Source organism: Phaeobacter italicus, assembly GCF_001258055.1.
GTDB classification, from domain to species: Bacteria; Pseudomonadota; Alphaproteobacteria; order Rhodobacterales; family Rhodobacteraceae; genus Phaeobacter; species Phaeobacter italicus.
Window position 1 is genome coordinate 1 of record NZ_CVRM01000003.1, and the last position, 55,587, is coordinate 55,587.

Annotated in this window: 53 protein-coding genes, 2 tRNA genes, 1 pseudogene and 1 riboswitch; of the genes and pseudogenes, 18 read left to right on the top strand and 38 right to left on the bottom strand. The window is 62.9% G+C overall.

Annotated elements, in window-relative coordinates; genetic code table 11:
• Nucleotides 1-53: 53 nt before the first annotated feature.
• The 8 genes and pseudogenes from NIT7645_RS01080 to NIT7645_RS01115 all read right to left on the bottom strand — a co-directional run.
• Nucleotides 54-265: pseudogene (locus NIT7645_RS01080) on the bottom strand (transposase); the annotation flags it as partial.
• Nucleotides 266-728: 463 nt separating this feature from the next.
• Nucleotides 729-1,748, bottom strand: a complete 1,020-nt coding sequence (locus NIT7645_RS01085; protein ID WP_008560053.1) for a GAF domain-containing protein — start codon at nt 1,746-1,748, stop codon at nt 729-731.
• Between the two features lie 151 nt (nt 1,749-1,899).
• On the bottom strand, nt 1,900-2,658 hold the full coding sequence (gene cobF / locus NIT7645_RS01090) for a precorrin-6A synthase (deacetylating) (RefSeq protein ID WP_008561373.1): 759 nt from the start codon (nt 2,656-2,658) through the stop codon (nt 1,900-1,902).
• A gap of 62 nt (nt 2,659-2,720) precedes the next feature.
• Nucleotides 2,721-3,455, bottom strand: a complete 735-nt coding sequence (gene cobA, locus NIT7645_RS01095) for a uroporphyrinogen-III C-methyltransferase (protein ID WP_008559015.1) — start codon at nt 3,453-3,455, stop codon at nt 2,721-2,723.
• A complete protein-coding gene (locus NIT7645_RS01100; protein WP_008562895.1) occupies nt 3,452-4,771 on the bottom strand; it encodes a cobyrinic acid a,c-diamide synthase CobB in 1,320 nt (439 codons plus the stop codon). Before NIT7645_RS01100 ends, cobA begins: the two co-directional genes overlap by 4 nt.
• Nucleotides 4,772-4,775: 4 nt before the next feature.
• Nucleotides 4,776-5,570, bottom strand: a complete 795-nt coding sequence (cobM, locus tag NIT7645_RS01105) for a precorrin-4 C(11)-methyltransferase (protein WP_008561936.1) — start codon at nt 5,568-5,570, stop codon at nt 4,776-4,778.
• Complete coding sequence (locus NIT7645_RS01110) at nt 5,567-5,944, bottom strand: cobalamin biosynthesis protein (RefSeq protein WP_008561421.1); 378 nt, start codon at nt 5,942-5,944, stop codon at nt 5,567-5,569. Before NIT7645_RS01110 ends, cobM begins: the two co-directional genes overlap by 4 nt.
• The gene (locus tag NIT7645_RS01115) at nt 5,941-7,140 is read right to left on the bottom strand and encodes a bifunctional cobalt-precorrin-7 (C(5))-methyltransferase/cobalt-precorrin-6B (C(15))-methyltransferase (protein WP_008560850.1); all 1,200 of its coding nucleotides are present in this window, start codon (nt 7,138-7,140) and stop codon (nt 5,941-5,943) included. The genes NIT7645_RS01110 and NIT7645_RS01115 overlap by 4 nt, the downstream gene beginning before the upstream one ends.
• Between NIT7645_RS01115 and NIT7645_RS01120 the strand changes: the two genes are divergently transcribed.
• Nucleotides 7,139-7,891, top strand: a complete 753-nt coding sequence (locus NIT7645_RS01120) for a cobalt-precorrin-6A reductase (protein WP_008558753.1) — start codon at nt 7,139-7,141, stop codon at nt 7,889-7,891. The two genes, NIT7645_RS01115 and NIT7645_RS01120, sit on opposite strands and share 2 nt — an antisense overlap.
• Here NIT7645_RS01120 and cobJ read toward each other — a convergent pair.
• From cobJ to NIT7645_RS01155, 7 genes are all read right to left on the bottom strand, one after another.
• Entirely contained in the window at nt 7,888-8,652 is a 765-nt protein-coding gene (gene cobJ, locus NIT7645_RS01125; RefSeq protein WP_008559777.1) for a precorrin-3B C(17)-methyltransferase, read from the bottom strand. The two genes, NIT7645_RS01120 and cobJ, sit on opposite strands and share 4 nt — an antisense overlap.
• The gene (locus NIT7645_RS01130) at nt 8,649-9,377 is read right to left on the bottom strand and encodes a precorrin-2 C(20)-methyltransferase (protein WP_008562436.1); all 729 of its coding nucleotides are present in this window, start codon (nt 9,375-9,377) and stop codon (nt 8,649-8,651) included. Before NIT7645_RS01130 ends, cobJ begins: the two co-directional genes overlap by 4 nt.
• Before the next feature lie 3 nt (nt 9,378-9,380).
• Nucleotides 9,381-10,010, bottom strand: a complete 630-nt coding sequence (locus tag NIT7645_RS01135; RefSeq protein ID WP_008562360.1) for a precorrin-8X methylmutase — start codon at nt 10,008-10,010, stop codon at nt 9,381-9,383.
• A 1-nt stretch (nt 10,011) separates the two neighbouring features.
• The gene (gene cobG / locus NIT7645_RS01140) at nt 10,012-11,181 is read right to left on the bottom strand and encodes a precorrin-3B synthase (protein ID WP_008561685.1); all 1,170 of its coding nucleotides are present in this window, start codon (nt 11,179-11,181) and stop codon (nt 10,012-10,014) included.
• Nucleotides 11,178-14,438: a cobaltochelatase subunit CobN gene (gene cobN / locus NIT7645_RS01145; RefSeq protein WP_008562543.1), complete on the bottom strand. Its 3,261-nt coding sequence runs from the start codon at nt 14,436-14,438 to the stop codon at nt 11,178-11,180. The genes cobG and cobN overlap by 4 nt, the downstream gene beginning before the upstream one ends.
• Before the next feature lie 154 nt (nt 14,439-14,592).
• Entirely contained in the window at nt 14,593-15,672 is a 1,080-nt protein-coding gene (gene cobW, locus NIT7645_RS01150; protein WP_008560658.1) for a cobalamin biosynthesis protein CobW, read from the bottom strand.
• A gap of 3 nt (nt 15,673-15,675) precedes the next feature.
• On the bottom strand, nt 15,676-16,095 hold the full coding sequence (locus NIT7645_RS01155; protein WP_008562567.1) for a DUF1636 family protein: 420 nt from the start codon (nt 16,093-16,095) through the stop codon (nt 15,676-15,678).
• Between the two features lie 96 nt (nt 16,096-16,191).
• A riboswitch (cobalamin riboswitch) is annotated at nt 16,192-16,430 on the bottom strand.
• A gap of 50 nt (nt 16,431-16,480) precedes the next feature.
• Between NIT7645_RS01155 and cobO the strand changes: the two genes are divergently transcribed.
• On the top strand, nt 16,481-17,116 hold the full coding sequence (cobO, locus tag NIT7645_RS01160; RefSeq protein ID WP_008559740.1) for a cob(I)yrinic acid a,c-diamide adenosyltransferase: 636 nt from the start codon (nt 16,481-16,483) through the stop codon (nt 17,114-17,116).
• 57 nt (nt 17,117-17,173) lie between these two features.
• Here cobO and NIT7645_RS01165 read toward each other — a convergent pair whose 3' ends face one another.
• The 13 genes from NIT7645_RS01165 to NIT7645_RS01220 all read right to left on the bottom strand — a co-directional run bounded on the left by NIT7645_RS01165 (nt 17,174) and on the right by NIT7645_RS01220 (nt 30,682).
• A complete protein-coding gene (locus NIT7645_RS01165) occupies nt 17,174-17,932 on the bottom strand; it encodes an SDR family NAD(P)-dependent oxidoreductase (RefSeq protein ID WP_242656145.1) in 759 nt (252 codons plus the stop codon).
• A gap of 205 nt (nt 17,933-18,137) precedes the next feature.
• The gene (gene glpD / locus NIT7645_RS01170; RefSeq protein ID WP_008563270.1) at nt 18,138-19,727 is read right to left on the bottom strand and encodes a glycerol-3-phosphate dehydrogenase; all 1,590 of its coding nucleotides are present in this window, start codon (nt 19,725-19,727) and stop codon (nt 18,138-18,140) included.
• Nucleotides 19,720-20,505, bottom strand: a complete 786-nt coding sequence (locus NIT7645_RS01175; RefSeq protein WP_008561254.1) for a DeoR/GlpR family DNA-binding transcription regulator — start codon at nt 20,503-20,505, stop codon at nt 19,720-19,722. Before NIT7645_RS01175 ends, glpD begins: the two co-directional genes overlap by 8 nt.
• A 162-nt stretch (nt 20,506-20,667) precedes the next feature.
• Nucleotides 20,668-21,753: a DUF1513 domain-containing protein gene (locus tag NIT7645_RS01180; protein WP_008559595.1), complete on the bottom strand. Its 1,086-nt coding sequence runs from the start codon at nt 21,751-21,753 to the stop codon at nt 20,668-20,670.
• 4 nt (nt 21,754-21,757) lie between these two features.
• Complete coding sequence (locus tag NIT7645_RS01185) at nt 21,758-22,855, bottom strand: imelysin family protein (protein ID WP_008560411.1); 1,098 nt, start codon at nt 22,853-22,855, stop codon at nt 21,758-21,760.
• Nucleotides 22,855-24,447: a di-heme oxidoreductase family protein gene (locus NIT7645_RS01190; protein WP_008563262.1), complete on the bottom strand. Its 1,593-nt coding sequence runs from the start codon at nt 24,445-24,447 to the stop codon at nt 22,855-22,857. The genes NIT7645_RS01185 and NIT7645_RS01190 overlap by 1 nt, the downstream gene beginning before the upstream one ends.
• A 175-nt stretch (nt 24,448-24,622) precedes the next feature.
• Complete coding sequence (locus NIT7645_RS01195) at nt 24,623-25,891, bottom strand: imelysin family protein (protein ID WP_008560742.1); 1,269 nt, start codon at nt 25,889-25,891, stop codon at nt 24,623-24,625.
• A gap of 53 nt (nt 25,892-25,944) precedes the next feature.
• Entirely contained in the window at nt 25,945-26,499 is a 555-nt protein-coding gene (locus NIT7645_RS01200) for a hypothetical protein (protein WP_074964311.1), read from the bottom strand.
• Nucleotides 26,496-26,660: a hemin uptake protein HemP gene (hemP, locus tag NIT7645_RS01205; RefSeq protein WP_110732358.1), complete on the bottom strand. Its 165-nt coding sequence runs from the start codon at nt 26,658-26,660 to the stop codon at nt 26,496-26,498. Before hemP ends, NIT7645_RS01200 begins: the two co-directional genes overlap by 4 nt.
• 47 nt (nt 26,661-26,707) lie before the next feature.
• Complete coding sequence (locus tag NIT7645_RS19735; protein WP_278245801.1) at nt 26,708-26,833, bottom strand: hypothetical protein; 126 nt, start codon at nt 26,831-26,833, stop codon at nt 26,708-26,710.
• A 283-nt stretch (nt 26,834-27,116) separates the two neighbouring features.
• Nucleotides 27,117-28,838, bottom strand: coding sequence for a methionine--tRNA ligase (metG, locus tag NIT7645_RS01210; RefSeq protein ID WP_173644459.1), 1,722 nt, complete (start codon nt 28,836-28,838; stop codon nt 27,117-27,119).
• Between the two features lie 92 nt (nt 28,839-28,930).
• Nucleotides 28,931-30,154: an MFS transporter gene (locus tag NIT7645_RS01215; protein ID WP_008562785.1), complete on the bottom strand. Its 1,224-nt coding sequence runs from the start codon at nt 30,152-30,154 to the stop codon at nt 28,931-28,933.
• A 126-nt stretch (nt 30,155-30,280) separates the two neighbouring features.
• Nucleotides 30,281-30,682 carry a rhodanese-like domain-containing protein gene (locus NIT7645_RS01220; protein WP_008561765.1) on the bottom strand — a complete coding sequence of 134 codons (402 nt, stop codon included), beginning with the start codon at nt 30,680-30,682 and terminating at the stop codon, nt 30,281-30,283.
• Nucleotides 30,683-30,968: 286 nt separating this feature from the next.
• Between NIT7645_RS01220 and NIT7645_RS01225 the strand changes: the two genes are divergently transcribed.
• The gene (locus tag NIT7645_RS01225) at nt 30,969-32,012 is read left to right on the top strand and encodes an aldo/keto reductase (protein WP_037302910.1); all 1,044 of its coding nucleotides are present in this window, start codon (nt 30,969-30,971) and stop codon (nt 32,010-32,012) included.
• Between the two features lie 78 nt (nt 32,013-32,090).
• Here NIT7645_RS01225 and NIT7645_RS01230 read toward each other — a convergent pair whose 3' ends face one another.
• Nucleotides 32,091-33,182, bottom strand: a complete 1,092-nt coding sequence (locus NIT7645_RS01230; protein ID WP_050672493.1) for a GlxA family transcriptional regulator — start codon at nt 33,180-33,182, stop codon at nt 32,091-32,093.
• Nucleotides 33,183-33,315: 133 nt separating this feature from the next.
• On the opposite strand from NIT7645_RS01230, the gene bcoG reads away from it, so the two are divergent.
• Nucleotides 33,316-34,233, top strand: coding sequence for a 3-dehydrocarnitine:acetyl-CoA trimethylamine transferase BcoG (gene bcoG / locus NIT7645_RS01235; RefSeq protein ID WP_008560805.1), 918 nt, complete (start codon nt 33,316-33,318; stop codon nt 34,231-34,233).
• A gap of 61 nt (nt 34,234-34,294) precedes the next feature.
• On the opposite strand, the gene NIT7645_RS01240 is transcribed toward bcoG, so the two are convergent.
• Nucleotides 34,295-34,768 (bottom strand): DUF1203 domain-containing protein, encoded by a 474-nt coding sequence (locus tag NIT7645_RS01240; protein ID WP_008560661.1) that lies wholly within the window; start codon nt 34,766-34,768, stop codon nt 34,295-34,297.
• 74 nt (nt 34,769-34,842) lie between these two features.
• On the opposite strand from NIT7645_RS01240, the gene NIT7645_RS01245 reads away from it, so the two are divergent.
• Together NIT7645_RS01245 and NIT7645_RS01250 are read left to right on the top strand one after the other, a co-directional pair.
• Nucleotides 34,843-36,318 carry a carnitine 3-dehydrogenase gene (locus NIT7645_RS01245; protein ID WP_050685814.1) on the top strand — a complete coding sequence of 492 codons (1,476 nt, stop codon included), beginning with the start codon at nt 34,843-34,845 and terminating at the stop codon, nt 36,316-36,318.
• Nucleotides 36,315-37,088: an SDR family oxidoreductase gene (locus NIT7645_RS01250; RefSeq protein WP_008559276.1), complete on the top strand. Its 774-nt coding sequence runs from the start codon at nt 36,315-36,317 to the stop codon at nt 37,086-37,088. Before NIT7645_RS01245 ends, NIT7645_RS01250 begins: the two co-directional genes overlap by 4 nt.
• 32 nt (nt 37,089-37,120) lie before the next feature.
• Here the strand turns inward: NIT7645_RS01250 and NIT7645_RS01255 are convergent, their stop codons facing one another.
• Nucleotides 37,121-37,981 (bottom strand): helix-turn-helix domain-containing protein, encoded by an 861-nt coding sequence (locus NIT7645_RS01255; protein ID WP_008560738.1) that lies wholly within the window; start codon nt 37,979-37,981, stop codon nt 37,121-37,123.
• Nucleotides 37,982-38,157: 176 nt separating this feature from the next.
• Between NIT7645_RS01255 and NIT7645_RS01260 the strand changes: the two genes are divergently transcribed.
• Nucleotides 38,158-39,099 carry a fatty acid desaturase gene (locus NIT7645_RS01260; RefSeq protein WP_008558802.1) on the top strand — a complete coding sequence of 314 codons (942 nt, stop codon included), beginning with the start codon at nt 38,158-38,160 and terminating at the stop codon, nt 39,097-39,099.
• Between the two features lie 18 nt (nt 39,100-39,117).
• Nucleotides 39,118-40,020 (top strand): EamA family transporter, encoded by a 903-nt coding sequence (locus tag NIT7645_RS01265; protein ID WP_008562508.1) that lies wholly within the window; start codon nt 39,118-39,120, stop codon nt 40,018-40,020.
• A 10-nt stretch (nt 40,021-40,030) separates the two neighbouring features.
• On the opposite strand, the gene NIT7645_RS01270 is transcribed toward NIT7645_RS01265, so the two are convergent.
• Both NIT7645_RS01270 and NIT7645_RS01275 read right to left on the bottom strand, forming a co-directional pair.
• A complete protein-coding gene (locus NIT7645_RS01270; protein ID WP_037302907.1) occupies nt 40,031-40,762 on the bottom strand; it encodes an NUDIX hydrolase in 732 nt (243 codons plus the stop codon).
• Between the two features lie 172 nt (nt 40,763-40,934).
• Nucleotides 40,935-41,351, bottom strand: a complete 417-nt coding sequence (locus NIT7645_RS01275; protein ID WP_008560598.1) for a DUF983 domain-containing protein — start codon at nt 41,349-41,351, stop codon at nt 40,935-40,937.
• A 260-nt stretch (nt 41,352-41,611) separates the two neighbouring features.
• On the opposite strand from NIT7645_RS01275, the gene NIT7645_RS01280 reads away from it, so the two are divergent.
• The 4 genes from NIT7645_RS01280 to NIT7645_RS01295 all read left to right on the top strand — a co-directional run bounded on the left by NIT7645_RS01280 (nt 41,612) and on the right by NIT7645_RS01295 (nt 43,745).
• On the top strand, nt 41,612-42,109 hold the full coding sequence (locus NIT7645_RS01280) for an EF-hand domain-containing protein (protein WP_008560437.1): 498 nt from the start codon (nt 41,612-41,614) through the stop codon (nt 42,107-42,109).
• Between the two features lie 64 nt (nt 42,110-42,173).
• Nucleotides 42,174-42,797, top strand: coding sequence for an RNA polymerase sigma factor (locus NIT7645_RS01285; protein WP_008559763.1), 624 nt, complete (start codon nt 42,174-42,176; stop codon nt 42,795-42,797).
• Nucleotides 42,790-43,275, top strand: coding sequence for a hypothetical protein (locus NIT7645_RS01290; RefSeq protein WP_037302504.1), 486 nt, complete (start codon nt 42,790-42,792; stop codon nt 43,273-43,275). Before NIT7645_RS01285 ends, NIT7645_RS01290 begins: the two co-directional genes overlap by 8 nt.
• Nucleotides 43,272-43,745 (top strand): periplasmic heavy metal sensor, encoded by a 474-nt coding sequence (locus tag NIT7645_RS01295; RefSeq protein ID WP_008559526.1) that lies wholly within the window; start codon nt 43,272-43,274, stop codon nt 43,743-43,745. Before NIT7645_RS01290 ends, NIT7645_RS01295 begins: the two co-directional genes overlap by 4 nt.
• Nucleotides 43,746-43,939: 194 nt before the next feature.
• Here the strand turns inward: NIT7645_RS01295 and NIT7645_RS01300 are convergent, their stop codons facing one another.
• A complete protein-coding gene (locus NIT7645_RS01300; RefSeq protein ID WP_008560233.1) occupies nt 43,940-45,382 on the bottom strand; it encodes a diguanylate cyclase in 1,443 nt (480 codons plus the stop codon).
• 93 nt (nt 45,383-45,475) lie between these two features.
• Between NIT7645_RS01300 and NIT7645_RS01305 the strand changes: the two genes are divergently transcribed.
• The 6 genes from NIT7645_RS01305 (at nt 45,476) to NIT7645_RS01330 (ending at nt 51,916) form a co-directional block, all read left to right on the top strand.
• On the top strand, nt 45,476-45,760 hold the full coding sequence (locus NIT7645_RS01305) for a DUF3572 domain-containing protein (RefSeq protein ID WP_008559949.1): 285 nt from the start codon (nt 45,476-45,478) through the stop codon (nt 45,758-45,760).
• Between the two features lie 170 nt (nt 45,761-45,930).
• Nucleotides 45,931-46,620 (top strand): HAD family hydrolase, encoded by a 690-nt coding sequence (locus tag NIT7645_RS01310; protein WP_008562089.1) that lies wholly within the window; start codon nt 45,931-45,933, stop codon nt 46,618-46,620.
• 174 nt (nt 46,621-46,794) lie between these two features.
• Entirely contained in the window at nt 46,795-48,354 is a 1,560-nt protein-coding gene (locus NIT7645_RS01315; protein WP_050685797.1) for a trimethylamine methyltransferase family protein, read from the top strand.
• A gap of 92 nt (nt 48,355-48,446) precedes the next feature.
• Nucleotides 48,447-50,234: a DUF4153 domain-containing protein gene (locus tag NIT7645_RS01320; RefSeq protein WP_050685799.1), complete on the top strand. Its 1,788-nt coding sequence runs from the start codon at nt 48,447-48,449 to the stop codon at nt 50,232-50,234.
• A gap of 93 nt (nt 50,235-50,327) precedes the next feature.
• Entirely contained in the window at nt 50,328-50,915 is a 588-nt protein-coding gene (locus NIT7645_RS01325; protein WP_008559683.1) for a heme NO-binding domain-containing protein, read from the top strand.
• Nucleotides 50,912-51,916: a diguanylate cyclase domain-containing protein gene (locus tag NIT7645_RS01330; protein WP_008562640.1), complete on the top strand. Its 1,005-nt coding sequence runs from the start codon at nt 50,912-50,914 to the stop codon at nt 51,914-51,916. The genes NIT7645_RS01325 and NIT7645_RS01330 overlap by 4 nt, the downstream gene beginning before the upstream one ends.
• Before the next feature lie 199 nt (nt 51,917-52,115).
• Here the strand turns inward: NIT7645_RS01330 and NIT7645_RS01335 are convergent.
• From NIT7645_RS01335 to glpX, 4 genes are all read right to left on the bottom strand, one after another.
• A tRNA-Glu gene (locus tag NIT7645_RS01335) sits at nt 52,116-52,190 on the bottom strand.
• 317 nt (nt 52,191-52,507) lie between these two features.
• A tRNA-Glu gene (locus NIT7645_RS01340) sits at nt 52,508-52,582 on the bottom strand.
• 147 nt (nt 52,583-52,729) lie between these two features.
• On the bottom strand, nt 52,730-54,472 hold the full coding sequence (gene recJ, locus NIT7645_RS01345; protein WP_008560360.1) for a single-stranded-DNA-specific exonuclease RecJ: 1,743 nt from the start codon (nt 54,470-54,472) through the stop codon (nt 52,730-52,732).
• Nucleotides 54,473-54,588: 116 nt separating this feature from the next.
• Nucleotides 54,589-55,572: a class II fructose-bisphosphatase gene (gene glpX, locus NIT7645_RS01350; RefSeq protein ID WP_050685801.1), complete on the bottom strand. Its 984-nt coding sequence runs from the start codon at nt 55,570-55,572 to the stop codon at nt 54,589-54,591.
• Nucleotides 55,573-55,587: the final 15 nt, after the last annotated feature.

Consider the following 55,587-nt stretch of genomic DNA (forward strand, 5'->3'; position numbering starts at 1 on the left):
TTCTCAGTGACAATTTATAGGGCTACCGGGTCAGTTCTCAGTGACAATCAACACTTCAGCCTCTTGGCCTCAGACACTTCCATGCCGCCATACTTCGAACGCCATTTGTAGAAAGTGCCATCGCCCCCTCTCGGGACATTGCTGTGCAATGCCCTGCCGGGCGGTGGATGCCGTGCTTCCGGCACAGTTCCTTCGCCCCCATTCCGGCTTGGTGTTCCTTCAGGATGCCAATGATCGGCTCTTCGCTGAAACGGCTTTTCCGCATCGTCTGTCTCCTCGCTTGGAGAACAGGCTAACTTCAAATCGCGGACTTTTCAGGGGAGCACGTCACGCCTTGCTTGGTGGATCAGGCATGTTCACAGTGTGATATGGGATGCCTCCAAAGGTCCTCGCCGGGGCGAAGGTTGAAAACTCATGCTGTCAGCAACATTACAAAAGAAGGCTGAACCAATTTCGACAATCTAGCTGAAATTTGGGTTTCGCACGTTCCATTTATGTTCATGATTTGTCCTGGGAAATTCTCAAGTCAGGTGGCTGGAATTATTCAGTTTTCGCGCGCCTTGAAAACCGTTGAACGTGAGAGTGTTCCCAGGGTTCGAATCACTGTCTCCCCGCCACTCAACTTTCAAACGTGATGAACTGCCGCCTGATCTGTGCCTGGGCCGCCTGTGTCTGGCCTGTAGGGCTGCCGTGCTGGGGCGAGCGGGGTTTGGCGTCCGTGCGAGGTCTTACTGGTCGGTCTTGCGTCGGCGCAGCTCTGATCCGAACCTGTCGGTAAAGATCCGCAACAGATCTGTTTCGAATTTCCGGGTCGAAATCGGGTGGTCGTGCTGGATCGCAAAATGCCCGATGGCCTTGCCGGAATGGTCGTCAATTCGCACGCCAAGATATGAATCCAACCCTTCTGCCCTGAAATGCGGCTGCATGGGAAAAGCATCCGCCAGGCCCGTCTGAAGCCGGAACTCCTGTGCGGAGGCAAGGTGTTCGCAGGGCGTGCCCTCATAGGGGACGGCTTGGCCTTCCAGTTCAGAGACGAGTGTCCCGCCATTGCAGTAGGCCAGAATGTTGAAATGCTGGTCACTGACGGGCGAGCATTCCGCAACAAACACCGTGCGGGCTTTGAACGCCTGCTGCATCTGTTGGGCAATGAGCCGGAAAATACCGGTTGAGCCCGGCTCTTCGCTACCACGCGCCAAAGCCGCCAGAATACGCGTGGCATGCAGGTTCTCCAACTCGCTCGCCAGCCGTTTGGAATAATCGGCGATGACATCAAGGATTGGCTGGGTTTCTGCGTCAGTGGTTTCATGACGCCAGGCAAGTTGAACAAGCCCTGCGATTTCGCCGTGCTGGCTCAGGAGCGGGACGCCTGCATAGCTGCGGATGCCTTGCTCCTGAAAAAAGTCGTCCTTGGGGTAGGCGCTTTGCGCGTTTCCGTGAACGACAACAGGATTTGCCCCTTTGATGACTTCGAAACAGGGGGTGACGCAGGCATCATATTCGAAATCAGCCAGATCGGTTTCATCCATCTGGCCTGCCAGAACGTGAATGCGTTCCTCTTCCATGATGCGCAATTCGCTGATGGCGACCATATCGACATCGACCGCATCTTTGAGAGTGACGACAAAGGCCCTCAGAAACTCAGGGCCGACCGTACTCGACAGAAGCTCTGACTCGCTTGAAAACCCATCTTCAAAAACAGAACCGGGCTGTGGAACCGGAAACGGATCGGTATCGTCTTGCTTACTCACTATAGGCCCCATTTTCTTGCGCCGGTGTCCGAGCGTCACTTGTACGGGTCGTTGGGCAGCCATGTCACAACAAGCGTGAACGCTTGAACTTTGCTTTAATACACGAGCCTTGGTCAACCTTTCGTAAACAGGGGCACTGTCCGTTTGGGGCTCAGCTCCGGCGCATGAGGTAGATGTCCATCAGCCAGCCATGCTCTGCCCGCGCCTTGGCTCGGGTCTCGATGATCTGCGCGCCGACCTCGCCAAGGGGGCCAGCGATCGAGATCTCGTTCTCCATGCCCGCATAGGCCGTCCACCAGATCGTGATGCCCTCGGGGGCAAGGGACTGGAACGAACAGGCCCCATCCAGCATGACCACGACGGTATCGGCACTGGCAGGCCAGCCACCATCGCGCAGCTGCCTGCCGGTGGTGATGGTGAAGGGGCCGTTGATTTCATTGATCGGAATCGCATGTGCGGCTGTCAGCGCCTGGATAGAGGTGATGCCGGGGATGACGTTCAGCCGGATATCAGCGCGCGCCTTCAGGCGCTCTGCGATGCGCATGGTGCTGTCATAAAGCGATGGATCCCCCCAGACGAGAAAACCCACGCGCCCGCCCTCTGGCAGGTTGGCACAGATGGCCTGCCACCAGATCGCGGCAATTGCGTCATGCCAGTCATCGACCCGCTGGCGATAATCCTGCGTTGCTTCATCTCGCACCGGCAGGTCGAACTCGACAATCCGGGGCGGGGTGGCACAGCCGTCCAATGCGCGCGCGCAAATGTCATGGCGCAGCCCCGCCAGATCGTCCTTGCCCGCGCCCTTGTTGGGGATCAGGATCAGATCCTGCGCCGCCAGGGCCTGCACCGCCTGCAGCGTCAGATGCTGCGGGTTGCCGGTGCCGATACCGATCAGGGTGAGGTCAATCATGGCGGGTCTTTCTTGTAACTTGGGTCGGGCCGGTGGTCCGCAGGTGGGGCGCGATGGCCGGATCAGCCGTGCGGCAGATCCTGATCTGCCAGCGGACCATATAGGATCAGCACAGGGGCCGTGGTCTCCATCTTGCGCAGGACGGTGGGCAGCTCGCCCACGGTATGGCAATGCAGCGACTGTTCGGGCGTCGACACCCCAAGCGCTACCAGCGCATGGGTCTGTGGGGGCAAACCCGCCTCCAGCAGTTTTTCCGCCAGCGACGCAAAGGTGCGTTTGCCCATATAGACCACGGTGGTCGCATCCGGATCGGCCAGCGCAGCGAGGTTCAGCTGATCGGGCAGACCGCCGGTGACATCGTGGCCGGTGATGAACTGCAGGCGCCGCGCCGTCAGACGGCGGGTCAGCGGGATATTCGCCGCCGCCGCCGCAGCAGAGGCCGCCGTCACACCGGGTACGATCTCAAACGGGATGCCCGCCTTGCGCAGGGCGGTGATTTCTTCTTCCAACCGGCCAAAGACACCGGAATCGCCGGATTTCAGCCGCACCACATGCAGGCCGCTTTGGGCATAATCCACCAGGAGCTGGCTCACGTGGTCCTGTTTGGGAGAGGGGCGGCCGGCCCGCTTGCCGACGCCCACCAGATCCGCATCCGCGCGCGCGTGGCTCAGGATCGGGCCGGCAGACAAATCGTCAAACAGCACCGCATCCGCCGCCTCCAGGCGTTTCACGGCCTTCACGGTCAGCAGTTCCGGATCGCCGGGACCAGAGGACACAAAGGAGACAAAACCGCTCATGCGCGCTCTCCGGTGATCAGGTGGAAGAACGTGCCAGTGACATGGCCCTTGATAGAGCCGGTCTCGGGCACCGGGTTGCCGTCGGCGTCCATGACATTGGCCAGGGGCGCGTCGGGTTCTTCCAGGATGGTGGAATAATGGAACTCATGGCCGCGCAGGGCGGTGCCGGCCTCAAAGCCCGGCATCCCCGCCTGAAGAATGGCGCGGCGGTAGCCAAGGTGGAACTTGCGCTTTTCATAGGACGTGACCAGCCCCAGAAGGCCCAGCATCTGGTGGCGGTTGCCCTCCTTGTCGATCAGCGCCTCGCCGAGGGCCATGTAGCCGCCGCATTCGCCATGCACGGGCTTGGTCTCGGCGTGTTTGCGCACACCGGCGCGGAAGGTCTCTGCCGCCGCCAGTGTCCCGCCATGCAGTTCCGGGTAGCCACCGGGCAGCCAGACCAGATCGGCGTCCGCCGCCGGGGCCTCGTCTGCGAGCGGCGAGAACGGCAGGATCTCTGCCCCCGCCGCGCGCCAGCCGCTCAGCAGATGCGGGTAGGTAAAGGAAAACGCCGCATCGCGCGCCAGCGCAATCCGCTGCGCGGGCGGTTTGGGCAGGCTGGCCGGGGCGGGCGCCTGACCCGCCAGCGCTGCGGCCTTGATCGCCTCCAGATCCACATGCGCGCGCAGGAATTCGGCATAGCCTGCAATGGCCGCCTCAAGGTCGGGATGTTCCACCGCCTGAATAAGGCCCAGATGCCGCTCCGGCAGGGCCAGATCGCCACGCCGGGGCAGGGAGCCCAGCACCTTGATGCCGGCTTTTTCCATGCCAAGGCGCGTCAGCCGCTCGTGACGCGGGCTGGCAACCCGGTTCAGGATGACACCCGCAAAGGGCAGTTCGGGATCGTAATTCTTGAACCCCAGCGCGGTGGCCGCAGCCGACTGCGCCTGACCGCCCACATCGACAACCAGCACAACGGGCCAGCCCATCCGCTTGGCCGTCTCGGCAGAAGAGCCAAAGCCCGACTGCCCGCGCGTTGCCACACCGTCATAAAGCCCCATGGAGCCTTCGCCGACGCAGATTTCTGCGCCCGCCGACTGGGCCGTGACCGCATCCAGCAACCCGCCATCCATCGCCCAGGTATCAAGGTTGAAGCTGGGGCGCTTCGCGGCCGCCAAATGAAACGCCGGGTCGATGTAATCCGGCCCGCTCTTGTAGGGTTGTACGGTCAGCCCGTCCTCTGCCAGCGCCCGCAACAGGCCCAGCATCACGGTGGTCTTGCCGGTGCCCGAAGAGGGCGCCGAGATCATCAGGCCAGGAGGGTTCAGGTCGGTCATGGCCTCAGTCATCGCCGTGGCTCCAGCTCGACCAGGGGCTGTCCGCAGTCTGCGGCCGGTAGCGGCGGTCGTAGTCGGTGGAATAGAGACAGCTTTCGTCAAAACCCTCGCCCTTCAACACCGGCCCCACCAGAATGAGGGCCGTGCGGGAGATTTTCTCGTCCAGCGTGTCCTTAAGTGTCTCCAGGGTGGCGCGGTGGATCTGTTGATCCGGCCAGCTGGCGCGGTAAACCACCGCCACCGGGCAGTCCGCGCCATAATGCGGCGTCAGGCTCTCGACCACATGGTCCAGATTGCCGATCGACAAGTGGATCGCCAGCGTGGCGCCCGTGCGCGCGAAGTTCTCCAGCGATTCACCTTCCGGCATCGAGGATGCGCGCCCCGGCGTGCGGGTCAGCACCACCGACTGGCCCAGACCCGGTAGGGTCAGCTCGGTCCCCAGCGCCGCAGCTGCCGCAGCAAAGGACGGCACACCGGGGGTGACGCTGACCGGGATGCCCTCGGCCTTCAGGCGGCGCAGCTGCTCGCCCATCGCGGACCACACCGACAGGTCGCCGGAATGCAGCCGCGCCACGTCCTGACCTGCCTCATGCGCTGTCTTGATCTCGGCCACGATGGCATCCAGATCCATCGCCGCGGTGTTCACGATTTTGGCGTCTGCCGGGCAGTGGCTCAGGATTTCCTCCGGCACCAGAGAGCCCGCATAGAGGCACACCGGGCAGGACGCGATGATGTCGCGCCCGCGCAGGGTCAGAAGGTCGGCAGCGCCCGGTCCGGCGCCAATGAAGTGAACGGTCATGGCTCAAGTCTTTCTGCTATGGCCGCGGTGGCAAGCCCATCCGCGGTGACAACTCTGGGGGCAAGAAGGCGCGCACGTGCGCCCGTTGCCCCATGGCGCGCACCCGCCAGCGCCGCGGCTTCCGCCAGCGACCCGGTGCCGAACCGCGCCTTGATCCTGGGTGAGCACGTCAATGTCTGCTCCCCGGCAATATCTGTTTCCTGCAAGGCAATCACCCGCAAACCGCTGAGGCGGGCGAATTCCTGCATGGCAGGTGCATCGGCCTTGGCCGCGATGGAGGCGACGGCATCCACGCCCTGATCGCACAACGCCAGCGCCGCTGCGATATCGGCTGCTGTGGCCGCCTCGCGAAATCCGATGCCCGCCACTTTCATCGCGTGACGCTCCACTGAATGACAGGCCGCGCCCGTCGCCAGTCGCGCATCGACCCCAGCGGGCCTGCTTCGGCAATCTCGGCCTTCAGCAGATGCCCGCCGCGCGCCGCATGGGCCTGCATCAGCAGTGTTTCGGTTTCCAGCGTGACGCCATTGGCCACCAGCCGCGTGCCTGCGGGCAGGATGTCCCACAGATGATCCAGCAACGCCTGCGAGCCGCCGCCGCCGATGAACACACAGTCAGGCAGGGGCTGGCCCTGCAGCACATCCGGCGCCTTGCCCAGCACGGCCTGCATCCGGTGATCCAGACCAAAGGCCGCCGCATTGGCGCGGATGTTTTCCAACCGGCTTTCGCGCGGCTCAAAGGTGATGGCCCGTGCGCCGCGTGCCGCCAGACACCACTCGACCGAGACCGAGCCAGAGCCGCCGCCAATGTCCCACAGCAGCTCGCCCGCGCGCGGCGCCAGTGCCGACAAGGTCAGCGCCCGAATGGGGCGTTTGGTGATCTGCCCGTCGCTGGCAAAGAGATCATCCGCCAGCCCGGACGCCTGCGGCAGGCCCTTGCTGCCCGCCGCCTCAACTGCGACGGCAACAGGCGCCTGAATGCTCTGCAAATCAAACCCCTCGGCAGTGGCGAAACGCACCCGCTGGCGTGGCCCGCCGAGGCACTCCATCACGGTCAGCGTTGAGGCACCAAACCCCTCGGCGGTCAGCCACGCCGCCAGCTCCGCAGGCGCGTCACCGTCACGCATGGTGCAAATCACCCGTGTCCCGTTGCCAAGCAGCGCGCGCAGCCGCGCATAAGGCGCCGCGTGCAGGCCAAGGCACAGCACCTCTTCCAGCTTCCAGGCCAGATGGTTGGCCGCCAGCGCAAAGGTCGACGGCACCGGATGGGACAGCCACTCGCCATCCTCCAGATGCCGCGCCAACGATCCGCCCGCGCCATGCCAGAACGGGTCGCCCGAGGCCAGAACAACGACGCGGCGACCGCGCGCAGCCAGCACAGGTTCAATGGAAAACGGCACCGGCCAGGGTTGGCCCTTGCTGCCGGCATCCACCAACTCCAGATGCCGCGGACCGCCGAAAATCACCTCCGCCTCAGCGAGCGCCTTCCGGCTTGCATCGCCCAAGCCTTCCAGTCCATCTTCCGCCAGACCAACGATCGTAAGCCAGTGTTTGGAAAGGCCATCAGACATGACACGCATCCTCCTGCTGGGCGGCACAACCGAAGCCTCGACGCTGGCCAAGACCTTGGCCGAGGCGGGTCTGGATGCGGTGTTTTCCTACGCGGGCCGCACGGCCAAGCCCGTCAGCCAGCCGCTGCCGACGCGCATCGGCGGCTTTGGTGGCGTGGAAGGGCTCGCAGCTTACCTGAAGACCGAAAGCATCACCCATGTGGTCGACGCCACCCATCCCTTTGCAGCACAGATGAGCACCAACGCAGTGCAGGCCTGCGCGGCGGCGGGGGTGGCGCTTTGTGCCTTTGAACGTCCGGCCTGGCAGGCGGGTGAAGGCGACCACTGGCTGCATGTGGACAGTATCGACGCTGCCGTTGACGCGTTGCCAGATGCGCCCGCACGGGTGTTTCTGGCCATCGGCAAACAGAACCTCACCCAATTCGCCGCCAAACCCCAGCACCATTACCTGCTGCGGCTGGTGGATGAACCAGACGCGCCCCTGCCGTTGCCGCACACAACGGTCGAGATTGCCCGTGGCCCGTTTGACGTTGCGGGCGACAGCGCGCTGATGCAGCGCCACGCCGTCACCCATGTCGTGGCCAAGAACGCAGGCGGCGCGGGGGCCGCGGCCAAGCTCACAGCCGCGCGCAGCCTGAACCTGCCGGTCATCATGATCGGCAGACCCGAGGTGCCCGCCCCAGCAGGGCAGCGCCCCATCAAGGGCAGCGTGGCAGAGGTGATGGCCTGGCTGTCGCATCCCGCAGATTAATCCTCGGCTGCGTAGCGGGGCGTATAGACGTAGTTGCCCACCCGCCGCGTGTCACGGTTGCCGACAATCACCACGGTGCGCATGTCCGCCATCTCGGGCGTTGCGTCATTTAGGGGCACCGTCAACAGTTCCTGCCCCGGTTTGGTCACGTCGCGGGCAAAGGTGATCAGCGTGTCCGCGCCACAGGCCTCGCGCAGGATGTCCAATGCGCGGGCAAACTGATGCGGGCGCGACTTGGAGCGCGGGTTGTAGAACGCCATCGCCAGACCGGCCTCACCAACCAGCTGCAGGCGCTTTTCGATCAGGCTCCAGGGCTTCAGGTTGTCGCTGAGGTTGATAGCAGCAAAGTCATGCCCCAAGGGCGCGCCGATGGCGGCGGCAGCGGCCAGCATGGCGGTGATGCCGGGCAGCACCTTGATGTCGAGATTCAGCCAGTCCGGGTGGCTTTCCGCATTGTTTTCCAACGCCTCGAACACGGCAGAGGCCATTGCGAACACCCCCGGATCACCGGAGGACACCACAACAACCCGTTTGCCTTCAGCCGCCATTTCCAGTGCATGGGTGGCGCGGTCGACCTCAACCCGGTTGTCTGTGGCATGCAGGGTCAGGCCGTCGCGGGGCGCGATGCGTTTGACATAGGGAATATAGCCAACGATATCGGTGGCGTCGGCGATGGCGTCGCGCACTTCCTGTGTGACCAGCGCCTCGTTGCCGGGGCCAAGGCCCGCGATCACGACCCAGCCGTTTCCTGTGTTGCTCATGGCCGGCGCCCCTGTCCGTGAACCAATACGATGGAGAAGTAAGGCACCTCGCCTTCGATCTCCGACAGTTTCTGCACGGTCTGGCCGGGCATGGTGCCGCGTTCCACGAGCCAGGCGTCATCGGCGCGGCCCGCCCGCTCCAGCGCGCGGCGCAGCTTGGGCAGGTTGCGGCCGATCTTCATGACCACCAGCGCATCGGTTTCGGCGGCGCGCTTGGCCAGCTCATCCTCGCTGAGGGTCGCCATCGCCACGGTCAGCACATCATCGCCCCAAGTGATCGGCTGGCCAGAGGCGGTCCAGCAGCCGGACATGCCGGTGATGCCGGGAATGATCTCTTGTTCGGCACGGCCCTGCAGGCGGGTGTAGAGATGCATGTAAGACCCATAAAGGAACGGGTCGCCCTCACACAGCACCACCACGTCCTCTGTCTGCGCGATCTCGGCCAGCGTGTCGGCCCATTGGTCATAGAACGCCGCCAGCACCCGGTTGTATTCGGGGTCGGAGAAGTGGATTTCGGTGGTGACCGGATATTCCATCGCGTGTTCGGTGACGCCCTCGGCCAGCATGCCCTCGACAATGGCACGGGCCTGACCCTTGCGGCCGGCCTTGCGGAAATAGGCGATGTGACGCGCGCCGGAAATCATCCGGTGCGAGCGGACGCTCATCAGATCGGGATCACCGGGCCCAAGCCCCGCGCAGATCACTTTGCCCTTGGACATGGTCATCTCTTACTCTTTCCAGCTCGCCAGCGCGTTCACCGCCGCAACGGTGATGGCAGAGCCGCCAAGGCGGCCTTTCACGATCATCGACGGCACGGGGAGGTCTTCCATCAGCGCGTCCTTGGATTCCATTGCACCGACAAAGCCCACAGGGCAGCCGATGATGGCGGCAGGGCGCGGGCAGGACGGATCCTTCAGCATGTTCAGCAGGTGGAACAGCGCGGTGGGGGCGTTGCCGATCGCCACGACAGAGCCTTCCAGTTTCGGGCGCCACAGTTCAAGTGCTGCGGCAGAGCGGGTGTTGGACATCTCCTTGGCCATCTCCGGCACCTTCGGGTCGCGTAGGGTGCAGATTACCTCGTTATCCGCAGGCAGGCGCGGGCGGGTGATGCCCTCGCTGACCATGTAGGCATCACACAGGATCGGTGCGCCGTTGGCGAGTGCTGCGCGGGCGGTCTCGGCCATGCCCTCGGAAAAGCGCACGTGCTCTTCCAGCCCCACCATGCCGGCAGCATGGATCATGCGCACGACGACGCTTTCCTCGTCCTTGTTAAAGCGCGCCAGATCGGCCTCGCGGCGGATGGTGGCAAAGCTTTCGGCGTAGATCGCGGCGCCATTGGTTTCATAGGTGTGGAGCATGTCAGCTGCCCTCTGTCAGTAGGTCGGGAGCGGCGCGCAACGCGTCGGCGCTCAGGGAGGTGTTTAGCGGGTGATCGGCGGCAGTGCCATTGCGGATCAGATCGAATGTGTCCTCGTCGGTGGCCGTCAGGACCAGATCGGCGGGGCGGGGATGGGCGCAGCCCTTGGCGCAGCCTGACAGGTGCAGATGCTGGCCCATTGGCACCGATGGGGCCAGATCGCGGGCCAGATCGCGCGTCACCGCGCGCGCCTGCGGGCACCCGGGGGCTCCGGTGCAGGCGCTCACGCGCAGGCGGGGATCTGTTGCATCAAGGATCAGGCCGGGCAGGGGCGGAAGGTTGCGCGTGCCTTCGACCAGCAGCATCCGCCAGGGGGTCAGCCGCAGCGCGCCGTGATCGGCCAGCGCAGCCAGTGTTGTTGCAGGCATCTGGCCGAACTCCAGCGCCACCAACAGGCCAGATGCGGTCTGGCCGGGATGCTGTGTCTCCCCTTGGGGAGCAATTGGGGCGGGGGCTACATGCGCTGTCGGTCGTGCCCGGCGCGCAAGGAGCTGGTGCATTCTGCCACGGCCCTCTGGCGCGCCGCCCTGATCAAGGAACCAGCGGGCAAGGGCAAGCGCCTCGCCAGCGGCATTCCTTGCCGTGACGGGCAGGCCGCTGTCGGCACCATCAGCCCGCAGGATCAGGGTGCTGCCAGAACGTTCGATGCGGACATCGGCAGCGGTATCCTGCAGGACGGGCGTTTCGCCACAGTCGATGGCAAATCCGAACTTGCCCGGCAGGTCCAGATCTTCGGCCCGGCGCAGGGCCTGCGCCAGATCCTCTGCGATCTGATGGCTGTCGTCGCCCGCACGCCAGAACGGGGTGAGCGTGATGTTGCGGCGCGCCTCTGCGCCTGCGTCCTCATCCACCAGCCCCAAAGCGCGCAGCCCGTCGATCAGTGCTGCGTGGGCGTCTTCGCGAATGCCGCGCAGCTGCAGGTTTGCGCGCGCCGAGATATCCACCAGACCGGAACCATGCGCCTGAGACAGATCCGCCAGACCACGCGCCTGTTCAGGGCTGAGCCGTCCCAGAGGCGCACGCACCCGCACCACCAGACCGTCGCCCGACATCATCGGGCGCAGCGCGCCGGGGCACCAGCCATAGACCTTGGGTGTGGCGGCGGTGCTCACGCGGCGCCCTCCAGCTCGGCCATGATCGAATTGCGCCTTGTGCTCCACAGGCCCGCCTCAAACAGAGCGCGGAACCGATCGCGCATCGCGGCGAGCGCCTCGGGGTTTTCGCGCTCCATGAACTCCACCAGATCGTCACGGCCAAGGGTGGCCTCGAAATAGAGATCAAAGAGATGCGGCTGCACCACCTGTGCCAGATGGGCAAAGGCCGCCATGTGATCGAGCGTGGCGGCGATTTCCGCCGCGCCACGGAACCCGTGGTTCATCATCGACGTGGCCCAGTCCGGATTGGCGGCACGGGCGCGGGTCACGCGGGCGATCTCCTCGCCCAGGGAACGCGCCTGCGGCCGGTCGGGCCGGGTGGCGTCCATATGATAAAGCGCGGGCGCGGACTGTCCCAGACGGGCCATGGCTGCGGCAAAACCCGCCTCATGGGCGGCATAGTCGGAGGCCACCAGCAGATCGGTTTCCGGCAGATCCTGAAGGTGCACAAAACTGTCTGCGCCCTGCAGACGTGCCTCCAGCGCGTCGCGGGCGTCGTGGATTTCACCCTTGGCATCAATCGCGTGGGACGAGGCATTGATCCATGCCTCGCCTGCTGCGCGACGGGCTTCATCGGAATACTCATCCAGATGCGGATTCATCGACAGGCCGTATTGGCCGGGCTTGGGGCCAAAGACGCGCGGGGTCTGGGTCAGGTAGGGATTGTCGCCCGTGCTTTCCTCGCGCGCCGCCAGTGCCGCGGCGGCGGCCTCGAACATCTGGGCAAGACCGGGAAAGACATCGCGGAAGAGGCCGGACACCCGCAGGGTGACATCAATGCGCGGGCGGTTCAGCATGGAGAGCGGCAGCACCTCGAAGCCAGAGACCCGTTCGGAATTTTCGTCCCACTTTGGCGCAAGTCCCGCGAGGTGCAGCGCCATGGCGAATTCTTCGCCTGCGGTGCGCATGGTGGCAGAGCCCCAGAGGTCGATCACCAACCCCTTGGGCCAGTCTCCGTGATCCTGAAGATGGCGGCGCAGCAGCTCTTCGGCCAGTTTGACACCTTGGGTATGCGCCGCGCGCGACGGCACCGCGCGGGGGTCCGTGGTAAAGAGGTTGCGCCCCGTGGGCATCACGTCAGCGCGGCCCCGGAAGGGAGAGCCGGACGGGCCGGGAGAGACCATCTGGCCATTGAGCGCAGCAATCAGCCCGGCGCGTTCCTCTGCCCCGCACTGACCGGTGCCAAAGATGTGCAAGCCCTCGCCATATTGGCTTTCCTTGATGTCGCAGACAAAGGCGTCGATCCGCGTGATCGCCTCGGCAGCACAGCTGTCCGGCGTGAGCCCCAGATCGGCCTCGACCCCGGTGCCCTGCGCCTCGGCGCGGATGTCATCGATCAGCCGGTCGCGGCGGGCGGGGTCCAGCCCGTCGGCGGTGGAATATTCATCCAGCAGGCTTTCGAGCCGGGTCATCCCCTCGGGCAGGTTGGTCTGCGCCAGCGGTGGCGGCAGGTGGCCAAGGGTGATGGCGCCGATGCGGCGCTTGGCCTGGGCGGCCTCGCCGGGGTCGTTCACGATGAACGGATAGGCAACCGGCAGCGGGCCGGTCAGCACCTCGGGCCAGCATTGCTCTGACAGGGCAACGGCCTTGCCGGGCAGCCATTCCAGCGTGCCGTGGGCCCCGATATGCACAAGGGCGTCGGCCTGGCTTTGCAGCCACAGATAAAACGCCACATAGGCATGGCGCGGGGTGCGGTCGAGATCGTGGTAATCATCGACGCGGGTTTTCACCTCGCCCCGTTCAGGTTGCAGCGCGACCAGCGCGTTGCCAGCGCGCAGGGCCTTGAAGTGGAAGGCGCCATCGCGGCAGTCCTTGTCTTCCTCCGGGGTGCCCCATGCCTCGCTCAGCGTGGCCTGCAGATCCTGCGGCAGCGCGGCAAGCGCGCTCTTGTAGGTCGCAAGCGGCAGCTGCAGGGTTTCCTCCATCAGACGCAGGCCCGTGTTCTCGAGCGCGTCCACACGATAGCCTTGATCTGCGAGCTCTTGCAGGATCACATCGCAGGAGGCCAGCGCATCCAGTCCGACCGCATGGGCAAGGTTGTGATCGCGCCCCGGATAGGTCGACAGCACCAGCGCCAGCCGCTTGTCGCTGTTGCGCAGTCTGGCCAGACGCAGCCAGCCTTCAACCCGGTCGATGGCGGCGCTGATCCGGCCGGCATCGGCACGGTGGCCAAAGCGGGAATATTGCAGGTCCGGGTCTTTCTTGCCGGGTGCCTTGAAGCTCACCAGCCCCGCAAAGATCCGTCCGTCCACTTCGGGCAGAACCACATGCATCGCCAGATCGGCAGGCGACAGGCCCCGGTCCGCCTCGGCCCAGTCTTTCCTGCGCGCGGTGGAAAGCGCGACCTGAAACACGGGGCAGCCGGTGGTGGACAGGGGCGAGGCGCGCCCGTCCATGCCCTGTGCGGAAAAGGCGGTGGCGTTGATGATCGCGGCCGGAGCGATCTCGGGCAGGGTGCTGCGCAGCCAGTCTGCGGCCTCGGGTGCCTTGAGGCTGGCGGCAAACACGCCATAGGCGGCATAGCCCCGCTGACGCAGCTCGCCAATCAGCGCGTCGATCGGGGCCGTATCCGCCGAGGTCAGATAGGACCGGTAGAAACTGACAAGCAGCAGGGGTTTGTCGGGGTGGTTCAGCTCTGCTGCGGGCAGAGCAGGGATCACGCCCTTTTCCGGGTCATACCAACCATGCTGCGGCATGGATTTTGTGCCGATGACAGGCCCCGCATAAAGCCCCGCGGCAAGCGACAGCTGCGCCAAGGCGGCCTGTGCAGCGACCGCGCCGCCCGCATCACAAAGCGCCTGCAGGCGGCGCAGCGTGGAGACCGGCAGGGTCGACAGCTCATCCAGACGCGGATCTTCGCGCCCATCTGCTGGCAGCACCGCCAGCGCCAGCCCCTTGCGGCGGGCCATATCCTGCAATGTGGCAAGCCCATAGGACCAATAGCTTTCGCCACCGATCAACCGCACCAGAATGCCCTTGGCACCCTCCAGCGTCTGTTCGGCATAAACATCCACCGACAGGGGGTGTTTCAGCGCAACCAGATTGGCCAGCCGCAACGACGGCAGCCGATCCTTGCCACGATGCCATCCAGCCGCAAAGGCGCCGAGATCGCTGTCGGAAAAGGACAGCACCACAAGGTCCGCAGGCGTCTGCCCCAGATCCTGTGGTGTATCGGTCTCGTCAAGGCCGTGGCTTTCGCGGAAGACGACGTGCATGGGCTTAGTTCCTGTTGGGATCGCCACGAAGGGCGGCGCCCGTCCCGGCGGGGAGGGCGAGAAGCGCCCGCCCCGTGGTGGGCGGGACGGGCGCTGCCCGGCCTGCCGGCCGGGCGAAGCATCCCAATTTACGCTTCTCTGTCATCATTTCGGCTTACGCCCCCAAGGCCGCGCGGATGGCCGCTTCGTCGATATTGTCGTGCTCGGCAATCACCACCAGCTGGGTGCGCCGGGGCATGTCGCCCCAGGGCTGATCATACTGCGCGCGCAACCGTTCGCCGACGGCCTGAACCAGCATCCGCATCGGTTTTCCTTCCACCGCCACATAGCCTTTGACGCGCAGGATGTTGCGCTCGCGGGCCAGTTTCACGATGGCATCTTGCAATGCTTGCGGATCGGAAACTTCGCCGAGGTCGACCACGATTGTATCAAAATCGTCATGGCTGTGGTCATGGTGGTGGTGATGATCGTGGTCGTGATCGTCGTCGTGGTGGTGATGGTGGTCCTCGTGATGGGAAGGACGCGCATCCAGATCATCCTCTGCGGCAGCCTCAAGACCCAGAATGACGCGTGGGTCGATCACGCCTTCGGACATCGACAGGATCGGCAGCTTGCGGGGGGCTTCGGCCTCGATCACGGCGCGGGCCTTGTCCAGACCATCCTCACCGGCGAGATCGGCCTTGGACAGCAGGATGATGTCCGCACAGGAGATCTGATCCTTGAACAGCTCCGACAGCGGGGTTTCGTGGTCGATGCCTTCGTCTGCTTCTCGCTGGGCCTGCACCGCATCCAGGTCGGTTGCGAACTGACCTCTGGCAACCGCTTCGGCATCTGCCAGCGCAACCACGCCATCAACAGTGATCCGCGAACGGATTGCGGGCCAGTCAAACGCCTTCAAGAGCGGCTTGGGCAGGGCCAGGCCAGAGGTTTCGATCACGATGTGGTCGGGCTTTTCCGGCAGGTCCATCAGCTGTTCGATGGTCGGAATGAAGTCGTCGGCCACGGTGCAGCAGATGCAGCCATTGGCCAGTTCCATGATGTTTTCCGCCGGGCAGTTTTCATCTGCGCAGGATTTCAGGATCTCGCCGTCCACGCCGGCGGTGCCGAATTCATTGACCACCACCGCCAGACGCTTGCCCTGCGGGTTTTGCATCAGATGGCGGATCAGGGTGGTTTTGCCCGCACCAAGAAAGCCGGTGATGACGGTGACGGGGATCTTGTTCAGAGTGCTCATGGATCAATCCTTGGACAAGGAGGGAGGAGTGGGGGCTGCGTCTGCATCCGTCGAGGCCGGTACCGGGGCAGGGGGGATGCGCGCAATCGATTGCTTGCGAAACACCACCGGGCGTTCGCGCCAGGGCACCAGCCCGTCGGTGGTGGCGGCATAGGCGCTGGCGCCTGCAATGATCTCTTCGACATGGGTGTCGGGATCAAGATCGCCGTAGATATAGCTCCAGCGGGCGTCGCCGCCGCTCAGCACCATGGAACAGCCACGGGTGCAGGCCGACAGGCATTCGACGCCGCGCACATTGATGCCCTCTGGCAACTCGGCCTCCTGCAGGGCGGCAAACATGCGCGCACCGGGGCGCGGGGCCTCCGGGTCGGTGACTTCGCCACGACGGCAGGTGGTGCAGATCGTCAGTGTTACCTCGGCCATATGCGCCCTTTTTGGTTGTCGCATCAGGGGGCTCGTGCCAGCGGGGGCACGTCCTGCGCGCCAGTCCCAGCCGGTCGCGGAACACCCCGTCCGCCCGTTGCGTTTCGTCTGCTGGCAGGTCTCCCGGCTTGCGGATGCCAGGGCAGGCCCTGACGGTCATCCCGCCTTCCCGAGCGCTTGTGACACAAGCGTTCTCAGTGGCGTCGGAGACCTCTCCGGTCACGGTCGCGGGGGCGGCTGTGCTTGACCGAACGGACGCTTGTCATGCGCCCAAATGGCTGTCACATTCCCTCTTCGCCTGCCATATGGCAGGAACCAACAAAACCCCCTTGCGCCATCGCCCCCGTCTTTGTCAAGACATGGGGCCAACAGTTAGGAGAGCCCCGTGAGCGACAAGTCTGATACCGACATTTCCGAGGAAGAAGCGGCACGTCACGCCGCCAAGATGGCCAAGAAGAAAGCCGCCCGTGATCGCATGATGCAGAACAAGGACGGCGAGAAGGGTCTGATCATCGTGCACACCGGTCCCGGCAAGGGCAAATCCAGCTCTGGTTTTGGCATGATCATGCGCTGCATCGCCCATGGCATGCCCTCGGCCGTGGTGCAGTTCATCAAGGGGGCCTGGCAGACCGGCGAGCGCACCCTGATCGAAGAGAATTTCTCGGATCTGTGCCAGTTCTATGCGATGGGCGAAGGCTTTACCTGGGAGACCCAGGACAAGGCCCGCGACATCGCCGCCGCCCAGAAGGGCTGGGAAAAGGCCAAGGAGATGATCCGCGACGAGCGCAACACGATGGTCTTGCTGGACGAGATCAACATCGCCCTGCGCTATGACTATATCGACATTGCTGATGTGGTGGACTTCCTCGAAACCGAAAAGCCGCCGATGACCCACGTTGTCCTGACCGGCCGCAACGCGAAGGAAGAGCTGATCGAAATCGCCGATCTGGTGACAGAAATGGGCCAGATCAAACACCCGTTCCGCCAGGGCATCAAAGCCCAGAAAGGCGTCGAATTCTGATCCGCCAGATACGGAGCAGACAGAAAAGCCCCCGCAAGAATTTGTGGGGGCTTTTTGTTAGGGAGTTGCTGGCTCCATCTGATTGTTGAGGCACTCTACGACCTCAACGCGGGCAGGGTGCCGAAGAATTTTGGCGTATTTGTATTTGAAAGGACCGCTGGAGAGGTCCACGATCTGATTGGAAACCCAGTGAGGATCCAGCATCGTGCTCGTGTCTTCACCTGATCCATCCCAGAAGGCTGTGGCAATCCCGGAAGGAGCCACTACAAGAACCTTGCCCAGGTCTGGATCGCGGGCGAGAGAGGCTCCCAACATGCCCATCGCTGCTTTGGTTGCTGAGTAGGCTGGCTCTCGCTCTCGTGGCGTGTATTGGGAACTCGATGAAATCAAGATGACTTTCAGCGGTCCGATGGCCTCTCTTTTCAGTCTCTTAACCAGGAGCATGGGGGCCAGCAGACCCGTGTTGACCATTGTGGCAAGGTCATCGTCTGTCAGATCGTCGATATGTCCGCGTTGCAAATATCCGGCGGCAAAGATCAAAGTGTGCAACTTCCCGATGTCTGCCAGAAGGAGGTCGAGGTCTTGCGCCAGTTGCTTTGGGTCAGCCGAAATGTTGAGCGGCAGGAAGGTGGCTTCTGTCTTCTCAGGTCGCCTACGGCCAGTGATCCAGACGTCGTGGCCTGCGTTGACGTAGTGCTTGGTAAGTTCTGCACCGACCCCGGATGTGCCGCCGATGATGAGAATACGTTTGTGCAAAATGAAATCTCTCGATTGATCGGAAAAGAGGGAGCTGGAAAAAGGCTCGGTTGTGACCACAGCAGTCTGTGAGGTACAGGTCAACGCCCAGAATTGCGCGTCATAGTTGCGTCTGAACCACGTCAGCCCCTCTGACCAAATGTTTCGCGTGCGAAACAATCGGGCAGGGGGGCTGATACTTTTTGTGGGCGTTGCGTGGGGTGCGAACGCATAGGGGTTGGGTGTGTTGCGGCAGCGTTAAGCCGCCGCGCGCGCCAGGCGGCGCTTATGCAGCAGGGCTTGCCAGTTGGGCGCGGATATAGCTGTCGACCGCGGCGCGTTGATCTTCGCTCAGGCGCAGGCCGAGTTTGGTGCGCCGCCACAGGAAGTCTTCGCCCGCGCGCACCCATTCATGCGCGATGGTCCAGTCCAGTTCCCGCGCCGTGATAGTCGCGCCGAAATCCTGCCCCAGATCCGCAGCAGAGGTGGCATCGCCCAGCACGTCCCAGGCTTCGGTGCCATAGGCCCGGATCAGGCGGCGGGTCGCATATGGGCTGAGGAACGGGTAGTCCTGCGCCAGCTTTGCCGTCAGCTTGGCCACGTCACCCACGGCAAAGTCTCCGCCCGGAAGGGCCACGCCTGCCGTCCAGTCATCTTTGATGTCTGGAAAGACGGTGCCGATTTTTTCGAGCGCGGCCTCGGCCAGTTTGCGGTAGGTTGTGATCTTGCCGCCAAACACATTGAGCAGCGGCGCAGCGCTGTCATCCAGCGTCAGCACGTATTCCCGTGTCGCTGCCGTCGCAGAGCTCGCGCCGTCATCATAAAGCGGGCGCACCCCAGAGTAGGTCCAGACGATGTCGTCGCGGCTGATGGGGCTTGCGAAATACTGCGAGGCGAATTTGACCAGATATTCCTGCTCTTCCGGGGTGCAGGTCGGTGCCGTTTCGGGGTCCGGGTGATCGGCGTCGGTGGTGCCGATCAGCGTGTAGTCTTCCTCGTAGGGGATCGCAAAGATGATGCGCCCGTCGGTGCCCTGGAAGAAATAACAGCGCCCGTGGTCAAAGAGCTTGGGCACAACGATATGGCTGCCGCGCACCAGCCGGACGCTTTCGCGGCTGTTCTGGCCGAGCTTCTGACGCAGCACATCGGCCACCCAGGGGCCGCCTGCATTGACCAGCATACGGGCCCGACGTTCAAAGGTCTCCCCGGTTGAGAGATCCTTGAGCGAGATGACCCAGTGATCATCGAGGCGTTGCGCGCCGGTGACCTGCGTGCGGGTCATGATTTCGGCGCCGCGGGCCTCGGCGTCGCGGGCGTTCAGCACCACCAGGCGGGCGTCTTCGACCCAGCAGTCGGAATATTCGAAGGCGGTTTTGAATTTCGGGTCCAGCGGGCGGCCTGCGGGATCTGCCGCCAGGTCGAGCTTCGCGGTGCCCGGCAGGATGCCGCGTTTGCCGAGGCTGTCATAGAGGAACAGACCGAGACGAATGAGCCAGGCGGGACGGCGGCCCTTCATCCAGGGCATGACGGTGGTCAGAAGGCGCGAGGTCGGCGTTTCGCTGTCAAAACGCATGTCCTTGTGAAAGGGCAGCACGAACCGCATCGGCCAGGAAATATGCGGCATGGCTTTTAGCAGGACTTCGCGTTCGATCAGCGCTTCGCGGACCAGGCGGAACTCGAAATACTCCAGATAGCGCAGACCGCCGTGGAACAGTTTGGTGGAGGCCGAGGAGGTGGCCCAGGCGAGGTCTTTCATTTCTGCCAGCGAGACAGAGAGGCCCCGACCGACAGCGTCGCGGGCGATGCCGCAGCCATTGATGCCGCCGCCGATGACAAAGAGATCGGTGATGTGATCTTGAGCGTGTGTATCAGACATTTTCGTCGCTTTCGTTTTCGCGCGTCCAGAGGATTCGCGTGTCTGCGGCCTCTGCCGCGCGGGAGAATTCGGCGGGGACGGGTCGGTCGGTGATGACCACATCCAGATCCGCCACATCGCAGATGCGCACCGGAGCGGCGCGCTCGAACTTGGTGCCGTCGCAGACCAGAATGCGGCTGCGGGCGTTTTTGAGAATGGCGCGGGCGACCGAGACTTCGCGGGCGTCGTGGTCGAGGATGGCACCGTCAGCATCGAGGGCCGAGGCGCCGATGATGGCAAAGTCGACCTTGTAACGGGCAAAGAATTCCACCGCATCTTCGCCCACAATTGCGCCGTCGCTTTTGCGGATCGCGCCGCCCGCCAGGATCAGATCCTTGCTGTCATCTTCCATCATCATGTTGATAATGTTGATATTGTTGGACAGGACGGTCAGGCCGCGGTGACTGGAGAGCGCGCGGGCCACCATCTCGGTCGAGGTGCCGATATTGAGCGCAATGGAGCAGTTTTCAGGGATCACTTCTGCGGCGAGCGCTGCCATCGCGCGTTTGCTGTCTGCGTTCAGGCTGCGGCGTTCGGCGTAGCCACGGTTGGCGGCAGAGGCAATGCGCACAGCGCCCCCGTGGACGCGGCTCAACTGGCCCCGTGCAGAGAGGTCGCGCAGGTCGGTGCGGACCGTCTGAAGTGACACGCCAAAGCGGCGCGCGAGGTCTTCGACCTCGACCCGATCCTGCGTGGTCAACAGGTTCATGATTTCGTTTTGACGGTCGTTTGCGTCCATTGGCTTTCCTTTTCATGGATTGATATAGGTCAGCTTGGGCGTTTTGTCATGTGAAACTTTCGTTTCAGTGTTCAGAGGGCGCAAAAGGAAAGCCGCCCTTTCGTTGAAAAGGCGGCTGACTGGGGGGCAGCGGTGGATATCGGGTCGGCCGGGCGGCTTGGCTCAGCTGAGCGGGATCAGGTGATTGTCCCAGGCGAGATCATGTTGGCGCCGGGGGATGACCCTGTCGGCGTCGATCGCTGCGACAATCCCCTGGCCGCTGGTGATGACAAACCCCGTGTCATCACTGGCAAGACCGCAGACATCGCTCAGCCGGATTTCCTGCACCAATGCGCCTGTGTCACAGTCCGCGATCTGCAGCACGCCACCGCGGGGGGAGGTGACAGCGACGTGGCGGCCATCGCGGGAAAAGGCGACAGAGCCACCATAGCCGTTGAGGTTGCGCAGGCGGGGGTCATCCTCTGCCATCAGGCGGGCGGGTTGGCCGGGGCGGTGCAGGCCGATGATGGGCAGATCCGCGCCCAGATCGCCCTGCCACTGCATCGCAAAGCCGACGGTTCCGTCGTTGCGGATTGCAAGGTGGCGGATGGAGTTGAGGCGCAGCTCCTGAGGCAGTTCCAGCTGGTCGGTGATCTGCCCATCGGCGCCGATATAGGTCAGATTGGGCTGCATCACCGGCAGGTTCAATTTGGCCCGTCCACTGTCCGGGTGTGTCTGGATGCCGCCGTTTGCCACCACAAGCCCCGCCGCGTCGCGACGCAGGCGCATGTCATGGGGACCGATCCCGCCAGAGGAGATATGCCCGATGCGGCGATAGCTGTCCGCGGCATCCCAGATCCCGATCAGGCCGTCGCCCGTGTCATAGGCGTTTTCGGTGGTGAAAAGCCGGCTGCCGTCTTCCGAGAAGGTGCCGTGGCCATAGAAGTGATGACCTACGGGCGGGGTGAGGCGGGCAAGCGGTGCGCCACTGCGGCAGTCGATCACGTCTGCAAACGTGCCGGGGCGGCGGGCAAAGGCAACGGCTTCGGGGCGGCTGGGATGGGCTGTTGCGGCGTGGCCGCGTGCGGGCAGCGGGTGGCGAAACAGGATGTCGCCCGCAGTGTCCAACCCGGCCAAGAAAAAACGGTCATCCGCTGTCTTGCCTGCGGCGAGAAAGGCGGGGTTGCCGGTATCGGCCCAGCTGGCCTGAGGCGCCATGCCCGCTGCCAGGAGCCCCGCGAGAAAGCTGCGGCGAGAGGCGGTGGTCATGACATCAGTCCCCGTCAAGCGAGTTGAAGCCTGCCGTTACCCCAAGGCGCGGGCCAAGCTGGCTTGTGACCAGATCGCGGATGTTGGTCACATCCTGCTGCAGTGTTTCCAGCCGGAAGCGGCGTGCGGGATCACCAACACCTGCCAAAGCGGGATCGTCAAGCTGATCTGCGCGGCTGCGGGCCTTGTCAAAGGCGGCAGTGACCGCGCGAGCAAGGTCTGTGTCACCGGCGGCGAGCGCCTGCGCCAGCGGCTCCATCGCGGCCAGTGTCAGGCGGATATGGCGCAGGCTGCGGGCTGAGCGGCGGGCCTCTGCGCGTTCGGGACGTGGGGCGTCGAAACTGCCGAGGGGGCGGCCAAGGCGCATGTCGCCGAGGATCTGCAAGCCGGTTGTCAGCGATTTGAACAGCTCCTGGCGGACCTCGGCTGTGGTGCGATAGCGGTCGGAAGGCGTGCGCAGCTCGTCTGCGTAGCTGGCGTGCCAGTCGGTGCTGATGGCGGCAGTGGTGCGGGCCATGTCGGTGGTGATCGCCTGCACAAGTGCGCAGGTCTGCGGTGGTGTGGCAAGGCTCATCAGCTCGGGATCATAAAGCAGCTGTTCGAGCGCATAGAACCCGCGCAGGGCGATGGACTGTTTGGCAAATTCCTCGGCGTTGGCCCAGTTGGCCGTGGTGTCCCCATCCGCGAGCAGCGCGCGGCGCAGGGTGCCGGGGATCTTGTTGCGGCTGTCCGGCCAGAACGCCAGCGCAAAGGCGCGGTTGGCGGTTTCACTGGGGCCAAAGCGAAGATGGCTTACGGCGACCCAGGCATCAAAGGCGCTGCCAAATGCGCTGCGCAGGCGGGCGTCGGTGGGGGCGCAGTGGGTTTTTGCCACCTCGGCCAGATCCGCGCTGCGACCTGCGAGCGCGTCAAAGCCGGGCAGGATGTGACCTGACAGGATCCATTCCACCTGCTGATCCGGATGAAGATCTGGCGCGGAGGTTTGCATCTGTTCTGGCAATTCCGCCGGGGATGTCTGTGCAGGCAGGGGCGTAGAAGAGAGCGCCAGGGCAATGCCAAGGGCGCCAGCCAGAGTGTGCAGATGTGTGAGGCAGCGGGGCATTACAGCGACTCCAGAAAACGGATCAGGTCGGCGCGATCTTCGGGCGGCAGGTTCACGACGGTGTCGCGGGCTGCGGCGGCTTCTCCGCCGTGCCACAGGACAGCCTCCAGCAAGGTGCGGGCACGCCCATCATGCAGAAAGCCTGCGCGCGGGTTGACCTGCTGGGTCAGGCCGATCCCCCACAGGGGGGCCGTGCGCCATTCGCGGCCATTGGCGCGGCCGGCCGGGCGGTTGTCGGCAAGCCCGTCGCCCATGTCATGCAGCAACAGATCGCTGTAGGGCCAGATCAGCTGAAAGCTCTGCGCGTCGCGCCCGTCCATGCGGTGGGTGACGAACTTGGGTGTGTGGCAGCTGGTGCACCCTGCGTTGTAGAACTGTTCCTTGCCGCGCAGGACCGCCGGATCCTCGATGGCGCGGCGGGCAGGCACCGCGAGGTTCTGGCTGTAGAAGGTCACCAGATCCATGTTGGGCTGGTCGATTTCTGTCTCGCGGGCATCCTCGCCGCCATGCGGTGCTGCGCGGCAGGCGGTCTGGGCCTCGGTGCAGTCGCCCCAATGGGCCGGGTTGAGCGGGGTGGAAATCCCGATGTCGCCTGCAAAGGCACCCGCGGATTGTTCGTGGATTGTCGGCATGCCGCCCTTGTAGCCGAACCGGCCGAGCATGATCTGCTGGTGTTCCTTGGACCAGACCAGACTGGGGCGGCCAGAAATGCCATCTCCGTCACGGTCTTCGGGATCTGCCAGCGCAAGGATGTCGGCTGCGGGGATCGCCTCCAGCAGGCCAAGCCCGATCATCGTGGGCGCCACGCGGGGCGACAGCATCGCGTCTGCCTGCAACGGGCCATACCCAAGGCTGTCGGCGCTGTAGCTGGGGCGTTGGAGGGTGACGGTTTCCCCACCGTTGAGAGAGATGGTTTCAGCGCTGTAGGTCACCCCCAGCCGATATTCAGCTGGCACGCCGGGGGCCGAAATATCCTGCAGCTGGCCCCCATAGGTGGGTTCCGGCGCGGTGCCGATATAGTCGTGGACCGCCTGCAGCTGCTCTGGCACCGGGCCGGGAACGGACACCCGCAGGAACATGGTGGCTGCGGCATAATCCGGCCCCTCCGGCACGTGGCCGCGCCCGTCCTTGAGGTGGCAGCGCTGGCAGGAGCGTGCGTTGTAAAGCGGCCCGAGCCCGTCAGAGGCGCGGGTCGAGGCCGGGGAGGGCACCCAGACCTTCTTGAACAGGCCATTGCCCAGTTTGAACTCCAGCTCTTCTTCAAAGGTGAGGCCGGCGCTGTGTTGGGAGTAGGCTTCGTCATCCTTGCGGGCGCGGACCGTGGCTGCGCCTGCCGGGCGGGCCTCAAACGGTTCGGGGGCGTCAAATTCCGTCGTAGGGGCGGTGATTGCCTGAATGCGGGCGGTTTCTTCGGCGGTTCGCGGGACAACGGTCAGATGCGGATCGCCGAGCGGAGGCAGCGCGATTGCAGGTGTGGTGGTTCCAGCGGGCTCTGCGGCCAGCAGAGGCTGAGCAGAGAGGGTGGCCGCGGCAAGCAGGGACAGTGCCCCAAGGGCGGTGGCGGAACGGCGGAGCGGGACATCACGCATCATGGTCTATCACTTTTATCTGGCGGGGCAGCGGGCCGGTCAGCCCGGTGTGGGCTGTCGGTCAGTGCCTGGCAACAGGTTGCGCAGCTGCAGCAGGCCAGCGCAACGCAGAACAGCAGGGGCAGCACGGTGCCGCCCCTGCAGAAATCACGGGCTGCGCGGCGGCAGCCGGGGCGGTTTACTGGAAAACCGCGGTGGGGTTGTCGAGACTGTCGGACCCCTCGATGGCGACGCCATCCACGTTCAACAGGCTCACCACGCGCTCGATGGAGCGGGTCTGGTCGATCAGACCGTTCACACCGCCCATGACCAGGGCTTCGCCAGCTTCATTGCCAGCTTCCAGCATCTGATCGTAGGAGAAACCCGCCTCTGCTGCGGTTTTAATGCGGCCAAGGGCCTGCATGGTCTGCGCAAGTTTACCGCGCAACTCGCTGTCGAGCGCGCTGTCCTGTTCTGCCACCAGATCAGAGAGAGAGGCGCCGGACACCAGTTCACCGTTTACCCGAACATATTCGCCCAGATAGACGTTCTGCACGCCCAGACCGTCATAGTAGTGGCTGTTGTGGGTGTTGTCGGAGAAGCAGTCGTGCTCTTCCTCGGGATCGTTCAGCATCAGGCCAAGGCGCATGCGTTCGCCTGCCTGCTCGCCGTAGGACAGAGACCCCATGCCGGTCAGCATGGCGGTGATGCCTGCGTCCTCATCTGCCATCAGGGTGCTGCGCGCCTCGCCTGCGTCGCCCCATTGTGCGGCCATCCATTCCAGATCGGACACCAGGAGATCGGTCGCGGCCTTCAGGTATTCACCGCGGCGGTCACAATGGCCACCGGTGCAGGTCTCGCCAGCGGCAAAGTCGGTCCAGGGGCGATCGCCCGCACCGTGATCGGTGCCGTTCAGATCCTGACCCCAGAGCAGAAATTCGATTGCATGGTAGCCGGTTGCCACATTGGCCTCGACGCCATCTGCTTCGTGCAGGGTGTTTTCCAGCAGCGCCGGAGTGATGGCGCTTGCATCGATGGCCTTGCCGGAGAGTTCGAACTGCGGGTTCGCGATCACGTTCAATGCGGCGAGGGTATTTTCGTCGCTTGGCCCACCGTAGGAGGCATCCACATAGTCGATCAGCCCCTCATCCAGCGGCCATGCGTTCACCTTGCCTTCCCAGTCGTCGACGATGGCGTTGCCGAAGCGGAAGACTTCGGACTGCTGGTAGGGCACACGGGCGGCAAGCCAGGCTTTGCGCGCCGCTTCCAGCGCCTCGGCAGAGGGGGCTGCGATCAGCGCGTCGACCGCAGATTGCAGGGTCTTCGCCGTGATCAGGCTGTCCTCGTATTTTGCCTGCGCGATATTGGCGTAGGTCGTCAGAACCTCTGCCTTGTCAGCGGCAAAGCTGGGTGCCGCAGCTGCGGTCAGTGCCGCCACAGCGGTGCCTTTGAGGAAATGCGATGTCATGATTTGGTCCTTGAAATCAGTTGAGAGATGTTCGTGAGCGCAGACAATCTGCGTCAGTGAAGACGGGCCGACAGGATCTGCCGGGGAAACGCGGGGGAGTTGGCGGGCTGTTTGGCGTCGGCTGTTGTGTGGGTGGCCGCGGGCGCATCCTGGCTGTTTTGATCCCGCGCCATTTGATCCAGAACCAACGCGGCCTTGGCGGCCATTGTGGCGGCGCGGGGGGCCTGACGGGGAGAGACCACGAGGCTGGCCAGCATCTGGGCATCGTCAAAAGCGGCATCATTTGCTGTAGCTACGAGATTGGCGAGGCAGTTTTCGTCCGCGCCAAGGCAGTTGCAGGAGAGCCCGTGGCGGACCAGCGGGCGGCGTCCCTCTGCGGCGCAGAAGTTCAGAAAGCGGCCAAGTGTTTCATAGGCTTGCCGGCCCAGCGTTGGGCCAAGCGCCGCGACGCAGTCGGCGCGCAGGCTCATGCGGGCCTCGGTTCCGGCAAACCAATGGCGCATGGCGCGCACCGCGGCGGCCTCTAGCGGGGGGAGGTCGCTCAGAAGGCCGACGGTCGCCCCACCCCGAGAGGCCGCAGGGGCCGTCGATGATGCAGTGAGGGTCATTTGGTCAGGATCAGCTTGCCTGCGCGGGTGATGCGGAGGCTGTAGATCTGCCCGTTCAACAGAATACGGGCCTGATTGCCGCCGCGCGCCAGATCTTCGGCGTGATAGGTCGGGAAAACTTCGGTTGCAGCGGTGGTGGTGGCTGCGTGGTCAAAATTCATCTGGTTCATGTCTGTCACCCGTTTCTGTCCTCGGAGCGATCCAGATACTATTCCAGCACAACCCCGCTGTCGCCATTGGCAACGCCATCAAAGAGCCAGCCGATAAAGCCGGGCAGGTCCTCTGCCGGGCTGTGCTGGGGGGATGGCTGTTGGGGCTGGTGTGATGTGGACACTGGAGGATCTCGGTTGGTTTGCACTGAGCTTTGGGCTGGCGCCGGGGCGCTTGGCTGAACTGTGGCTATACCTGACTGATTTAATCAGAATCGTCAACCTGACTTTTTTACTCAGGTTATAATTTTTTCGACAGAGGCCCGACATGGGCCTGTCGCGCCGAGGCGGCAGAGCAAAGCATTATGGGGGCCTTGGGTCGCCAGACTGCCAACGAAAAAGGCCGCCCCCTGAGGAGCGGCCTTTCTGTCTGATCGGGGATTTCCCCGGATGGTCTGAAACCGGGCGTCAGCTTTCGCGGATGCCGGAGAAGCGGCTTTGCCAGTCTTCGCGCTGTTCATCAGAGATCTTGGCGAACAGAACCTCTGGCACGGTGAAGGCGTGGCCAACGGGCAGCGCGTCCAGCGCGGCGGCCACATCGGTGGGCCAGCTGTCGTCTTCGGTCTGCATCGCGGCCAGCAGAGTGTCCTTTGCCGTCGGGATGAAGGGGGAGGACAAAACCGCGTAGAGACGGATCAGGTTCAGGCCAAGGCGCACCTGCGCGGCTGCCTGTTCGGGATCGGTCTTGAAGGTCGACCAGGGGGCGACGGATTGCAGGTATTCATTGCCCGCAACCCAGATTGCGCGCAGCTCTTGGGCGGATTTGCGGACTTCCATCGCGGCCATGTGGTCTTCGTAGGCGCGGATGCGGGTGGTCAGCTCTTTGATCAGGGTCTGTTCTGCCTCGCCATAAGAGCCGCCTGCCGGAACCTCTTCGCCGTATTTCGAACGGCAGAATTTGGTGATCCGGCTGACAAAGTTGCCCAGAACATCCGCCAGGTCCTTGTTCACCGACTGCTGGAAGTTCTCCCAGGTGAATTCGGAATCGCTGCTTTCGGGTGCGTGGGACAGGAGCCACCAGCGCCAGTAGTCAGCGGGCAGGATTTCCAGCGCCTGATCCATGAACACGCCACGTCCCTGCGAGGTGGAGAACTGGCCACCGTCGTAGTTCAGGTAGTTGAAGGACTTCAGGTGGTCGACCATCTTCCACGGCTCCCCCGAGCCGAGAATGGTGGCCGGGAAGGACAGGGTGTGGAACGGGACGTTATCCTTGCCCATGAACTGGACGTATTTGACGTCTTCGGCCCCTTTGTCGGTGCGCCACCAGCGCTCCCACTCGGCGTCGGACTTGCCATTGGCTTCGGCCCATTCGCCTGCGGCGGCGATGTATTCGATGGGCGCGTCAAACCAGACGTAGAAGACCTTGCCCTCCATGCCGGGCCAGTCCTGGTCGCCTTTCTTGACGGGGATGCCCCAGTCAAGATCACGGGTGATGCCACGGTCCTGAAGACCATCGCCGTCATGCAGCCACTTCTTGGCAATCGAGGTGGTCAGCACCGGCCAGTCGGTTTTGCTGTCGATCCAGGCGTCCAGCTCGTCCTTGAGCTGGGACTGGCAGAGATAGAGATGCTTGGTTGCGCGCACCTCGAGATCGGTGGAGCCGGAGATGGCAGAGCGCGGCTCGATCAGGTCGGTGGGGTCCAGCTGCTTGGTGCAGTTTTCGCACTGGTCGCCACGGGCCTTGTCGTAGCCGCAGTTGGGGCAGGTGCCTTCCACGTAGCGGTCCGGCAAAAAGCGTTTGTCGGCGTGGGAATAGACCTGGCGATCTTCGACTTCGCGGATCAGGCCCGCCTCGGCCAGCTTGCCTGCGAAATGCTGGGTCAGCGCGTGGTTCTGAGGGCTGGAGGAGCGGCCGAAGTGATCGAAGCTGAGGCCGAAACCCTTGGCGATTCCTGCCTGAACCTCGTGCATTTCGGCGCAGTATTCCGCGACCGGCTTGCCTGCCTTGGCGGCGGCCAGTTCGGCGGGGGTGCCGTGTTCGTCGGTGGCGCAGAGGAACATCACCTCATTGCCGCGCGCCCGCTGGTAGCGGGCATAGAGATCGGCGGGCAGCTGGCTGCCCACCAGGTTGCCCAGGTGTTTGATCCCGTTGATGTAGGGGATCGCCGAAGTAATGAGAAAGCGCGCCATATCGTCCATCCACATAAATCTTTGCAGGCCCGTCTAGCGCATGGCGCAGGCGGCGGAAACCCCGAGCTGCGCTTTGCGGTTAAATTCCCATGCTATCGGCGCTCTCGTGCACGTTTGAGGAGACGGCCAATCGTAAAGGAGGTGCGCGGCGCATAGACATAGCGGGTCCGGTCCTCGGGGGCGGGGCGCGCGCGCATCCGGCTGAGGCCAAAGACGATCAGCAGCACATGCCCTGCGGCCACATAGGCAAAGAGCGCAGGCGGGCCGAAGCTGTCGATCAGGGCAGAGGAAATATAGGGTGAGGCGATGGCCCCCAGCGCGTACCAGAACATCAGCGCCGCAGAGAGCTCGACCCGCTGTTCTGAGGTGGCAAAGTCATTGGCGTGGGCGGCTGACACCGAAAAGATCGGGAAGGTGGTAAAGCCAAAGAAGGCCGCTGCCAGCATCACGCCGATGGTGCCGGTGCCGCTTGCGGCCATGGTGATTGCGCAGCTGACGATTGCGATGGCCGACAGCCAGATCAGCACCCAGCGCCGGTCGTATTTGTCGGCAAGCCAGCCAAGCGGATATTGCGCCAGTGCGCCCCCCAGCACGAAGGAGGCGAGGAAAAAGGCGATCTGCCCGACTTGGAGCCCGACCTCCTGGCCATAGATCGGCCCGACCATCCGAAAGGACGCAGAGCTGAGCGCGGCCACGATCACACCTGCCACCGCCAGTGGAGAGCAGTTCCAGGCAAGCCTTGGGCGCAGGCGGGGGGCGTCAGGGATTTCCGGTTGGCTGGCCTTCGTCATGGTCAACGGCAACAGGGCTGCGCAGCACAGGATTGCCAGCAGGTTGTAGGACACATAAGCCGCCGGAGGCAAAACCGCGATCAGCAACTGCGCGGCCAGCGAGGCCGAGAGATCGGCGATCCGGTAGGTGCCCATCGCACGCCCCCGGTTTTCGTTTGTGACCTTCGCATTCAGCCAGGCTTCGATCACCGTGTAACAGCCCGCCATGCACAGGCCCGAGGCGATCCGCATTGCCGCCCAGGCGAGCGGGTCTTCGGTCAGCGTGTGGCCAATCAGCCCCATTGCCCCCAGCGCGGTACAGACCGCAAAGGCCCGGCTGTGACCGACATTGCCCATCAGGCGTGGCACCCACCAGCAGCCGATGAAAAAGCCGACAAAATGGGCCGAGCCCAGAAAGCCGATCTGCTCTTTGTCAAACCCGAGCGTCAGGCCGGAGATTGCATCCAGCGGGCCCACACCTCCGGTGGAGAGCTGCAGCAGGATCACAGAAAGAAACAGGGCGGCGAAGGAAATCAACAGGCGCATAATGCCAAGTCATGACGGCTGAGCGGCGCAAATGCACGGGGAAATCCGACATTTTTGCCAACCCCGTGTCGCATTGGGCAGCTGCGCAGCGGTTTTGCCGCGCAGCGCCGGTGTGGCGTCGTCCGGTTAGTCGTCGCGCTGGGCGATCTCGCCGGCTGCCTTGGTCCAGGCGGTAAAGCCGCCTTCAAGGTGCATGACCGGGCCAAGCCCCATCTCCATCGCGGCCTTGGCCGCCAGTGCAGAGCGCCAGGCGCTGGCGCAGTAGAACACATAGGTCTTGTCCTGATTGAACACAGGCTTGTGATAGGGGCTGTCGGGGTCGATCCAGAATTCCAGCATCCCGCGCGGGCAGGAAAAGGCCCGCGGGATCATGCCGTTGGCCTGCAACTCGCGGATATCGCGCAGATCGATGAACACATAGGCGTCATCGTGGATGGCGTCTTTCGCGGTCTCGACCGGCATCGTTTCGACGACGGCGTTTGCCTCGTCGAGGAGCGCCTTGACGCCTTTGGTGATTGTCTGGGCCATGTAATGCCTTTCTGTCTGTAGGTGGGCGAATTGGTCCTGTCCTGTGCTTCAAGCTGGGGGAGGCGCCTGCGCTTGGCAAGGGGAGAGGGCGGATGGCGAGTGCGTCAGCGATCACTTTCCTGCGCAGTATCCGGGCAGTATCGGCGCAGTATCGGCGCAGTATCGGGGCAGTGTCGGCCAGTTGATGGGGCAGGCGGTTGCATCGGGGCCGGGCTGCGCTAGTGTTTGCGCTGACATGATGGGCCGCGGGGCGGCCCGCAACGTTGCAGCAAACAGGATCCCGATCATGAAAAAGAACCCGCTCGGCCGCACCGGCATGGAGGTGTCGCAACTCTGTCTTGGCACGATGACCTTTGGCACCCAGACGGATGAGGCCGACGCCCATGCCCAGATTGATGCCGCGCTGGCAGCTGGGGTGAACTTCCTTGATACGGCAGAAATGTATCCGGTGAACCCGATCAGCGCCGAAACGGTTGGCGATAGCGAGGCGATCATCGGCAACTGGAACGCACGCACGGGACGGCGCGGGGACTACATCCTTGCCACCAAACATTCCGGCGAGGGGATGCAGGCCGTGCGGGATGGGGCGCCGATCACGGCAGAGACCATTCCGGCCACCATCGAAGGATCACTGCGACGTCTCAAGACGGATTGCATTGATCTCTACCAGTTCCACTGGCCCAATCGCGGCAGCTACATGTTCCGCAAGAACTGGCAGTATGATCCCGGCGGCAATGACCGGGCGGAGGTGCTGGACAATATGGCGGGCTGTCTCGAGGCGCTGAAGGCGCAGGTGGACAAGGGCAATATCCGCGCCTTTGGCCTGTCCAACGAAAGCGCCTGGGGCACGGCGCAATGGCTGCGGCTGGCAGAAGAAACGGGTGGGCCGCGGGTGGCCTCAATCCAGAATGAATATTCGCTCCTGTGCCGTCTTTACGACACGGATCTGGCAGAGCTGAGCGTCTATGAGGATGTGGGCTTGCTGGCGTTTTCGCCACTGGCGACGGGGTTGCTCACTGGCAAATATCAGGACGGCGCTGTGCCTGATGCCTCGCGCAAGACGCTAAATCCGGAACTGGGCGGGCGTCATACGGATCGGGTGTATCCGGCGGTCGCGGCCTATCTGGAGATCGCCAAGCGTCATGGGCTGGACCCGGTGCATATGGCGCTGGCCTGGTGTCATACCCGGCCCTTCATGGCGTCGGCCATCTTCGGTGCGACCAATCTGGCGCAGCTGGAACATGTGCTTGCCGGGGCCGATCTGACCCTGTCGCAGGAGGTGCTGGAGGACATCGACGCGGCGCACCGCGCGCATCCGATGCCCTATTGATTACTCGGACAGCCGGGAAAGCGAAACGGGCGGCCCGATGTGGCCGCCCGTTTCTATGTGGTCGTTCTGCGTCGGGGCTCAGTATGACCCGGTTGAATGACGCGGCAGCGGGCCGCTCTGGCGCAGAGTGCTTTGACCCTGCGAGAGAGGGGCCTGGCTGAACAGGGGCTTGCTGGCCGCCAGACGGGTTGGGGCAGTGGCCCCAAGGCTGGCCTGGCGCAATTCGCGTGCGGTGGTGCCATGCGCAGTGCGGAAGGCGCGGGCAAAGCTGGACTGCGAGTTGAAGCCGGTGGCCATTGCCACCTCCATCAGGGGCAGATCGGTATCTGTCACCAGTCGGCGGGCCTCGGCCATGCGCAGCTGCAGATAGTGGTCCTGCGGCGTGGTGTTCAGGCGCAGACGAAACTGCTGCTGCAGGCTGCGGGTGCTGGTGCCCAGTTCTTCGGCGATTTCGCTGAGAGGTTTGGGATCATCAAGGGCGGCCTCCATCAGCGCATTGGCCCGCGCTGTCAGAGACGAATGCTTGGAGCTGCCAAGGCGGCTTTGCGGGCGTTCGGCAGAGCCGGGCCCGTCGTAGAGGAACAGGCCCGCTACACGAGAGGCAAAGCCCGCGCCATGCCGACTGCCGATGATATGCAGCATCATCTCGATCGCAGGTGTTGCACCGCCGGATGTCATGCGGCCCTCGGAGAGGGTGAACCGATCATTGCGGCATTGAACGCCGGGGAAGCGGCTGGCGAAGTTGTCCAGATCTTCCCAATGGGTGGTTGCGGGATGACCATCAAGAAGCCCCGCCTCGGCCATCAGCCAGGGACCACCATCAATGCCGGCAATCGTCGCGCCGCCTGCCGCGATGCGGCGCAGCCCGGCCAGCAGGCTGGGGGTGGCATGGCGCGCAAGCTGGAAGCCTGCGATCACGATCAGCAGCTCGCAGCCCTGAAGGCGGGCCAGCGGAATGCCCGGCACGGACAGGCCGCTGGTCAGCATCGCAGGTTCGCTGGTTGCGGTGATATAATCCCAATCAAACGCACCGCGACCTGCCAGCCGGTTGGCTGCGCGCATCGGGTCCACGGCAGCGGCAAAGGACAGCGTGTTGCTCTCATCAAGCACCAAAACAGCCGTTTTCAGCGGCTGATTCTCGGGCTGGAGGATGTTTTTTGCGGATTTCATCAAGTTCGATTCGCATGTTGACTAGTTGGTGCATCAAGGCTGCGGCAGCATCGAGCACAACACAAACAGGAATCTGGGGGCAGCCTTGGGGATAACTCTTGGCACAACCCTGTACATCGAGGGGAGAACGAAAATGCCTCTGAATATGAACCGAAACGTCTTTATCACCTGTGCTGTGACCGGCTCTGGCAGCACCCAGGATCGCAGCCCGCATGTGCCGCGTTCGCCCAAGGAAATCGCCGATAGTGCCATTGCGGCTGCCAAGGCGGGGGCCGCCATTGTCCACTGCCATGTCCGCGATCCCGAGACCGGCACGCCCTCGCGCGATCTGGCGCTTTATCGTGAAGTGACAGACCGGATCCGTGAGAGCGACACAGATGTGGTGCTGAACCTGACTGCGGGCATGGGCGGAGATATCGTTTTTGGCGATACCGAAAACCCCTTTCCGGTGAATGAGGCGGGAACCGATATGGTCGGTGCGACCGAGCGGATGGCTCATATCGCAGAATGCCTGCCGGAGATCTGCACGCTGGACTGCGGCACCATGAATTTTGCCGAAGCCGATTACGTGATGACCAACACGCCGGGCATGTTGCGGGCAATGGGGCAGATGATGACGGATCTGGGGGTAAAGCCCGAGATCGAAGCCTTTGACACCGGGCATCTGTGGTTTGCCAAGGAACTGGTGAAGGAAGGCGTGTTGGCCAGCCCTGCTTTGGTCCAGCTGTGCATGGGGGTGCCCTGGGGCGCGCCCAATGATTTGAATACCTTCATGGCGATGGTCAACAATGTGCCGACTGATTGGGACTGGTCTGCGTTCTCGCTGGGGCGCGATCAGATGGCCTATGTCGCGGCCTCTGTTCTGGCAGGCGGCAACGTGCGGGTTGGTCTGGAGGACAACCTCTGGCTTGGCAAAGGGCAGCTGGCGGAGAACTGGCAGTTGGTCGAACGCGCTGGCACCATCATCGAGAACATGGGCGCCAAGCTGATGGGACCGGATGAGGTGCGCGCCCAGCTGGGGCTGGTGAAACGCGCGCCGGTGGCGAAGTAATGTCTGTGATGTGGGCAGGATGAAGATGGCCGCGCGACTGACTATCACGCGGCCCATCGGATTACTCTGCGCGGTGAATGCGGCAGAGGAAGCAGTTGTTGCTGGCGCTGCGCAGATCGACAAAGGCGATGTCATCGCGCGACAGCAGCGTTTCGGCATAGGCCTTGAGTTCGGCGCGCGGTGTCACCGCACCCGTGCCGTAGACGATCCGCTCGTCCGGCCCGTAACCTCGCAGGATATATTGAGGTGCGGAAAGAAACGTGGGCACGTCGGGCGACGCCGTGGCTGGCGCACAGAACGGATCGCAAAGGTAGATCGGTCCGGTCTCGGTAAAGGGGTTGCGCCCGGTAAAGGGGCGATGGGCCAGCGCCAGAAATGGCTTGCCTGCAGGGACGTTCTGCAAACAGTGGCGACAGGGCATGCCGCCCTCTTCGGCGCTGGGATGGCGCTCAACCGGGTCGCCATAGCTATCAAGCCCGGTGTGGTGGATCGCTTCGACTGCCGCGCTGGGCAATCCGGAAAATTGAAGTTTCATGAATGGTCTCCTTTCTGTGGGAATGTGCCTTTGTGCAGCCCGGCCAGGCGACCCGAAACATGCGGGAAAGTGACATGACAAAAACAGCAGCAATCATCGGTGGTGGGGTTATCGGCGGGGGATGGGCCGCGCGGTTCCTGCTCAATGGCTGGAACGTGCGGGTGTTCGACCCGGACCCGGAAGCGGAGCGCAAGATCGGTGAAGTGCTGGCCAACGCCCGCCGCTCGCTGCCTGGTCTGGGCAATGTGGCGCTTCCTGCCGAGGGCACGCTGACCTATCACGCGACCATCGCAGAGGCCGTGGAAGGTGCGGAGTGGATTCAGGAAAGCGTCCCCGAACGGCTGGAGCTGAAGCAAAAGGTCTATGGCGAGTTGCAGGCGCATGCGGGCAAGGATGCAGTCATCGGCTCTTCGACCTCGGGCTACCGACCTTCGCAGTTGCAGGAGGGGTTCGACAACGCAGGCCAGATCGTGGTCGCGCATCCGTTCAACCCGGTCTACCTGATGCCGCTGGTGGAGCTGGTCACGACCGAGGTGAACCCGGCAAGCGTGATCGACAGCGCCAAGGCGATCATCACCGAGATCGGCATGTATCCCCTGCATCTGAAAAAGGAGATCGACGCCCATGTGGCGGACCGGTTCCTGGAGGCCGTCTGGCGCGAGGCGCTGTGGCTGGTCAAGGACGGCATCGCCACCACCGAAGAGATCGACAATGCGATCCGCTACGGCTTTGGCATTCGCTGGGCGCAGATGGGCCTGTTTGAAACCTACCGCGTCGCAGGCGGTGAGGCGGGCATGAAGCACTTCATGGCGCAGTTCGGCCCGGCGCTGAAATGGCCCTGGACGAAGCTGATGGATGTGCCGGAGTTCACCGATGAGCTGGTTGATCTGATCGCAGGCCAGTCGGACGCGCAATCGGGGCATCATTCGATCCGCGAGTTGGAACGTATCCGCGATGACAACCTTGTGGGCATGATGCGGGCTCTGGGGGCCAATGACTGGGGTGCCGGTGCTTTGCAGAACGCCCATGATGCGGGCCGGGAGGCGGATGTGGGGCTCGTGCGCTCGATCGAGGAGATTGCGGACCTCGGCCAACCCATCCTCACCCAAAGCCGGATCGTGCCGCTGGACTGGACCGACTACAACGGCCACATGACCGAGAGCCGCTATCTCGACGCCTTTGCGCAGTCCACTGACCGGCTGATGATGATCATCGGCTGTGATGCAGAGTATATCGCAAGTGGTGGCAGCTATTTTACCGCTGAAACCCATATCCGCCACATCGACGAGGTGCATGCAGGTGATCCCATGCAGGTGCGGACCCGGGTCATCATGGGGCAGGGCAAGAAGATGCATGTCTGGCACGAGATGTATTCCGGTGACCGGTTGCTGGCGACAGGCGAACACATGCTGTTGCACGTGAATCTTGAGACCCGCCGGTCCGCCCCGCCCGCAGCCCATATCGAGGCGAACCTCGTGAAGCTGGCAGAGGCGCATGCGGCTTTGGACGCACCAGAGGGACTGGGCCGCGCGATCGGTGCCCCAAGATGAGCGGGGCACGTGCCGCGCGGGTTTTGATTACCGCAGGTGGTTCCGGGATCGGGCGTGCGATGGCAGAGGGCTTTGCCGCTGCCGGTCATCAGGTCTGGGTCACGGATGTGAATGCAGACAGCCTGTCGGATCTTCCGGCGGGCTGGCAGGCCAGCGTGGTTGATGCGGCTGACGAGGACAGTGTTGCAGCACTGTTTGCCGAGGTGCGCGAGCAATGGGGCGGGCTGGATGTGCTATGTGCCAATGCAGGCATCGCCGGTCCGACTGCGCTGATCGAGGATATCGCGCTGGAGGACTGGCGCAAATGCGTGAGCGTCAATCTGGAGGGCTGCTTTCTGGCGGCCAAATACGCAGCACCTTTGATGAAGGCCGCCCGGGCTGGATCGATCATCGTGACATCCTCCACCGCAGGGCAGTACGGCTATCCGAACCGGGCGCCTTATGCTTCGGCGAAATGGGCGGTGATCGGGCTTATGAAGACCTTGGCAATGGAGCTGGGCCCATATGGTGTCCGTGCCAACGCGATCTGCCCCGGTGCCGTTGAAGGGCCGCGGATGGAGGGCGTTCTGGAACGTGAGGCCGCAGCCAAGGGCATGAGCCGCGATCAGGTCTATGAAGGCTATGCGTCGGGGACGTCGATGCGGTCCTTTGTTGAGGCACGCGACATTGCCAATATGGCGGTGTTCCTAGGCTCTGATGCTGCCCGGCTGGTGTCGGGGCAGGTGATTGCGGTGGACGGCCATACGGAGAACCCGGATCCCAAGGTGTGAGCCGAGCTGCACAGGCGGCCCGGCTGCAGCGTTCAGGAAATCGCCGCCCTGAGATCCCTGAGCCGGTCGGGTACCTGCCGGGCGGTGATATCGGCCTCGCGCACCAGATTGTCGAAATGGGTGGTGAGCGTTGCGACCCGCTCCTTGTCGCGAAAGGCGAGGTAGTGACTGCCTGCATAAAGCACGCAGAGTAGCGGCCCAAACACCGTGAGCGGCGCAGAGTAAAGCCGCTTGGCATCAAACAGATAAATCCGAAGGCGCGGATAAAGCTGGGTGCTGAGGTGTTCGAAGTGGCTCAGCTGCTCCTCGCGGATGTCGCGCGGTAGCCCCTCGTAATAGCCGGTGCCCTTGGCAAAGCTGTCCAGCTCGTAGATCGGCATGGCGATTTCATAATCCGACGGAGAGCGGCGCATCCAGTCCAGACGGTCCTGCGAGGCGCCGATGGCCTGATCGGCTGTGCGCCCCAGATGCGGGGCATATTCCCATTCCAGAAGCGCGCGGGTCTTGAGCATGTCAGGCAAGGCCGCAGGGACATGGCGGATCTTGTAGCCCTCGGCCTCTTGATGCCAGCCGAATATCCGCTCATCCACCAGCGCACGGGGGGCCGCGCTCATCGTCAGGCTTGCTGCAACCAGATCGGCGGCGTTCTCGGGCCGCTCTGACAGGCTCAGCAGCCAATCGGCCGACACACCAAGCGCCGCTGCACAGGCGCCAACCACATGAGCGTTTGGCAGGCGCGCGCCCTCGTCGGTCAAAAGTTGCGATATGGTGGAGCGGTCGACGCCGATGGCGCGGGCAAGGGCGCTCTGGCTGAGACCGCTATCCGCCAGCGCCCTGTTGAGCCGGAGCCGAAACTGCGCAGCGCGCAGTCGTTTGTCGATAATTTCGATCATGTGGTGATAAATATCACCGTTGATGGATTTTGTTAATCATATTTGGAATTCTGCATCACCGATCCACTGGCTATCCCTGACAGAGCCATAGATTTCAGCGGGATAAAACAGAGAGATGCACATTTGGACGGGGGCGCACCGGGATCAGACAGCTGGCCATCAGATAAAGGTGGCTGATGTCTGATACGCAGCGAGATGGCCCGCTTGCGGCTGAGGCTCCGATCATCGCGGTGGGTCGGGTGGAATGGCGCACGCTGTTCTTGATCCTTGGCTGCTATGGGAGTTGGGCCGCCGTCCTGTTCGCAGCGGGCCTGTTGCCGCCTGTTGTTGCCGTCCCGATCCTGGCGGTGCTGATCACGCTGCACGCGTCGCTGTGCCATGAGGCGCTGCATGGCCATCCTTTCCGACTGCGCGTGCTGAACGAGGCGCTGATGTTCCTGCCTTTGAACCTCGCCATTCCATATGGCCGGTTTCGTGACACCCATCTTGCCCATCACCGTGATGAGCGGCTGACAGACCCTTATGATGATCCGGAGAGCAACTTCCTGGACCCAGCCGTCTGGCTGCGGTTGGGCTGGGCTGCGCGTCTGCTGTTTCGTGTGAACAACACGCTGTTGGGGCGGGTGGTGATTGGGCCACTGCTGGGGCAGGGCCGCTTTATGGCGCAGGAGTGGCGCCTGATCCGCGGTGGCGATGAGGCCGTGTTGCGGGACTGGCTGCTGCATTGTCTTGGGGCTGGTCTGGTTGTCGGGCTGGTCTGGGTCAGTCCGCTGTCGTTGATGAGCTATCTTGTGGCTGCCTATCTTGGCCTTGCGATCCTCAAGATCCGCACCTTTTTGGAGCATCGTGCCCACGACGACCCCAAGGCGCGCACCGTGATCGTCGAGCGTGGCGGGTTCCTTGGGTTTTTGTTTCTCAACAACCATCTCCATGCGGTGCACCACTGTCACCCGGGTGTGCCGTGGTATGACCTGCCTGCGCTGTACGCAGCGCAGAGGCAGGGCTTTCACGATCGCAATCAGGGCTACAGTTACCCGTCATATGCCCGGATCTTTCGTCGCTATGCGCTGCGGCGCAAGGATCCCGTTGCACATCCGATCTGGTCAGACCGCACGTAAGGGGCCATAACCCTTTGCATGAGTTTGTGGATCCCCATCGCCATTGCGGCTGCCAGTTTTCAGACAGTTCGCTTCATGCTGCAAAAGGTCCTGAGCAGTGTGACCCTGTCGTCTGCCGGTGCGACATTTGCCCGGTTTGTTTATTCCGCGCCACTGATCTGGGCGGGGCTTTTTGGCTATCTTGCGGTGTCGGGGCGCGCCTTTCCTGATCTGAGCGCGACATTCTGGGTCTTCGCAACAATTGGCGGTACGGCGCAAATCCTTGCCACGGTGTGCGTTGTCGCCCTGTTCCGCCAACGCAATTTCGCAGTCGGCATCACCTTCAAGAAAACCGAGGTCATCCAGACCGCCATTGTCGGGCTGATCGTTCTGGGAGACGGGATCTCTGCCCTTGGCTGGGGGGCGATCGTCATTGGGCTTTGCGCGGTTCTGGTCTTGTCGAAGACACCGGAAAGCACTGGACCGTGGTGGCGGCATCTGACCAATCGGGCGTCGCTTCTGGGGCTTGGTTCGGGGGTTCTGTTTGCCTTTTCCGCCGTGAGCTACCGGGGGGCATCGTTGCAACTGGCCGAGCTGGAGGCCGCATTTCGCGCCGGGGTCACGCTGGCCGTTGTCGTCAGTCTTCAGACCCTGTTCATGCTGGTCTGGCTGAGCCTGCGCGAAAAGGGTGAAATTGCCCGTGTCTGGGCCGCAAGGCGGGTTGCGGTCTGGGTCGGCATGACCAGCCTTCTTGGGTCATTCTGCTGGTTCTGGGCCTTTACCCTGCAGAATGCCGCCTACGTCAAGGCGCTGGGTCAGATCGAATTGCTGTTGTCGCTGCTGGCGTCGGTGCTGTTCTTCAAGGAGGTCATCACCCGGCGCGAGATCCTTGGCATGGGGTTGCTGATCCTGTCGATCCTGGTGCTGTTGCTGGCAATCTGAGCTGGCAGGCTCAGCCGTCGCTTGGCATCGGATAGCCCTTGAGCCGCAGGAAATGGCTCGATTCATCGTCATTGCGAAAGAACGGCACACTGACCGGTGGTTCGCTGTTACGGATGCGCTGTGTGACTTCGGCGAGGACCACTTCGGTGATGAAGGGCAGATCATAGGTCCGCACCCGGCTGAGCGGGATCCACTGGAGGTGGGACAGCTCTTCGCTGGCGCGGGAGAAATCGTCGAGATCGCCGACGATATGCTCTGCATCGATCAGAAAGAACCGTGCGTCAAACCGGCGGGGGCGGCCCGGCGGGGTAATGGCGCGGAAGACAAACTGCAAACCAGCGGCAGCGGGCAAGTGACCGGTGGCGGCAAACCCCTCCCAGTCAGTTTCCGGCGGTGTGGGCCATGTGCCGGGGGTGCCCAGGATCAGACCGGTTTCTTCCCACAGCTCGCGGATTGCGGCCACGGCCAGCGCATGGTGAAGATCGCCTGCGGATTGTTCCTGCAGGCGATCGCGGCAGACATCCGGCAGCGGCGTGGCCAATGGAACGTCACCGTCGCCAAGGTCTACCGCACCGCCGGGGAACACCACCTTGTTGGGCATGAAAGCGGCCTTGGCGCCACGCTGGCCCATCAAGACCTGCGGATCCGCACCCATCCGGTCCCGCACCACAATCACGGTTGCCGCGTTGCGGATCGCTGTCTTGTCTGTGGTGGTCCGGGCTTGGGCGCTTTCGGGGATCATGGGCAACCTTTTGATGGCAATAAGAGAGGTGCGCAGCATCAGAGACTGCCCCTTAGATCTGACCGGGATCGGGCAGTGATGCAAGGGGCACCGCCTGTGCCGCTGCGGCGAAACCTGCGGTAAAGAAAAAGGCCCGTGCCGGTGGCAGGGCCTTTTGTCTGATCTTGTCTGCTTAGTCTTCCTTGCCGAAACCGTGCATCCGGCGCGCCCATTGGTAGGCGACGACAATCCCCTTCATCCGGGGCAGCAGGAACAGCGAGGACAGCAGGCACCCCAGTGAGAACACCGTAAAGGTCACCAGCGGCTCTGGCCGCCAGGCGAAATAGACCACATGCATCAGCGGTGCCATAATGTGGCCCACCAGAAGAATGGTCAGATATGCAGGGCCATCGTCGGCACGCGCATTGCTGAGGTTCAGACCGCAATTGGCGCATTCATCATTCACCTTGAGGTACGAATGAAGGACTTTGCCCTCGCCGCAGTTGGGGCATTTGCACCGCCAGCCCCGCAGAACCGCGGGCCAGGTTGGACGGTCTTCTTGGCTATCAGTTTTGATGTCGGCCGAAAGCGCCGCAGATGACTCGGTCATAACAAATCCTATCTTTTGAGCTCATATTTGGTCTCATTGCGTCCCGGAATAAAGGGGGCGTCATTGGGTCTGCGTCGGGATGCCGCAAGATTGGGCGGCTTTGGCTGAAGGCGCAATAAGAGAAAATTATGCGAATTGAAGGCTCTGCGGGCGCGCGTGGATTTTTTTTTCGAGAAAAACCGACGGAAGTATCATGGGCGGCCGTTTAGCTCACGTCATCGGCGGCAAGGGGCTGCCGATCTGCAAAAGGACCGCAGACCATGAAACATACGAAGTTCATCGCAGCCGTGATCGTCGCCGGTGCCGTTGTCGGAGCCACAGGCGCCATTGCCAAACCGGGCCACGGTGGCAAAGGGGGCTTTGGGCCGGGCATGACGTTTGAGCAGATTGATGCGGACGGCAACGGTCAGATCAGCAAGCAGGAAATGGAAGGTCTGCGCGAGGCGCGCTTTGCCGCGGCTGATGCTGACGGTGATGGCAAGCTGACACTGGCCGAGATCGAAGCCGCCGCACAGGCGCGCGCCAAGGATCATGCGGCCAAGATGATGGAGCGGATGGACGCGAATTCGGATGGGGCGGTGACGCTGGACGAGCTGCCCAAACCCCGCCGCGCCGGAAAGATGTTTGACCGGGTCGACGCCAATGGTGATGGTGCCATCAGCAAGGACGAATATGAATCCGCCCGCATGAAGCACCAGGCGCGCCATGGTGGAGATCGCCGCCACGGCGGTCAGGGCGGCGCAACGGAGCAGAACTGAACCGGGACCAGATGTGTCGATATCTGCAAAATATGCAGGGCGGGCCCCGGCGAGGGGCCCGTTGATGTCGCAGCCACCGCCGACGCAGGCGGGGCAGGGGCAGGCCTGTGACGAACGACCGGTCGAGGATCCGGAGGGCGCATTGCTTTTGCGATTTGCTCAGGGGGATCCGCATGTCGCGGCAGAGCTGACACGACGGCTTGCGCCGCGCGCGCTTGGTGTTGCGATGCGGGTTCTGGGCAACCGGGCCGAAGCAGAGGACATCACCCAGGAGGCGATGGTGCGCCTGTGGCGTCAGGCCGAACATTGGGAGCCGGGGCGCGCGCGGGTCTCGACCTGGCTCTATCGCGTGGTGATGAATCTTTGCATCGATCACAAGCGACGGCAGCGGGGCGGGCATCTGGATCTGGACGCCATCCCCGAACCGGAAGACACGGCCCAGAGCGCGGCAGAGCGCCTTCAGGATGGGGCCCGGCAGGACGCCTTGCAGAGCGCGTTGATGCAACTGCCAGAACGCCAGCGTCAGGCCGTGGTTCTGCGCCACATCGAAGACCTGCCAAACCCGGAGATCGCAGGGATCATGGACATCAGCGTCGAGGCGGTCGAAAGTCTGACCGCGCGGGGCAAACGGGCGTTGGCCGCCATCCTGGCCGGACGCCGGGCTGAATTGGGGTATAGCGATGGTTGACAAGACAGATAGACATGCGCCCGGACAGCCGGGCGGACAAGCGGATGCAGAGCAGTCCCGCGGCGAGGATGATCTGTTTGCGGACGCGCTGGTGGATGATCTTTTTGCCGAAGCCCGCGACTGCCGTCCTGCCGAGGTGCCGGTTCATTTGGAGCAGTCCATCATCCGAGAGGCTGTTGCCATTCAGGCTGCGCGGGCTGCTGCGGTGCAGTCTCAGGGCGCGGACTGGGCCAAGGGCAGGACCGAGAGGGGCCGCACGGGTCTGATGGCGCAGCTGCGCGGCGTGATTGCCGCCATTGGTGGCTGGCCTGCGGTTGGGGGGCTGGCCACGGCGAGTGCGGCTGGTTTGTGGATTGGACTGGCGCCGCCGTCCTTTATCCCTGATCCGGTGGCCTTGGCCGGGATCGACCTGAGCGCGTCGGATTTGCCGGATGACAGCTATGACTTGGCGCTGGTGCTGAGCGAGGAAACAGAATGACACAAGAGCCGACAAAATCTCCCCGCCGGTGGGTGCGCTGGCTGCTGATCGGGTCGCTTGCCCTGAACCTGATCGTGGTTGGGGTTGTTGCCGGGGCGGCCTGGCGGTTTGCCGGACACGGACGAGACGGCGGCAAGGCACCGCCGCCGATCGGGGCGCTTCTTTATCGTGATCTGGATCGCGACACGCGCAAGGCATTGCGGAGTGCGGTTGAGGGCGACCACGAAAGTTTCCGCGCCCGCCGCATGGCCGAGGTTGTCACGGTTGTAACGCTGTTGCGGGCTGACCCTTTTGATCCGGCCGCTTTGGAGGGGGCTTTGCAGGACCATGCGGCGCGGCGCAGTTCTTTCCACCAGTCGGTGCAGGTTGCCTGGATGAGCCAGGTTCGCGAGATGACAGCCCAAGAGCGGGCGTCTTATGCTGCCGAGCTGGAAGAGCGTTTGGCGCGCCACGACAGGAAACATCGCTGAGCGCGGGGCAAGATCGGAACAGGGCAGTGGCGAGAGCACTGCCCTGTTTGCTGTTGATGGACCATCTGCTGCTCTTGTCTGGTCCTGCCTGTAGTGCGCGACGCCATGCCGGGTGTGCCGGTCTTTTGGCGGTCGAGCCCGTCGTTCACTGTCCTTGGTCGTTGCGCCCCGTTGGATGGGGCGAATGGGGTTGGTCAGGCTGCCAGCTCTGCCAATGAGACGCGGTTGCGGCCTGCATGTTTGGCGCTGTAAAGCGCGCGGTCGGCGTTGGTGATCAGGTCATTTACACAGGCCTCGCGGGCCTGCGGGTTTCTCAGGATCTCGCTGTGCTGGGTGCCGCCGCCAATCACGGCACCGATGCTGATGGTGACATGAATGGGGCGGTCAACGCCTGCGATGTGAAATGGTTTGCTGTTGATCCGGTTGCACAAGTCGCTGGCAACGGCGGCTGTCATGGCTTCGCCGAGGCCGGGCAGCACGATCATGAATTCTTCACCACCGACGCGGGCGACAAGATCAACAGGGCGCAGCGCGGACTGCAGCCGTTTCGCGGCCTCGATCAGCACCGCATCGCCTACCGGGTGGCCGTAGATGTCGTTGATCTGTTTGAAGTGGTCCAGATCGGCAAGCATCACCGCAAAGGGATCGCCCGACTTGGCTGCGCTGCCTGCAACCTGATCGAGGAAGGGCTTGGCATAGCGGCGGTTGAACAGGCCGGTCATCGGGTCTTCGACCGCAGCCCGCAGGCTGTTGCGGACGTTGTCGCGCAGATGGTCCATGCGGGCGCGCTGGCGCAGCTGGTTTTCGATGCGCAGGCTCAGCTCTGCGACGTTGAAACCGGCCTGCAGAACGTCGTGGGCCCCGCGATCCAGCGCCTCTGCGGCGATGGCCGGGTCGGCAGGGTGCACAACTGCGATCACAACCGTGCGCCGGGTAGAGGCGCGTGCCCGCAAATCCGCAATAAGGCGCAGGCCGGGGCCCGCGTTGGTCGGGCTCAGTTCAATGACGATCACATCAGGCACCGGCTCGCGCATCAGGGGGTGCACCGCATCCAGCTGGTGGCTTTCGAGACGGTAGGGCACGCGCGAGGCAAGCTGGGCCTGCCAGTAAATGGCTGTTGCGCGTGCTTCGGTGACCAGGGCAACCATGGCGCCACTGATCCCCGCATTCAGATGGGCGTCGGACAGAACCGGACCGAACCGGTGGGTGCCGCCGCCTTGCAGATGCAGATCTTCCTTGTGGCTGGAGGCGCGCAGCAGGCTGCGGATGCGCGCCTGTAGCATCGTGTCATCAAGGGGCTGGATCAGCACATCATCGATGCCGGCACGCAGGGCAGACAGCCGACGGTCGCTGTCGGCCTCCTGATCAATTGCAATCACCGGGATATCAGCGAGCTGGTCATCCTCTGCCAGCAGCGCCTTGACGTCGGCGGCAGATCCATCAGGCAGGGACATGGCAGTGAGGATCAGGTCGGGGCGGCAGCGCAGGGCAGTTTTCACGATGCCCTCTGTGCCCTCGGCCTGCACCACACGGTAATAGGCTGCGGACAGCTGCACCTTTAGCATGATGCGGTTTGTCGCCACTCCGTCGATGATGAGGATCGTACCCTGCACGCGAAGCCCTTTCGCCTCTTGCATTCCAACTATCCCTGAAGTCTTAATGAGGATGGTTAATAAACCCTTTCGGATTTCCATCAAATTGACGGTGAAGTGTCAGGAATGTGTTCACATATGCCTTTTTCCGCCGATTCAGCCGAGACCCTGGCCCTCAAGGCGCTGGGTTGGCTGGCCGGCAATGACGAGTTGCTGCCTGTGTTTCTCGGGTCCACCGGGGCAAGCGAGTCGGATCTGCGGGAGCAGGCGGCCGATCCTGCGTTCCTTGGCTCGGTGCTGGATTTCCTGACAATGGATGATGCCTGGGTGATGGCATTCTGCGACAGCTTGGGCATCGCCTATGAGATCCCGATGCAGGCGCGGATGGCGCTGCCGGGCGGCGCGCAGGTCCACTGGACCTGAGCCGCTGAGACGAGCCACAGACAAGCACTGACAGGTTGTCACTTGCTGGCTGTTCCAAACGGCTGGCGACAACGGGGCGGATCGCCTATCAATTGGCAAACGGGGCAAATTCGCCCCGGCCTTGAAACTTGGCCCGCCGGATAGGACGGGCCCCGACCGAAGGACTGCCCATGCCCGTTGATGCCCTGCTGTTTGACAAGGACGGAACACTTTTCGATTTTGCGCAGACCTGGAACACTTGGGCGGCAGAGGTGCTGAACACGCTGTCGCGCGGTGATCACGCCGCCAAGGTGGGAATGGCGCGGGTGATCAGCTATGATCTTGATCGCTCCGCCTTTAATGCCGACAGCCTGGTCATCGCAGGATCCAACGACGAGGTGGCAGAGGTGCTATCCCCTTTCGTGGCCCATATGGATCTGCCGGAACTGACGGCCTTTCTCGCCCAAAGCGCGGCCACTGCGGATCTGTCTCCGGCGGTGCCGCTGGCTGCGTTCCTTGATGACCTGCTGGCGCGGGGAAAGGTGCTGGGGGTGATGACCAACGATTCCGAGATCTCAGCCAAGAGCCAACTGGAGCGCGCTGGGGTGTTGGATCGCTTTGCCTTTGTGGCGGGCTGTGACAGTGGCCACGGCGCAAAGCCGGACCCCGATCCACTGCTGGCGTTTTGCAAGGCTGCAGGCGTCGCTCCGGAGCGGACGGCGATGGTCGGTGACAGTCTGCACGACCTGATCGCGGGGGCTGCGGCCGGAATGCGACGCATTGGTGTGCTGACGGGCATGGCAACGGCTGCTGATCTGCAGGACCACGCGGATGTCGTGTTGCCGAATATCGGTCATATTCCGGCGTGGCTCGACGCCTGAAACTTGTCGCACTGTACAGAAATGTACAGAAATTCGCCGCGATGGGCCGGTCTTGGTTGAAAAGCGACGAGACCTGTCGGTAACAGGCAATTCTTGATGACCGGACCGGGGCCTGCTGATGAGGTGGGCGCCGGCTCCTTGTCTGGTGGGCGCCCGAAATAGCGGAGGGCGGCCATGACGATACAAACACGCAGCAGACGGCGCGGGGGCGGACGTGCAGGTGCAGCGCAGCGGCGCGGCGATGCCGTAATCGAACAGTTGCCCTGGTCGATCCCGCAGGTGATTGACCCGCCCATCGAACCTCTCCCCCCCGAAGGTGTTGCGGCCATCCATGATGGTGCCATGCGCATCCTGGAAGAAATCGGCATCGTTTTTCTGAACGATGAGGCGCTGGCAATCTTCAAGGAGGCGGGCTGCAAGGTGGACGGCAATATTGTCTATCTTGATCGGGATTTTGTGATGGAGATGGTGGCCAAGGCCCCGTCGGAATTCACCATCACGCCGCGCAATCCGGAGCGTGTGTTGCCCTTTGGCGGGCGCAACATTCTGTTTGGCAACGTGTCCTCTCCGCCCAACTATTGGGATCTGTCCCTGAATGCCAAGGTGCCGGGCAACCGTGAACAGATGCGTGACCTGCTGAAGCTGACGCAGTATTTCAACTGCATCCATTTCGCAGGCGGCTACCCGGTGGAGCCGGTCGATATCCATGCCTCTGTGCGGCATCTGGATGTGCTGTTTGACAAGCTCACCCTCACCGACAAGGTGATGCATGCCTATTCGCTGGGTAAGGAACGCGTCGAGGACGTGATGGAGATGGTGCGCGTCGCAGGAGGTCTGAGCGACGAAGAGTTCGAAGCCAAGCCGCATATGTACACCAATATCAACTCGACCTCTCCGCTGAAGCATGATGAGCCGATGATTGACGGTTGTCTGCGTCTGGCGCGTCGGGGGCAGGCAATTGTGGTGACACCCTTCACCTTGGCGGGCGCGATGGCGCCGGTGACGATGGCGGGCGCGGTGGCGCAATCCATCGCAGAGTCCCTCTCTGCCATTGCGTTGTTCCAATATGTCCGGCCGGGCATCCCCTGCATGATCGGGACGTTTACGTCCAACGTGGACATGAAATCGGGCGCGCCGGCGTTTGGCACCCCGGAATATATGCGATCCACCCAGATGACGGGGCAGATGGCCCGGTTTTATGACCTGCCGATGCGGTCATCCGGGGTCTGTGCGGCCAATGTCCCGGACGGGCAGGCGATGTGGGAGACGTCCAATTCGCTATGGGCGGCGGTGCAGTCAGGCACCAACATGGTCTACCACTCTGCGGGCTGGCTGGAGGGCGGGTTGATTGCAAGCCCGGAGAAGTTCGTGATGGACTGCGAAGTCATCCAGCACATCCAGCGCTATCTGCAACCACAGATCACCGCAACCCGTGGGGAAGATATCGCGTTGGAAGCAATTCGCGAAGTGGGCCATGACGGCCATTTTTTTGGTACCCAGCATACTCAGGATCGCTATAGCACCGCGTTTTATCAGCCGTTTCTCAGCGATTGGCGAAATTACGAGGCCTGGGAGGCAGCAGGCGGTGTCTGGACAGCAGAGCGGGCGCATCACGTCTACAAGGAGATCGTTGGCAGTTTCGAGGCCCCAGCGATGGATGATGCGATCCGAGAGGAACTGGCCGCATTTGTCGAACGCCGCAAGGCAGAGGGAGGCGCGCCGACCGATTTCTAACACCGGTTGAGGGGAAGTTTCGCCGCCTCTCACCTCTGCTCAAGTTCCATGCAAGTGTATAAGCCGTTTCAACCAACGAAGGAATCGGGCTTATGAGCGACATGACCGCGGCGACGGTGGCGAAAGCGAGACTCCCCGTGATTGGCCTTGGAGCGGGCAGCGGTTTTGCTGTCTGGTTGCTGGCCGAAGCGCTGCAGCAGGATGTGCTGTCTCCCAGCCTGTGGCTGGCGGCTTTTGCCTTTGTCGGTAGCCTGTGCTGTGGTGCGCTGGCGATGATCGGTCCCTTGCCGATCCATCGGGCGCTGAAGGGTGGGGGGCTTCTTGCGGTGCCGATGACGGGCCTTTTGCTGTTGGCTTCTCTCAGGTTTTCGGTGGCGACCGACCTTCTGGACGGCCCGGCCCTGGTGCTGATGGCCATCGCTCTTGGCGGGGTATCCTGTTCCTTTCTGCTGATGTGGCTGCGTGGGGCGCAGGATTGGCTGAGCTATGATGCGCTTTCTGCTGCCAGTTGGGGCATTGCCTTTCGGCTGGGCTGTGGGATTGCATTTGTCTTTGTCCTCTGGGGGCTTGGACTGCTGTCCAATGCGTTGTTGGGTTTGGTGAACATCACCTTTCTCGAAGACATTGCGGATACCGATTGGCTGGCTCTGACATTAAGCGGCGCGGCGTTCGGGCTGGGGCTGGCTGTGGTGCAGGAGCTGGGTGATGGCCATGCGCCGGAGCTGTTGTTCCGGCTCATCAGTCTGCTTCTTGTGCCGGTGTTTGTCGTTGTTGGGCTGTTCCTGCTGGCGATCCCGTTTCAGGGATTGTCGAATGCCTTTGGCCATCTGTCCTCTGCTGCGACGCTGATGGCGATGGCGGGAGTGATCGGGACGCTGATTTGCGTCGTGCTTTACCGGTTTCGCCAGCCACGGGGGCTGACTGGGCTGACAACCCGCGCCCTTGCCGTGGCGCTTGGGCTGGTTGCAGTCCTGTGCATCTGGGCTGTGATGATGCGGATTTTCCAATACGGCTGGACCCCTGATCGGGTCTATGCGGCGGCCCTTGCTGCGCTCGTGTTGCTGCATGGCGTCACCTACGCAGTCGTTGCGGTGACGGGGGGCGTGAACTGGGCGGCCAAGTTGCGGCGGGCGGTGGTTGCTCTTGGTCTTGTGACGGCCGCCTGGCTGGCGATTCTTCTGAGCCCGCTTGCGGATGCCGGGCGCATTTCGGCCGCCAGTCAGATTGCGCGGTTCAACGCGGGAGAGATCCCAGTCCACGAATTGCCCCTGTGGGAGATGGCGCATGATTGGGGGCGCGCGGGTCAGGCCGCCCTTGCAACGCTTGAGGTAGCAGCACAGGCGCAAGGGGATGGCGACCTGCTGGAGCGCCTGGAAATTGCCAAAGCCGCGGACACCCGGTGGGAAGCGCTGGCCGCGCGAGAACCCAATACAGCGGATCTGGCCGCGCGTCTGTCGGCGCTCTTGCCTGTGCAGCCTGCCGGACAAGTCATTGATGCTGATTACTTCTCTGAGATCGAAGCCTTCAACCTCAACCGTTGGATCAGCAGCTGTGAGCTGGTCCTGCAAAACGGTCGGCGGGGATGCGCGGCAATCGTGGAACCTCTTGGCCCGCTTGGCGTTGGGGAACAGGTCGGCGGTGATACAACCCTTTTGGTGCTGGTCCCCCCTCATGATTTGACCCGGCTTGAATTTGTCCCGCTGACCCGGCGCAACGGGAAGACAGAGGCCGGGTATTCGATCACTTTGGGGAATTCCGCGCATTCTGCCGCAGGGGCTGCTGAACTGCTTGGTACAGTACAGGATGGTCTGTATGAGGTTTCGCCAAGCCGTCAGATGACGCTGAAACTGGGTGAGATGGAAGTCCTGTCACAGCCCTGACAAAATGCGGTCGAAATCATCCGCAATTTTAAATGTTGGCCCTTTCTTAACCAGCTTGGGTCAAGAGTAACGAGACGCAACAAGGGGCCAGCAATGCACGGTCTGATCAATAGGGCATTCCAGGGGTTTGTCAGCACCACCTTCGGCGTGGAAAGCTGGCTGACGATCATGGATAGGGCAGAGCTCGGCTTTAGCGAGTTCGAAGCCATGCTGACCTATACGGATGAGCAATCCATGATCATGCTGCGGTCTGCCGAAGAGGTGCTGAATCGTCCGCTGCCAGAAATGCTGGAGGATATGGGAACCTTCCTCGTCTCCAACCCCCAGGTCGAAGCGCTGCGGCGGCTGTTGCGGTTTGGTGGGGTGAACTACGTCGAATTCCTGCACTCGCTTGACGATCTGCCAGATCGCGCGCGCCTTGCCGTTGCGGATCTGAACCTGCCGGGGCTGGAGCTGATCGAGCAGGCGCCAGGCCAGTTTGAATTGCACTGTCAGCCCGGCCTGCCAGGCTATGCCAACGTCCTGATGGGGGTGCTGCGGGCAATGGCGGATGATTACGGCGATCTGGTTTTCCTCGATCACTCCGGCACGCATGACGGGGCAGAGGTGATCGCGATTACCCTTGTGGAAACAGAGTTTTCCGAAGGCCGCGCCTTTGATCTGGGAGCGCATTCGCTATGAAGATCGACATCCTTGATTTCCTGGGCATCAGCGATCAGATCTGCCCGATGCATGTGGTTATCGATGCCGAGGGCAAAATCCTTGCAGCCGGTCCCACGCTCAAGAAGCTGCGCCCGGAAACGGAATGGGTTGGCAGTTCCTTCTTTGATATTTTTGATCTGTCTCGCCCGCGTTGGGTGCAATCGACGGCTGACCTGATCAAAACCGCAGGCTCCAAGCTGCACCTCAATTTTCGCGAGGCGCCGCAGACCGGGTTGAAGGGCGTACTGGCGCCGCTGCCAAGCGGTCAGGGGGCCTTTATCAACATGTCGTTTGGCATCTCTGTTCTGGAGGCCGTGCGCGACTATGACCTGACCAGCGCCGATTTCTCGCCAACCGATCTGACGATCGAGATGCTTTACCTGGTTGAGGCGAAATCAGCCGCGATGGAGGCATCTCGTCAGCTGAACCTGCGTCTGCAGGGGGCCAAGATCGCGGCAGAGGAACAGGCCTTTACTGACACGCTCACCGGGTTGAAAAACCGCCGGGCGATGGATCACATTCTCAATCGCCTGATTGCCTCGGGGCGGGATTTTGCCCTGATGCATGTGGATCTCGACTTCTTCAAGGAGGTCAACGATACCCTGGGCCATGCTGCCGGTGACACGGTGTTGCAGCATGTCGCGAAGCTGATGGTGCAATGCACCCGGCAGAACGATACGGTCGCCCGTGTTGGTGGCGATGAGTTTGTGTTGATTTTCGAAGGTCTTGTGGATCGTATCCAACTGTCTGGCATCGCCCGTCGCCTGATCAGCAGCATCGAAGAGCCGATTCCCTTTGGGGATCGCTCCTGCAATATCTCTGCCAGTGCCGGAACGGCGCTGTCTTCGGCCTTTGCTGCGGTCGAGGATGGTGCCCTGTTGCTGCATCAGGCGGATGTTGCGCTCTACGCCGCCAAGAACGCAGGCCGTGCGCGCCATTTCTTCTATCAGCCGGGCATGGAGGGGGCAGAGGCCTCCTGAGGGCCACACTTTCGTCCGTGGCGCAGGCCCGCGGGGAAGACAGCAGTGGAACGACACGAAGGGGGCCAATGGCCCCTTTTTTCGTGCGTTTGCTGGCCCGTGGCAGGGCAGGGTGGTCTGGGACAGATGGAACTGTCGCGCGCAGACGCAATCAGCGTAGTGTCGCTGCAGTATTTTGTTTTTTGGGGAGAAACAGAAGTGGCAGCCCGTAGGGGAATCGAACCCCTCTTTCCAGGTTGAAAACCTGGCGTCCTAACCGATAGACGAACGGGCCACGCTGTCTGTGAGGGGGTGTTTACTTAGTCCGCTGGCCGGGCGCAAGAGGCATTTTGCAGGAAAATGCGATTTTTTGAGAGAAATTCAAAAATCGCGCAAATCATTGATCCAATGCGGGAAAATGGCATGCGTCAGGGGCAGGCCTGTGGATAAGTTCCAGCCTGCGTGCAGGAGATCATGGTCTGTGAATGCACCAAGCCCAAGGCGTTCTGCGAAGGGTTGTCTGCCTGCCTTGAACCTCGGAAATGAAGGTCGTGAACGGCCAAAAGCAAGTCATCAAGGATGCGCGAGGCTGACGATTTGAAGGAGGAAAAGTGGCAGCCCGTAGGGGAATCGAACCCCTCTTTCCAGGTTGAAAACCTGGCGTCCTAACCGATAGACGAACGGGCCACTTGGTGTGAGCGGGTATTTAGTGGCTAGCGCCGAAACCCGCAAGAGAAAAATGCAGTTGATGGGAATTTATTTTGGAGGGCGCTGAAAGATGTCTTTTTTCATGGGGTTACGAGGTCCCGGTGGGGGCGGAACCTCGAATTGCTCTTAGGCTTCTGCGGCATCTTCCAGGCGCAGTTGAACGGACTGGCGGCCGCCCCAGGTGTTGATCTCCAGCCGCCCTGCAAAATGAAAGCGGGCGCCACCGTGATCGAGCAGTCTCGGCCCCAGAGCGGTGTCAAACGCGCCAAAACAGATTGCGTCGATGCCGCTGCTCAGCCCGTCGCTCAGTGACAGTTTCAGATGGCTTTCGCCAATCCGCTTGGCAAAACGGACCTGCAAATCAGGAAAGCCGTAGCGCGGGGCGGGGGCCCCCGCGCCAAACGGGCCTGCCTGGTCGATCTGTTCGATCAGCGGCACTGTGGCCGCACCGGGCATCAGCATTCCGTCCAGCTTCAGATCCGCAGGACCAAGATCCCCTGCGCCCTGCTTTGCGAGCAGCTCGGCCAACCGCTCCATTGCCGGTTCCAGTTTGTCACGGGACACGGTCAACCCGGCAGCCATCTTGTGGCCCCCGCCTTTGACAAACAGGCCTTCTGCCGCAACTCGCTGGATGGAGGCGCCAAGGTCAATGCCGCTGACCGAGCGACCGGATCCCTTGCCTTCGTCGCCATCCAGACCAATGACCACCGCAGGGCGGCCTGTGGCCTCTTTCAGGCGAGAGGCGACAATGCCGACCACGCCGGGGTGCCAGCCTTCTCCTGCGGCCCAGACCAGGGGGGCATCAAACCCGCGCGCTTCGGCCTGCTCCAGAGCGGCGGCTCGCACGGCATTTTCAATTTCGCGCCGCTCGGTGTTGAGTTCGTCAAGACGGGCAGCAATCGCTTCGGCTTCGGCGGGGTTTGTCGTGGCAAGGAGCCGGGCGCCAAGGTCGGCCTTGCCGATGCGACCACCGGCATTGACGCGCGGCCCAAGCAGAAACCCCAGATGATAGGTCGATGGCGCCGAATCCATGCGCGATACATCAGCCAGGGCCACGAGACCCGGACGCTGGCGTGCGGCCATGACCTTCAGCCCCTGTCGAACCAACGCGCGATTTGCGTCAACCAGCGGCGCAACATCGGCGACAGTTGCGAGGGCGACCAGATCCAGAAGCGCCATCAGATCAGGGCCGGTGCCCAGCCCCTTGTCGCGCATCTGCCGGCGCACTTCGACCAGCATCAGAAACACCACGCCGGCGGCGCAGAAATACCCCAGATCGCCATCTTCGTCCTGCCGGTTGGGGTTCACCACGGCAACGCAGTCGGGCAGGGTCTCACCGCCAAGGTGGTGATCCAGCACGATCACATCGGCCCCCATGGCGGCCGCGATAGGCCCGTGCGAAAGGGTGCCGCAGTCCACGCAGACGATCAGATCATGGTCGCGGGCAAGCGCTGCCATCGCCTCGTCATTGGGGCCATAGCCCTCGTCGATCCGGTCCGGCACATAGAGAGTGGCCCCCAGCCCTGCCTGTTGAAGCCACACCAGAAGCAGCGCTGCAGAAGAGCCTCCATCCACATCGTAGTCGGCAAAGACCGCAATGCGCTGGCGTTTCTCCACCGCTTGCAGAAAGCGGGCGGCGGCGATCTCCATGTCCTTCATGCGGCGCGGATCTGGCAGCAGCTCCTTGAGCTGCGGTGTCAGAAACCCCTGTGCCTCATGCGCGGGGACGCCGCGCCGGGCCAGCACCTGACATACGGCTGGGGGCAGGCCGATCTGCTGTTCCATCATCTCTGCCGCGCGGGCGGTATCCAGATCGGGGCCGATCCATCGGCGTCCGGTCAATGAGGTCTCAACACCCAGAAAGCTCACTAGTCCTGCCTCCGTCAGTTGGGGCTGTCATGAAACAAAGGCCGGAGTCGCATGGACCCGGCCTTTGATGTTCAGATACCGAATGTTCGGGGGCGGCTGCAAGCGCCGCGGTCCGATCACTGGTGAGAGCTGAGCGGCGTGCGATAGTTCATGCGACGCACGGAGCCGGTTTTGGAGCGCATCAGCAGCGTGGTGGTTTCCACCCAGCCCGGTGTACGCTTGATCGAGGGCAGTAGCGAACCGCCGGTCACGCCGGTTGCGGCAAAGATCACCTCCTGCGTGACCATCTCGTCGCGAGAGTAGACGCGATCCAGATCGGTGATGCCTGCCTTGGCGGCGCGGCCTTTTTCGTCGTCGTTGCGGAACAGCAGGCGGCCAAAGATCTGACCACCCATGCATTTTAGCGCCGCAGCAGCCAGCACGCCTTCGGGCGCGCCACCCTGGCCCATGTACATGTCGATGCCAGTGATTTCGCTTTCGGCACAATGCATCACGCCCGCAACGTCACCATCGGTGATGAGGCGGATGGAGGCGCCGGTTTCGCGGACTTCGGCGATCATCGCTTCGTGGCGGGGGCGTTCCAGAATGCAAACGGTGATGTCAGAGCTGGCACAGCCCTTGGCTTTTGCCAGTGCTTCCACACGTTCACGCGGGGACATGTCCAGAGAGACGACGCCTTCGGGATAGCCCGGGCCAACCGCCAGCTTGTCCATATAGGTGTCGGGTGCGTGCAGCATGGAGCCACGCGGCCCCATCGCGATCACGGTCAGTGCATTCGGCATGTCTTTTGCGGTCAGCGTGGTGCCTTCCAGCGGGTCAAGCGCGATATCCACGCCGGGGCCATTGCCGGTGCCGACCTCTTCGCCGATGAACAGCATCGGCGCTTCGTCGCGTTCGCCTTCGCCGATCACAACAACACCCGCGATGTCGAGCAGGTTCAGCTGTTCGCGCATGGCGTTCACAGCGGCCTGGTCTGCCGCCTTTTCGTCGCCGCGCCCGATCAACGGTGCAGATGCCAGTGCGGCCTGTTCGGCCACGCGGGCCAGGCCGAGCGACAGCATGCGGTCGTTAAATGCGGCGTCGTTGGTGTCAGAAGTCATAGCCAATGTCCTATC

Bases quoted from the DNA above. Each gene is read 5' to 3' on its own strand.
- cobF (WP_008561373.1), bottom strand. From the start codon at position 2,658: ATGATTGACCTCACCCTGATCGGTATCGGCACCGGCAACCCGCAGCAT.
- cobA (WP_008559015.1), bottom strand. From the start codon at position 3,455: ATGAGCGGTTTTGTCTCCTTTGTGTCCTCTGGTCCCGGCGATCCGGAA.
- NIT7645_RS01100 (WP_008562895.1), bottom strand. From the start codon at position 4,771: ATGACCGACCTGAACCCTCCTGGCCTGATGATCTCGGCGCCCTCTTCG.
- cobM (WP_008561936.1), bottom strand. From the start codon at position 5,570: ATGACCGTTCACTTCATTGGCGCCGGACCGGGCGCTGCCGACCTTCTG.
- NIT7645_RS01110 (WP_008561421.1), bottom strand. From the start codon at position 5,944: ATGAAAGTGGCGGGCATCGGATTTCGCGAGGCGGCCACAGCAGCCGAT.
- NIT7645_RS01120 (WP_008558753.1), top strand. From the start codon at position 7,139: ATGACACGCATCCTCCTGCTGGGCGGCACAACCGAAGCCTCGACGCTG.
- NIT7645_RS01115 (WP_008560850.1), bottom strand. From the start codon at position 7,140: ATGTCTGATGGCCTTTCCAAACACTGGCTTACGATCGTTGGTCTGGCG.
- cobJ (WP_008559777.1), bottom strand. From the start codon at position 8,652: ATGAGCAACACAGGAAACGGCTGGGTCGTGATCGCGGGCCTTGGCCCC.
- NIT7645_RS01130 (WP_008562436.1), bottom strand. From the start codon at position 9,377: ATGACCATGTCCAAGGGCAAAGTGATCTGCGCGGGGCTTGGGCCCGGT.
- NIT7645_RS01135 (WP_008562360.1), bottom strand. From the start codon at position 10,010: ATGCTCCACACCTATGAAACCAATGGCGCCGCGATCTACGCCGAAAGC.
- cobN (WP_008562543.1), bottom strand. From the start codon at position 14,438: ATGCACGTCGTCTTCCGCGAAAGCCACGGCCTTGACGAGACCGATACA.
- cobW (WP_008560658.1), bottom strand. From the start codon at position 15,672: ATGAGCACTCTGAACAAGATCCCCGTCACCGTCATCACCGGCTTTCTT.
- NIT7645_RS01155 (WP_008562567.1), bottom strand. From the start codon at position 16,095: ATGGCCGAGGTAACACTGACGATCTGCACCACCTGCCGTCGTGGCGAA.
- glpD (WP_008563270.1), bottom strand. From the start codon at position 19,727: ATGTCTGATACACACGCTCAAGATCACATCACCGATCTCTTTGTCATC.
- NIT7645_RS01175 (WP_008561254.1), bottom strand. From the start codon at position 20,505: ATGGACGCAAACGACCGTCAAAACGAAATCATGAACCTGTTGACCACG.
- NIT7645_RS01180 (WP_008559595.1), bottom strand. From the start codon at position 21,753: ATGACCACCGCCTCTCGCCGCAGCTTTCTCGCGGGGCTCCTGGCAGCG.
- NIT7645_RS01185 (WP_008560411.1), bottom strand. From the start codon at position 22,855: ATGCCCCGCTGCCTCACACATCTGCACACTCTGGCTGGCGCCCTTGGC.
- NIT7645_RS01190 (WP_008563262.1), bottom strand. From the start codon at position 24,447: ATGATGCGTGATGTCCCGCTCCGCCGTTCCGCCACCGCCCTTGGGGCA.
- NIT7645_RS01195 (WP_008560742.1), bottom strand. From the start codon at position 25,891: ATGACATCGCATTTCCTCAAAGGCACCGCTGTGGCGGCACTGACCGCA.
- NIT7645_RS01200 (WP_074964311.1), bottom strand. From the start codon at position 26,499: ATGACCCTCACTGCATCATCGACGGCCCCTGCGGCCTCTCGGGGTGGG.
- hemP (WP_110732358.1), bottom strand. From the start codon at position 26,660: ATGAATTTTGACCACGCAGCCACCACCACCGCTGCAACCGAAGTTTTC.
- metG (WP_173644459.1), bottom strand. From the start codon at position 28,838: ATGGCGCGCTTTCTCATTACTTCGGCGATCCCCTACATCAACGGGATC.
- NIT7645_RS01215 (WP_008562785.1), bottom strand. From the start codon at position 30,154: ATGCGCCTGTTGATTTCCTTCGCCGCCCTGTTTCTTTCTGTGATCCTG.
- NIT7645_RS01220 (WP_008561765.1), bottom strand. From the start codon at position 30,682: ATGGCCCAGACAATCACCAAAGGCGTCAAGGCGCTCCTCGACGAGGCA.
- NIT7645_RS01225 (WP_037302910.1), top strand. From the start codon at position 30,969: ATGAAAAAGAACCCGCTCGGCCGCACCGGCATGGAGGTGTCGCAACTC.
- NIT7645_RS01230 (WP_050672493.1), bottom strand. From the start codon at position 33,182: ATGAAATCCGCAAAAAACATCCTCCAGCCCGAGAATCAGCCGCTGAAA.
- bcoG (WP_008560805.1), top strand. From the start codon at position 33,316: ATGCCTCTGAATATGAACCGAAACGTCTTTATCACCTGTGCTGTGACC.
- NIT7645_RS01240 (WP_008560661.1), bottom strand. From the start codon at position 34,768: ATGAAACTTCAATTTTCCGGATTGCCCAGCGCGGCAGTCGAAGCGATC.
- NIT7645_RS01245 (WP_050685814.1), top strand. From the start codon at position 34,843: ATGACAAAAACAGCAGCAATCATCGGTGGTGGGGTTATCGGCGGGGGA.
- NIT7645_RS01250 (WP_008559276.1), top strand. From the start codon at position 36,315: ATGAGCGGGGCACGTGCCGCGCGGGTTTTGATTACCGCAGGTGGTTCC.
- NIT7645_RS01255 (WP_008560738.1), bottom strand. From the start codon at position 37,981: ATGATCGAAATTATCGACAAACGACTGCGCGCTGCGCAGTTTCGGCTC.
- NIT7645_RS01260 (WP_008558802.1), top strand. From the start codon at position 38,158: ATGTCTGATACGCAGCGAGATGGCCCGCTTGCGGCTGAGGCTCCGATC.
- NIT7645_RS01265 (WP_008562508.1), top strand. From the start codon at position 39,118: ATGAGTTTGTGGATCCCCATCGCCATTGCGGCTGCCAGTTTTCAGACA.
- NIT7645_RS01270 (WP_037302907.1), bottom strand. From the start codon at position 40,762: ATGATCCCCGAAAGCGCCCAAGCCCGGACCACCACAGACAAGACAGCG.
- NIT7645_RS01275 (WP_008560598.1), bottom strand. From the start codon at position 41,351: ATGACCGAGTCATCTGCGGCGCTTTCGGCCGACATCAAAACTGATAGC.
- NIT7645_RS01280 (WP_008560437.1), top strand. From the start codon at position 41,612: ATGAAACATACGAAGTTCATCGCAGCCGTGATCGTCGCCGGTGCCGTT.
- NIT7645_RS01285 (WP_008559763.1), top strand. From the start codon at position 42,174: ATGTCGCAGCCACCGCCGACGCAGGCGGGGCAGGGGCAGGCCTGTGAC.
- NIT7645_RS01290 (WP_037302504.1), top strand. From the start codon at position 42,790: ATGGTTGACAAGACAGATAGACATGCGCCCGGACAGCCGGGCGGACAA.
- NIT7645_RS01295 (WP_008559526.1), top strand. From the start codon at position 43,272: ATGACACAAGAGCCGACAAAATCTCCCCGCCGGTGGGTGCGCTGGCTG.
- NIT7645_RS01300 (WP_008560233.1), bottom strand. From the start codon at position 45,382: ATGCAAGAGGCGAAAGGGCTTCGCGTGCAGGGTACGATCCTCATCATC.
- NIT7645_RS01305 (WP_008559949.1), top strand. From the start codon at position 45,476: ATGCCTTTTTCCGCCGATTCAGCCGAGACCCTGGCCCTCAAGGCGCTG.
- NIT7645_RS01310 (WP_008562089.1), top strand. From the start codon at position 45,931: ATGCCCGTTGATGCCCTGCTGTTTGACAAGGACGGAACACTTTTCGAT.
- NIT7645_RS01315 (WP_050685797.1), top strand. From the start codon at position 46,795: ATGACGATACAAACACGCAGCAGACGGCGCGGGGGCGGACGTGCAGGT.
- NIT7645_RS01320 (WP_050685799.1), top strand. From the start codon at position 48,447: ATGAGCGACATGACCGCGGCGACGGTGGCGAAAGCGAGACTCCCCGTG.
- NIT7645_RS01325 (WP_008559683.1), top strand. From the start codon at position 50,328: ATGCACGGTCTGATCAATAGGGCATTCCAGGGGTTTGTCAGCACCACC.
- NIT7645_RS01330 (WP_008562640.1), top strand. From the start codon at position 50,912: ATGAAGATCGACATCCTTGATTTCCTGGGCATCAGCGATCAGATCTGC.
- glpX (WP_050685801.1), bottom strand. From the start codon at position 55,572: ATGACTTCTGACACCAACGACGCCGCATTTAACGACCGCATGCTGTCG.